At 66.5% G+C, this 56,424-nt stretch carries 52 protein-coding genes and 1 tRNA gene (1 of these 53 only partly in view); 31 read left to right on the forward strand and 22 right to left on the reverse strand.

Annotation, left to right across the window (positions count from 1 at the left end; all coding sequences use genetic code 11):
* Positions 1-230 precede the first annotated feature (230 nt).
* Positions 231-1,883, reverse strand: coding sequence for an electron transfer flavoprotein-ubiquinone oxidoreductase (locus tag HB724_RS09750; protein ID WP_213980738.1), 1,653 nt, complete (start codon positions 1,881-1,883; stop codon positions 231-233).
* A gap of 127 nt (positions 1,884-2,010) precedes the next feature.
* Between HB724_RS09750 and HB724_RS09755 the strand changes: the two genes are divergently transcribed.
* Genes HB724_RS09755 through moaB form a run of 3 tightly spaced genes read left to right on the forward strand, consistent with a single transcriptional unit; the run spans position 2,011 to position 5,133 of the window.
* Entirely contained in the window at positions 2,011-2,733 is a 723-nt protein-coding gene (locus HB724_RS09755) for a uracil-DNA glycosylase family protein (protein ID WP_213980739.1), read from the forward strand.
* Positions 2,730-4,616 (forward strand): transglycosylase SLT domain-containing protein, encoded by a 1,887-nt coding sequence (locus HB724_RS09760; protein WP_213980740.1) that lies wholly within the window; start codon positions 2,730-2,732, stop codon positions 4,614-4,616. Before HB724_RS09755 ends, HB724_RS09760 begins: the two co-directional genes overlap by 4 nt.
* Positions 4,606-5,133 (forward strand): molybdenum cofactor biosynthesis protein B, encoded by a 528-nt coding sequence (gene moaB, locus HB724_RS09765; protein WP_213980741.1) that lies wholly within the window; start codon positions 4,606-4,608, stop codon positions 5,131-5,133. Before HB724_RS09760 ends, moaB begins: the two co-directional genes overlap by 11 nt.
* A gap of 175 nt (positions 5,134-5,308) precedes the next feature.
* Here moaB and HB724_RS09770 read toward each other — a convergent pair whose 3' ends face one another.
* Positions 5,309-5,650 (reverse strand): VOC family protein, encoded by a 342-nt coding sequence (locus HB724_RS09770; protein ID WP_213980742.1) that lies wholly within the window; start codon positions 5,648-5,650, stop codon positions 5,309-5,311.
* A 52-nt stretch (positions 5,651-5,702) separates the two neighbouring features.
* On the opposite strand from HB724_RS09770, the gene HB724_RS09775 reads away from it, so the two are divergent.
* On the forward strand, positions 5,703-6,773 hold the full coding sequence (locus HB724_RS09775) for a PA0069 family radical SAM protein (RefSeq protein WP_213980743.1): 1,071 nt from the start codon (positions 5,703-5,705) through the stop codon (positions 6,771-6,773).
* A 127-nt stretch (positions 6,774-6,900) separates the two neighbouring features.
* On the opposite strand, the gene HB724_RS09780 is transcribed toward HB724_RS09775, so the two are convergent.
* Positions 6,901-8,139, reverse strand: coding sequence for an SGNH/GDSL hydrolase family protein (locus HB724_RS09780; protein ID WP_213980744.1), 1,239 nt, complete (start codon positions 8,137-8,139; stop codon positions 6,901-6,903).
* Between the two features lie 160 nt (positions 8,140-8,299).
* Between HB724_RS09780 and HB724_RS09785 the strand changes: the two genes are divergently transcribed.
* Positions 8,300-10,915: a M1 family metallopeptidase gene (locus HB724_RS09785; protein ID WP_213980745.1), complete on the forward strand. Its 2,616-nt coding sequence runs from the start codon at positions 8,300-8,302 to the stop codon at positions 10,913-10,915.
* 125 nt (positions 10,916-11,040) lie between these two features.
* Here HB724_RS09785 and HB724_RS09790 read toward each other — a convergent pair whose 3' ends face one another.
* Together HB724_RS09790 and dnaE are read right to left on the reverse strand one after the other, a co-directional pair.
* Positions 11,041-12,621, reverse strand: coding sequence for a long-chain fatty acid--CoA ligase (locus HB724_RS09790; protein WP_213980746.1), 1,581 nt, complete (start codon positions 12,619-12,621; stop codon positions 11,041-11,043).
* A gap of 210 nt (positions 12,622-12,831) precedes the next feature.
* Entirely contained in the window at positions 12,832-16,311 is a 3,480-nt protein-coding gene (gene dnaE, locus HB724_RS09795) for a DNA polymerase III subunit alpha (protein ID WP_213980747.1), read from the reverse strand.
* Between the two features lie 314 nt (positions 16,312-16,625).
* Here dnaE and HB724_RS09800 point away from each other — a divergent pair, with 314 nt between their 5' ends.
* Together HB724_RS09800 and HB724_RS09805 are read left to right on the forward strand one after the other, a co-directional pair.
* A complete protein-coding gene (locus HB724_RS09800; RefSeq protein WP_213980748.1) occupies positions 16,626-17,111 on the forward strand; it encodes a hypothetical protein in 486 nt (161 codons plus the stop codon).
* 2 nt (positions 17,112-17,113) lie between these two features.
* The gene (locus HB724_RS09805; RefSeq protein WP_213980749.1) at positions 17,114-17,530 is read left to right on the forward strand and encodes a hypothetical protein; all 417 of its coding nucleotides are present in this window, start codon (positions 17,114-17,116) and stop codon (positions 17,528-17,530) included.
* 103 nt (positions 17,531-17,633) lie between these two features.
* On the opposite strand, the gene HB724_RS09810 is transcribed toward HB724_RS09805, so the two are convergent.
* From HB724_RS09810 to HB724_RS09825, 4 genes are all read right to left on the reverse strand, one after another.
* The gene (locus HB724_RS09810; RefSeq protein WP_213980750.1) at positions 17,634-18,113 is read right to left on the reverse strand and encodes a glutathione peroxidase; all 480 of its coding nucleotides are present in this window, start codon (positions 18,111-18,113) and stop codon (positions 17,634-17,636) included.
* Positions 18,114-18,124: 11 nt separating this feature from the next.
* On the reverse strand, positions 18,125-18,829 hold the full coding sequence (locus tag HB724_RS09815) for an ABC transporter ATP-binding protein (RefSeq protein ID WP_213980751.1): 705 nt from the start codon (positions 18,827-18,829) through the stop codon (positions 18,125-18,127).
* On the reverse strand, positions 18,822-20,072 hold the full coding sequence (locus HB724_RS09820; RefSeq protein ID WP_213980752.1) for a lipoprotein-releasing ABC transporter permease subunit: 1,251 nt from the start codon (positions 20,070-20,072) through the stop codon (positions 18,822-18,824). The genes HB724_RS09815 and HB724_RS09820 overlap by 8 nt, the downstream gene beginning before the upstream one ends.
* A gap of 566 nt (positions 20,073-20,638) precedes the next feature.
* The gene (locus HB724_RS09825; protein ID WP_213980753.1) at positions 20,639-23,107 is read right to left on the reverse strand and encodes a TonB-dependent receptor; all 2,469 of its coding nucleotides are present in this window, start codon (positions 23,105-23,107) and stop codon (positions 20,639-20,641) included.
* A 247-nt stretch (positions 23,108-23,354) separates the two neighbouring features.
* Between HB724_RS09825 and HB724_RS09830 the strand changes: the two genes are divergently transcribed.
* On the forward strand, positions 23,355-23,825 hold the full coding sequence (locus HB724_RS09830) for an Hsp20 family protein (RefSeq protein WP_213980754.1): 471 nt from the start codon (positions 23,355-23,357) through the stop codon (positions 23,823-23,825).
* Between the two features lie 202 nt (positions 23,826-24,027).
* Here HB724_RS09830 and HB724_RS09835 read toward each other — a convergent pair whose 3' ends face one another.
* From HB724_RS09835 to secG, 3 genes are all read right to left on the reverse strand, one after another.
* Positions 24,028-24,663 carry a peptidylprolyl isomerase gene (locus tag HB724_RS09835; RefSeq protein ID WP_256731435.1) on the reverse strand — a complete coding sequence of 212 codons (636 nt, stop codon included), beginning with the start codon at positions 24,661-24,663 and terminating at the stop codon, positions 24,028-24,030.
* A 14-nt stretch (positions 24,664-24,677) separates the two neighbouring features.
* On the reverse strand, positions 24,678-26,309 hold the full coding sequence (locus HB724_RS09840) for a CTP synthase (RefSeq protein WP_213980755.1): 1,632 nt from the start codon (positions 26,307-26,309) through the stop codon (positions 24,678-24,680).
* Between the two features lie 108 nt (positions 26,310-26,417).
* Entirely contained in the window at positions 26,418-26,819 is a 402-nt protein-coding gene (gene secG / locus HB724_RS09845) for a preprotein translocase subunit SecG (RefSeq protein WP_213980756.1), read from the reverse strand.
* A 224-nt stretch (positions 26,820-27,043) separates the two neighbouring features.
* Here secG and HB724_RS09850 point away from each other — a divergent pair, with 224 nt between their 5' ends.
* The 8 genes from HB724_RS09850 (at position 27,044) to eda (ending at position 34,465) form a co-directional block, all read left to right on the forward strand.
* Entirely contained in the window at positions 27,044-27,397 is a 354-nt protein-coding gene (locus tag HB724_RS09850) for a MarR family transcriptional regulator (RefSeq protein ID WP_213980800.1), read from the forward strand.
* Positions 27,398-27,515: 118 nt separating this feature from the next.
* Positions 27,516-27,707: an SH3 domain-containing protein gene (locus tag HB724_RS09855; protein ID WP_346344708.1), complete on the forward strand. Its 192-nt coding sequence runs from the start codon at positions 27,516-27,518 to the stop codon at positions 27,705-27,707.
* The gene (gene argC / locus HB724_RS09860) at positions 27,704-28,645 is read left to right on the forward strand and encodes an N-acetyl-gamma-glutamyl-phosphate reductase (RefSeq protein ID WP_213980758.1); all 942 of its coding nucleotides are present in this window, start codon (positions 27,704-27,706) and stop codon (positions 28,643-28,645) included. The genes HB724_RS09855 and argC overlap by 4 nt, the downstream gene beginning before the upstream one ends.
* A gap of 81 nt (positions 28,646-28,726) precedes the next feature.
* Complete coding sequence (gene zwf / locus HB724_RS09865; RefSeq protein ID WP_213980759.1) at positions 28,727-30,184, forward strand: glucose-6-phosphate dehydrogenase; 1,458 nt, start codon at positions 28,727-28,729, stop codon at positions 30,182-30,184.
* Positions 30,185-30,236: 52 nt separating this feature from the next.
* Entirely contained in the window at positions 30,237-30,944 is a 708-nt protein-coding gene (gene pgl / locus HB724_RS09870; RefSeq protein ID WP_213980760.1) for a 6-phosphogluconolactonase, read from the forward strand.
* Positions 30,944-32,767 carry a phosphogluconate dehydratase gene (edd, locus tag HB724_RS09875; RefSeq protein WP_213980761.1) on the forward strand — a complete coding sequence of 608 codons (1,824 nt, stop codon included), beginning with the start codon at positions 30,944-30,946 and terminating at the stop codon, positions 32,765-32,767. The genes pgl and edd overlap by 1 nt, the downstream gene beginning before the upstream one ends.
* A gap of 121 nt (positions 32,768-32,888) precedes the next feature.
* Entirely contained in the window at positions 32,889-33,857 is a 969-nt protein-coding gene (locus HB724_RS09880; RefSeq protein WP_213980762.1) for a glucokinase, read from the forward strand.
* Positions 33,858-33,874: 17 nt separating this feature from the next.
* Positions 33,875-34,465, forward strand: a complete 591-nt coding sequence (eda, locus tag HB724_RS09885) for a bifunctional 4-hydroxy-2-oxoglutarate aldolase/2-dehydro-3-deoxy-phosphogluconate aldolase (protein WP_213980801.1) — start codon at positions 33,875-33,877, stop codon at positions 34,463-34,465.
* Between the two features lie 47 nt (positions 34,466-34,512).
* On the opposite strand, the gene HB724_RS09890 is transcribed toward eda, so the two are convergent.
* Both HB724_RS09890 and soxR read right to left on the reverse strand, forming a co-directional pair.
* The gene (locus tag HB724_RS09890) at positions 34,513-36,279 is read right to left on the reverse strand and encodes a cellulase family glycosylhydrolase (RefSeq protein WP_213980763.1); all 1,767 of its coding nucleotides are present in this window, start codon (positions 36,277-36,279) and stop codon (positions 34,513-34,515) included.
* 75 nt (positions 36,280-36,354) lie between these two features.
* Positions 36,355-36,801, reverse strand: a complete 447-nt coding sequence (gene soxR, locus HB724_RS09895) for a redox-sensitive transcriptional activator SoxR (RefSeq protein WP_213980764.1) — start codon at positions 36,799-36,801, stop codon at positions 36,355-36,357.
* Between the two features lie 90 nt (positions 36,802-36,891).
* On the opposite strand from soxR, the gene HB724_RS09900 reads away from it, so the two are divergent.
* A complete protein-coding gene (locus HB724_RS09900) occupies positions 36,892-37,278 on the forward strand; it encodes a DoxX family protein (RefSeq protein ID WP_213980765.1) in 387 nt (128 codons plus the stop codon).
* Between the two features lie 15 nt (positions 37,279-37,293).
* On the opposite strand, the gene mltG is transcribed toward HB724_RS09900, so the two are convergent.
* From mltG to fabD, 7 genes are all read right to left on the reverse strand, one after another.
* Positions 37,294-38,244 carry an endolytic transglycosylase MltG gene (gene mltG / locus HB724_RS09905; protein ID WP_346344709.1) on the reverse strand — a complete coding sequence of 317 codons (951 nt, stop codon included), beginning with the start codon at positions 38,242-38,244 and terminating at the stop codon, positions 37,294-37,296.
* 67 nt (positions 38,245-38,311) lie between these two features.
* Entirely contained in the window at positions 38,312-39,571 is a 1,260-nt protein-coding gene (gene fabF / locus HB724_RS09910; RefSeq protein WP_213980766.1) for a beta-ketoacyl-ACP synthase II, read from the reverse strand.
* 154 nt (positions 39,572-39,725) lie between these two features.
* Positions 39,726-39,974, reverse strand: a complete 249-nt coding sequence (locus HB724_RS09915; RefSeq protein WP_187727152.1) for an acyl carrier protein — start codon at positions 39,972-39,974, stop codon at positions 39,726-39,728.
* Positions 39,975-40,075: 101 nt separating this feature from the next.
* Positions 40,076-40,609, reverse strand: coding sequence for a hypothetical protein (locus HB724_RS09920; RefSeq protein ID WP_213980767.1), 534 nt, complete (start codon positions 40,607-40,609; stop codon positions 40,076-40,078).
* A 29-nt stretch (positions 40,610-40,638) separates the two neighbouring features.
* Positions 40,639-41,376, reverse strand: a complete 738-nt coding sequence (gene fabG / locus HB724_RS09925) for a 3-oxoacyl-[acyl-carrier-protein] reductase (RefSeq protein ID WP_213980768.1) — start codon at positions 41,374-41,376, stop codon at positions 40,639-40,641.
* Between the two features lie 18 nt (positions 41,377-41,394).
* Positions 41,395-41,811, reverse strand: a complete 417-nt coding sequence (locus HB724_RS09930) for a GxxExxY protein (protein ID WP_213980769.1) — start codon at positions 41,809-41,811, stop codon at positions 41,395-41,397.
* A 44-nt stretch (positions 41,812-41,855) separates the two neighbouring features.
* Complete coding sequence (gene fabD / locus HB724_RS09935) at positions 41,856-42,791, reverse strand: ACP S-malonyltransferase (protein ID WP_213980770.1); 936 nt, start codon at positions 42,789-42,791, stop codon at positions 41,856-41,858.
* A 205-nt stretch (positions 42,792-42,996) separates the two neighbouring features.
* Here fabD and HB724_RS09940 point away from each other — a divergent pair, with 205 nt between their 5' ends.
* The 7 genes from HB724_RS09940 (at position 42,997) to HB724_RS09970 (ending at position 46,990) form a co-directional block, all read left to right on the forward strand.
* Complete coding sequence (locus HB724_RS09940; protein ID WP_213980771.1) at positions 42,997-43,326, forward strand: RcnB family protein; 330 nt, start codon at positions 42,997-42,999, stop codon at positions 43,324-43,326.
* Positions 43,327-43,491: 165 nt separating this feature from the next.
* Positions 43,492-44,073, forward strand: coding sequence for a PEPxxWA-CTERM sorting domain-containing protein (locus tag HB724_RS20480; protein WP_256731431.1), 582 nt, complete (start codon positions 43,492-43,494; stop codon positions 44,071-44,073).
* A gap of 166 nt (positions 44,074-44,239) precedes the next feature.
* Entirely contained in the window at positions 44,240-44,620 is a 381-nt protein-coding gene (gene rpsF / locus HB724_RS09950) for a 30S ribosomal protein S6 (RefSeq protein ID WP_213980772.1), read from the forward strand.
* A 14-nt stretch (positions 44,621-44,634) separates the two neighbouring features.
* Positions 44,635-44,859 carry a 30S ribosomal protein S18 gene (gene rpsR / locus HB724_RS09955; protein ID WP_010543816.1) on the forward strand — a complete coding sequence of 75 codons (225 nt, stop codon included), beginning with the start codon at positions 44,635-44,637 and terminating at the stop codon, positions 44,857-44,859.
* A gap of 12 nt (positions 44,860-44,871) precedes the next feature.
* Entirely contained in the window at positions 44,872-45,468 is a 597-nt protein-coding gene (rplI, locus tag HB724_RS09960; RefSeq protein WP_213980773.1) for a 50S ribosomal protein L9, read from the forward strand.
* A gap of 137 nt (positions 45,469-45,605) precedes the next feature.
* Positions 45,606-46,205 carry a CAP domain-containing protein gene (locus tag HB724_RS09965; RefSeq protein ID WP_213980774.1) on the forward strand — a complete coding sequence of 200 codons (600 nt, stop codon included), beginning with the start codon at positions 45,606-45,608 and terminating at the stop codon, positions 46,203-46,205.
* A gap of 107 nt (positions 46,206-46,312) precedes the next feature.
* A complete protein-coding gene (locus HB724_RS09970; RefSeq protein WP_346344710.1) occupies positions 46,313-46,990 on the forward strand; it encodes a CAP domain-containing protein in 678 nt (225 codons plus the stop codon).
* Between the two features lie 8 nt (positions 46,991-46,998).
* Here the strand turns inward: HB724_RS09970 and mutL are convergent, their stop codons facing one another.
* Positions 46,999-48,768 (reverse strand): DNA mismatch repair endonuclease MutL, encoded by a 1,770-nt coding sequence (gene mutL / locus HB724_RS09975; protein WP_213980775.1) that lies wholly within the window; start codon positions 48,766-48,768, stop codon positions 46,999-47,001.
* A 149-nt stretch (positions 48,769-48,917) separates the two neighbouring features.
* On the opposite strand from mutL, the gene HB724_RS09980 reads away from it, so the two are divergent.
* The 7 genes from HB724_RS09980 to HB724_RS10010 all read left to right on the forward strand — a co-directional run.
* The gene (locus HB724_RS09980; protein ID WP_213980776.1) at positions 48,918-49,958 is read left to right on the forward strand and encodes a rod shape-determining protein; all 1,041 of its coding nucleotides are present in this window, start codon (positions 48,918-48,920) and stop codon (positions 49,956-49,958) included.
* A 12-nt stretch (positions 49,959-49,970) separates the two neighbouring features.
* Positions 49,971-50,861 carry a rod shape-determining protein MreC gene (gene mreC / locus HB724_RS09985; protein WP_213980777.1) on the forward strand — a complete coding sequence of 297 codons (891 nt, stop codon included), beginning with the start codon at positions 49,971-49,973 and terminating at the stop codon, positions 50,859-50,861.
* Positions 50,862-50,935: 74 nt separating this feature from the next.
* Positions 50,936-51,370, forward strand: a complete 435-nt coding sequence (mreD, locus tag HB724_RS09990; RefSeq protein WP_213980804.1) for a rod shape-determining protein MreD — start codon at positions 50,936-50,938, stop codon at positions 51,368-51,370.
* Positions 51,371-51,373: 3 nt separating this feature from the next.
* On the forward strand, positions 51,374-53,404 hold the full coding sequence (gene mrdA, locus HB724_RS09995) for a penicillin-binding protein 2 (protein WP_213980778.1): 2,031 nt from the start codon (positions 51,374-51,376) through the stop codon (positions 53,402-53,404).
* On the forward strand, positions 53,404-54,522 hold the full coding sequence (gene rodA / locus HB724_RS10000) for a rod shape-determining protein RodA (protein ID WP_213980779.1): 1,119 nt from the start codon (positions 53,404-53,406) through the stop codon (positions 54,520-54,522). Before mrdA ends, rodA begins: the two co-directional genes overlap by 1 nt.
* A gap of 102 nt (positions 54,523-54,624) precedes the next feature.
* Positions 54,625-54,700 (forward strand) — tRNA-Lys (locus HB724_RS10005).
* 996 nt (positions 54,701-55,696) lie between these two features.
* A protein-coding gene (locus tag HB724_RS10010; protein ID WP_213980780.1) for a DNA cytosine methyltransferase crosses the window boundary here: on the forward strand, positions 55,697-56,424 show its 5' portion. 334 nt of this gene lie beyond the right edge of the window; 728 of the gene's 1,062 nt are visible here — the first part of the coding sequence; it begins with the start codon at positions 55,697-55,699; its stop codon lies off the right edge, out of view.

Here is a 56,424-nt window from a genome sequence, read left to right on the forward strand (position 1 = left end):
CGCGCCCGCCCAGCCCGCAGAGCGCGCGGACGCCGCGCCCCCGGGCGCGGAGAAGCCGGCGGGGAATGTCAGGCGCGCCGGGAGGAAAGGGCACAGACCGGCGGGGGGCTATTGGCGGACCGGCACCAGCCCGCTCCCCCACCCGGCCACCCATAGGATACTGGCGTTGGGTGGCCGGGTGGGGGAGCGGGCTGGTGCCGCGTTCGGCGCAAGCCGAACCGAAAAGACGCCTACATGTTCGGATAATTGGGGCCGCCCCCGCCTTCAGGGACCACCCAGTTGATGTTCTGCGTGGGATCCTTGATGTCGCAGGTCTTGCAGTGCACGCAATTCTGCGCGTTGATCTGGAAACGCAGATCATCGCCTTCCCCCACAACCTCATACACGCCGGCCGGACAGTAACGCTGCGCCGGCTCGGCGTACACCGGAAGATTGAACTTTATGGGGATTTCCGGATCCTTGAGCGTCAGATGGACCGGCTGGTCCTCCTCGTGATTGGTATTCGAGACGAACACCGAGGAAAGGCGATCGAAGGTCAGCAGGCCGTCGGGCTTGGGATAGTCGATCGGCTTCGACTGATCGGCGCGGCGCAGGCTCTCATTGTCCGGATGGTGCTTCATCGTAAAGGGCCAGCGCAGCCCCAGATGCTCCATCCACATCGCGACCCCGGCGAACATCGTGCCCCAGGTGTCGCCGAACTTCTTGACGAGCGGCACGACGTTGCGGACGCCGCGCAGCTCCCTGTAGACCCAGCTCGCCTCATAGGCCTCGGTATAGGCGGTCAGCTCGTCGGACGTGCGGCCCGCCTGGATCGCCGCAAAGGCGGCATCGGCGGCCATCATCGCGCTCTTCATCGACGTGTGCGTGCCCTTGATGCGCGGCACGTTGAGGAAGCCGGCGGTGTCGCCGATCAGCGCGGCGCCGGGCGCGACCAGCTTGGGCACCGATTGCCAGCCGCCGTCCGAGATCGCGCGGGCGCCGTAGGAGACGCGCTTGCCGCCCTTGAGGATCTCCGCGATCGCCGGGTGGGTCTTCCAGCGCTGCATCTCCTGGAAGGGCGAGAGATAGGGGTTCGTGTAGTTCAGCCAGACGACGAAGCCGAGCGCGACCTGCCCGTCCGCCTGGTGATAGAGGAAGCCGCCGCCGTTCGCGCCCTCGTCCAGCGGCCAGCCCTGGGTGTGGATCACCTTGCCCGGCACATGCTTCGCCGGATCGATATCCCACAGCTCCTTGATGCCGATGCCATAGACCTGGGGCTGTGCGTCCTTCGCCAGATCGAACTCGCGCATGAGCTGCTTGGTGAGGTGGCCGCGGCAACCCTCGGCGAAGAAGGTGTATTTGGCGTGGAGCTCGAGGCCCGGCTGGTAATCGGGCTTGTGCGTGCCGTCGCGCGCCACGCCCATGTCGCCGGTGGCGACGCCCTGCACCGATCCGTCGCCATTGTAGAGGATCTCGGCGGCAGCGAAGCCGGGGAAGATCTCGACGCCGAGCTCCTCGGCCTTGCCGGCCAGCCAGCGGCAGAGATTGCCGAGCGAGCCGGTATAGGTGCCCTTGTTGTGGAGATAGGGCGGCGTGATGAATTCGGGAAAGGCCGATTTGCCCTTCGCGCTCAGGATCCAGTGATGGTTCTCGGTGACGGGCGTGGCGGCCAGCGGGCAATCCTGGTCGCGCCAATCGGGGATCAGCTCGTCGAGCCCCTTGGGATCGATCACCGCGCCGGACAGGATATGCGCGCCGACCTCGGAGCCCTTTTCCAGCACGCAAACCGCCAGCTCGGCACCCGCTTCGTTCGCAAGCTGCTTCAGCCGGATCGCCGCGGAAAGGCCGGCAGGCCCCGCGCCGACGATCACGACGTCATAGGGCATCGACTCCCGTTCGCTCATCCCAAATCCCCTGATCTTCCTCTTCCGGACGCGCTGGGCCGCTTGTCGTCGCACCCTTGCCACGTCCTGTCCTTCGCGCGATGGAGCCAGATTGACCGCGGCGTCAACTGGGATTCAAAGACCTTACATGGGGGCGGAAACCGTTCAGGACTGGCAAAGGGCGCTCCAGAGCGCGCTGGAATGGTGGCAGGACGCCGGCGTCGAGGCGCTCGTGGACGAGGAACCGCGCGACTGGCTGGCGCGCCGCGCGCCACCCGCCGAAGCCGTTCCGATCGCGGGTGCCGTAGCGGCGTCGGCCGAGACGCTTCCCGATACGCTGGACGCCTTCCTCGCATGGCGGATGGGCGATGCCGCGCCCGAAGCCGGCTGGATGACGCCGCGCGTGGCGCCCACCGGATCGCCCGGTGCGGAATGGGCGATTTTCACCGACATGCCCGAACCTGACGATACCGATACGCTGCTGACCGGCCCTTCGGGGCGGCTGCTCGACCGGATGCTGGCCGCAGTCGGGCTTTCGCGCGATTCGGTCTATATCGCCTCGCTCGCGGTGGCGCGGCCGCTGACGGGGCGCATCCCGTCCGAGCAACAGGCCCGGCTGATCGAGCTGGCGCGTCATCATCTGAGCCTGATCGGGCCACGGAAGCTGTTGATCCTGGGGCAGGCGACCAGCTGTGTCCTCGATGAGACGAACAACGCCGCCGGCTTCAACCATATACATGAGGTTAACCATTCGGGGACCAAGATGCGGGTGTTGGCGACCTATCATCCCCGTCTCCTGATCGAACGGCCGGCCGCCAAGAGCGAAGTCTGGAGGCATCTGCTGCCGTTCAGCCGGGGAACCAGCGCGTGACATTGCATTTCATCCTAGCCGCGGCGCTGACCGCCACGCCGGCAATCGCGCATGCCGACGATACGGCGGGCACCAGCGCCCAGCCCCTCGCCGCCCCGGCGCCGATCCGCGACGGCGACGGCATTCCCGACCAGCTCGATAGCGACCAGCGCAGCGGCTATCGCGCCGTCTTCGCCGCGATCCGCGCCGGCCGATGGTCCGACGCGCAGATCCAGCTCGATTCGATGAAGCCCGGCCCGCTCCATGCGATCGCGCGGGCCGAGCTCTACACCGCGAAGAACTCGCCCAAGGCGGAGCTGGCGCCGCTGCTCGCGCTGCTGGCCGAGGCGCCCGAGCTGCCCGAGGCCGAGCAGATCGCCCGCATGGCGAAGACCCGCGGTGCGGAGGATCTACCGGTGCTGCCGGTCGCGCAGCGGCTGGTCTGGTTCGATGCCGCGCCGGTGCGCCAGCGCGCACGTTCGGTGAAGAGCGATGCGGCCGCCACCGAGATCGCGCTTGCCATCCAGCCCTTCGTCAAGAGCGACAACGGCGTCGAGGCCGAGGCGCTGCTCGACAAATTCTCCACAGACCTGACGCCCGAGGCGCTGACCGAATGGCGGCAGAAGGTGGCGTGGATCTATTACATCGCCGGCGACGATGCGAATGCGCGCCGCGTGGCGGCCAAGGCGCAGGACGGCGCCGGCACCTGGGCGCCCCAGGCCGATTGGGTGCAGGGCCTCGCCGCCTGGCGCCAGCAGGATTGCGTGGCCGCCGACGCCGCGTTCGAGCGGGTCGCGACGCGGGCGGCCGATACGGAGATGCGCTCCGCCGCGCTCTATTGGGGCTCGCGCGCCGAGATGGCGTGCGGCCATCCGGATCGCGTGGCGACGAAGCTCCAGGCGGCGAGCCAGTATAGCGAGACCTTTTACGGGCTGATCGCCCGCGCCGCGCTGGGCGTCGAGGACAAGGGGCTCAAGGGCGAGGCATTCGTCACCGAGGATTGGAAGACGCTGCAGCGGCGGCCGAACGTGCGCGTCGCCGCCGCACTGGTCGAGATCGGCGAGAACGGGCTGGCCGACGAAGTGCTGCGCCACCAAGCGAAGTTCTGCAATCCGGGCGAGCATGGCGCGCTGATCCGGCTGGCCGGATTGCTGAGCCTGCCCTCCACCCAGCTCTGGCTCTCGCACAACGGGCCGGCCGGCGCGCATCCGCTGATGGAGGCGCGCTACCCCGCCCCCAACTGGACGCCCGATGGCGGCTGGCGCGTCGACAAGGCTCTGGTCTTCGCCCACACGCTGCAGGAATCGCGCTTCAATTCCGAGATCCGCAGCGCGGCGGGGGCGATGGGGCTGATGCAGGTGAAGACCGGCGCGGCGATCGACGTCGGCCGGCGGCGGGGCGTGACCTATGCCGCGTCCGATCTCACCAAGCCTTCGGTCAATATGGAGATCGGCCAGTCCTATCTCGAGCAGCTGCGCGACCAGCCCTTCACCGGCGGGCTGCTGCCCAAGGTGATCGCCGCCTATAATGCCGGGCCGACGCCGGTGCAGATGTGGAACAGCATGTCGCGCGATGGCGGCGATCCGCTGCTCTATATCGAGAGCATCCCCTATTGGGAGACGCGCGGCTATGTGATGACGGTGCTGCGCAATTACTGGATGTACGAGCAGCGCGAAGGCCGCAAATCCGTCAGCCGCGCCGCGCTGGCGCAGGGGCTGTGGCCGAAATTCCCGGGCATGGCCGGATCGTCGGCGATCAAGCTCCAGACGCGGCGCGCACCGCCGCTCGTGCCGGCGCCTGCCGCTCCGGGGCCGGTGCTGCACATCGAGCAGCAGCCCGACGGCAGCCGGACCCTGACGCTAAGCGCGCGCGACGTGCCGGCGCGGATCGCCGGTGGCAATTGACGCAGGCATCGCGTTCCGCCCGGTGCGGATCGCGGTGCTGACGGTTTCCGACACGAGGACGCCGGCGGACGATCGATCGGGCGACCGGCTGGTCGAGCGGCTGACGGCTGCGGGGCACGAACTTGCCGATCGCGCGATCGTGAAGGACGATGCCGATGCGATCGTGGCGCGGCTCCATGCCTGGATCGACGCGCGGGATATCGACGTGATCCTGACCACCGGCGGCACCGGCGTCACCGGCCGCGACGTCACGCCCGAGGCGCTGGCGCGCGTGTGGGACAAGGAGATACCGGGCTTTGGCGAGCTGTTCCGCTGGCTGAGCTACCGGACGATCGGCACCTCGACGATCCAGTCGCGCGCGACCGCCGGGGTGGCGCGCGGCACCTATATCTTCGCCCTGCCCGGCTCGACCGGCGCGGTCACCGACGCCTGGGACGGCATCCTCGCCACCCAGCTCGACATCCGCCACAAGCCCTGCAACTTCGTCGAGCTGATGCCGCGGCTCATGGAGCGGTAAGGCGAGAACGGATCGGCTTTCAGAATCAAGGACGCCGAAACGCCTTCACCCCGGCCGAAGTGCCGGGGTCCACTGTGCGGCTAGGAGAGCCGCTGGAGGCTATAGGGGCTCGCTCGCGGAGGAGTGGACCCCGGCACTTCGCCCGGGGTGACGGAGGAGAGTTCCGAACCTGGCGTTATTCCGGCTCGTTGACGAATGCCCCAAGCTCATTGCCGTCGGGATCGCGGAAGTGGAAGCGGCGGCCGCCGGGAAAGGCGAAGATCGGGACGGTGATCGTGCCGCCCGCCGCCGTCACGCTGGCGAGCGCGGCCTCCAGATCCTCCACCTCGACGATCGGGAGCAGGCTGGCGATCGCGTGATCCGCGCTGCCGTTCAGGCCGAGGTCGACATCGCCGCCGGTTGTCGCCGCATAGTCGGGGCCGAAATCGGTGAAGGCCCAGCCGAACGCCTGGGCATAGAAATCACGCACGCCCGCAACATTCTTCACGGGCAGTTCGACATAGCTGATCCGGGCCATCACATTCTCCAATGTTCTTGATTCGTTCTACATCGCGTTCTAGTCTCTGGCAATGGCAAAGACTCGTCCCGCCCGCGGCGCGACGCTGAATCGCGAAAGCAGCCGCTTCAACCTGCCCGCCCGTGAGGCGGACGGCGACTGGCTGGATGCGCGCGAGGAGGTGGACGGCGAAGCGCCCAAGCTGCGGACCACGGTGACGGTGGAGAAGCCGAAGACGATCATCACGCGCAACAATTCGCCGGATATCGGCTTCGACCGATCGGTGAACCCCTATCGCGGCTGCGAACATGGCTGCATCTATTGCTTCGCACGGCCGACCCATGCCTATCACGATCTGTCGCCGGGGCTCGATTTCGAGACCAGGCTGTTCGCCAAGCCCGATGCCCCTGCCCTGCTCCGCGCCGAGCTGGGCAAGCGCGGCTATGTCTGCCGGCCGATCGCGTTCGGGACCAACACCGATCCCTATCAGCCGATCGAAGCGACCTGGCGGATCACGCGCGGCTGCATCGAGGTGCTGGCCGAATGCAACCATCCGATCACGATCACCACCAAATCGGACCGGGTGACGCGCGACATCGACCTGCTCGGCCCCATGGCGGCGAAGGGGCTGGCGGCGGTGGCGGTGTCTGTCACGTCGCTCGATCCCAGGATCGCGATGACGGTGGAGCCGCGCGCGCCGCATCCGGAGAAACGGCTGCGGGCGATCCGCATGCTCACCGATGCCGGCATCCCGGCCTTCGTCTCGATGGCGCCGATCATTCCGCATGTCACCGATCATGAACTGGAGCATATCCTGGAGCGCGCGGCCGAGGCTGGCGCGCGGGCGGCGTTCTTCCTGCCGGTGCGGTTGCCCTATGAGGTGGCGCCATTGTTCCGGGCATGGCTCGACACGCATTTTCCGGAGCGCGCGGGCAAGGTGATGGCGACGATCCAGTCGATCCGCGGCGGCAAGGATAACGACCCGAACTTCCACACGCGAATGCGCGGGCAAGGGCCGTGGGCCGAGCTGCTGCGCACGCGCTTCCTGAAGGCGGCGAAGCGCTATGGGCTCGATTCCGAGCGGATCCGGCTGCGGACGGACCTGTTCCGCCCACCAGCCGGAGCCCAGGGCGAGCTATTCTAGGGCCGGATCAGCCAATTGGAACGGTTCCCCGGCGAAGGCCGGGGCTCAGCCGCGATGCATTGGAAATATTGTCCCGCCATCTCGACTTCGTGGAAACTGGCCCCCGGCCTTCGCCGGGGAAAGTATCTCAATTTCTTGGGGGCGGACTCTTCAGCAGGGCGAGCGGCACCGCGTCCGCCATCGCCCGATAGCCGGCGATCGAGGGATGGAGGCCGTCATTGTCATAGTCCTTGCGCAGCCGGGTAGGCTGGGCAGGATCGTGCAGCGCGGCGTCGAAATCGATCACGCCGTCGAAATTGCCGGGCGTGCGGATCCATTTGTTGACCGCCTGGCGATCGGCCTCGTTTTGCGCGTCGGGGTGATAATAGGCCGAGGCGCCATAGGGCAGGATCGTCGCACCGATCGCCTTGATGCCGTGTGCGCGGGCACGGGCGACCATCTGGCGATAGGCATCGATCATCCGCGCGACCAAGGCGGCATGGGCTTCGGGGGAGACCGGCGCGTCACGGGTGAGCGTGCCGAGATCGTTGACGCCCTCCAGGATGATGAGATGGGTGACGCCCGGCGGCGACAGGACGTCGCAGTCGAACCGGGCGAGCGCGTTGGGGCCGAGGCCATCGTTGAGCAGGCGATTGCCGCCGAGCCCGGCGTTGAGCACCGCCATCTCCTTGAGGCCAGGCGTCGCGCGCAGGCGGAGCTGGAGCCCGTCGGTCCAGCGCTGGTTGGTGTCGGGCTGAACCCCCGAGCCGTCGGTGATCGAATCGCCGAGCACCACCACCGCCGATCCGCGCGGCGAGACAGCCTCGATGCCGGCCAGCTGATACCAGTGGACGACCGTTTTGGCGCCGACCAGCTCGGTATCGCCGGTGTGGTCGCCCCGCAGCGTATAGGAAGTGGCGCGCGAGCCGGGATGAGCGGTCTGCTGCGTGGGTGCTTCGGGCAAATGGATCGAGATGGCGAGATCGGCGCCGGCGGGGACCGGAAGGTCGACCGCATCGGACCAGTAATCGGCACCTGCCGGGATCGTCACCGCCGCCGCGCCGCCGAAGCGGAGCGGCTTGAGGGTGGCGGTGTCGACGCGCGACGTCGCCAGATCGGCCGAGCGCGCGATCGTCGCGGCGCCGATCCGGAGCGGCGCGGTGCCGAAGGCATTGGAGAAGCGCACGCGCAGCCTGCCTGCGGGAACCTGGATGCGCACGACCTGGCGCAGCGTCGCGTCGGTCAGGTCTTCGCCCGGCAGGGCATTGGCGGGTTCGGGGATCTGCTGCGACGTGCCCCAGGCGGCGACCCAGCGTTCGCCCGGCTTCGCTTCCGCGGCGGCGCCCAGCAACAGGGCGAGCGCGAGCCAGCGCACCAATCGAACCATCATCCCCTCCTTATTATGATATCGCCACCATAACTCGGACAGTTCGCAGCACAAGCGGCCCACCGAATGGGTGACAATATATCACAACAGAATATGCGCACTACCGTTGCAACACGGCATTTCAGGCCATAGGCAGCACAATCCTCGATAGGAAAATACGATGCGCTTCCAGCTTACCGCTCTCTGCCTGTTCGTTCCCGGCACGGCCCTCGCCCAGGATGCGCTGCCGACCGGCAAGCTGCCCGATCAGGTCGCACCGATCGCCTATCGGCTCGATATGACGGTCATCCCCGAGAAGGAGCGCTTCAGCGGTCACACCGAGATCGACGTGCAGCTCAAGCAGCCTGCCGCGTCGATCTTCATGCACGGCCGCGACCTGCATGTGACCCGCGCGATCGCGAAGATCGGCCGCAAGCAGATTCGGGTCACCTTCACCCAGAAGAGCCCGACCGGGCTGGCGCAGCTCGATTTCGGGCGGACGGTGCCCGCGGGCAAGCTGACGCTCAAGTTCGATTACGACGCTGCCTTCGGCGACGGGCCGTCGGGGCTTTATCGCATCAAGGTGGGCGACGACTGGTATAGCTGGTCGCAGTTCGAATCGATCGATGCGCGCGGGGCCTTCCCGTCGTTCGACCAGCCCGGATACAAGACGCCGTTCACCGTATCGATCACGACCAAGCCCGGCTTCCTCGCCGCGAGCAACGCGCCCGAGACCGGTACGTCCAAGGCCGGCAAGCTGGTGAAGCATCGCTTCGCGCCGACCAAGCCGCTGCCGACCTATCTCGTCGCGCTCGTCGCCGGCCCGTTCAACCGGATCACCGGCGCGATTCCTCCGACGCCGCAGCGCGCGGAGCCTATGGCGCTGGGCGTGATCGGCACCAAGCCCAATGCCGCCAAGATGCAGTTCGCGCTCAATGAATCGGGCAAGATCGTCGCGCTGCTGGAGAATTATTTCGGCCAGCCCTTCCCCTTCCCCAAGCTCGACCAGATCGGATCGCCGGTGATGCCGGGGGCGATGGAGAATGCCGGCGCCGACATCTATGGCGACGACATCCTGTTCCTCGACGAGAAGGATTCGACGAGCACCAAGCAGGCCTTCGGCATGGTCGTGGCGCATGAGCTGTCGCACCAGTGGTTCGGCGATCTGGTGACGCCGGCCTGGTGGGACGATATCTGGCTGAACGAGAGCTTCGCCAACTGGATGGGCTATCGCATCGGCAACGAATGGCGGCCGGACCTGGACATCGGCGTCGACGCGATCGGCGAAGGCTTCGAGGCGATGGACCTGGATGCGCTCGCCGCCGGCCGGCCGATCCACCAACGCATCGACAAGGATGCCGATATCGACGCCGCGTTCGACCAGATCACCTATGGCAAGGGCGGCCAGGTGGTGGCGATGATCGCCGATTACATGGGCGACGAGAAATTCCGCGACGGCGTGCGGCTCCATATGAGCCGGCACACCTATGGCAATGCCACGACCGACCAGTTCTTCGCTTCGCTGGCGGAGGCGGCGCAGGATCCGCGCGTGCTCGATTCGCTGCGCAGCTTCGTCGACCAGCAGGGCGTGCCGGTGGTGACGCTGCATCGCGAGGGCGACGTGCTGACCGCGAGCCAGTCGCGCTCCGCCTATTTCGGCAGCAACCTGCCCGCCCAGCAATGGCTGATCCCGCTGTGCATCCGCCGCGACACCACCAAGAGCTGCACGCTGATCGACAAGGCAAGCGAGCCAATCGAGGCCAAGGGCGTCGGCACGATCATGCCCAATGCCGGCGGCTGGGGCTATTACCGCTTCGATCTCGACCCCGCCGATTGGGATTCGCTGATCGCCGCGGGTCCGGGCCTGCCGCAGGGCGAGGCGCTGGCGCTCGACGACAGCCTTTGGGCCAGCTTCTATGCCGGCAAGAGCGGCATCGAGCGGCCGATCGCGCTGGCGCGTGCGATGGCGGCGCATCCGGCGATGAAGATCGTGTTCGACAATGCCGATCGACTGCGCGAGCTGGAACGGCGCGGGCTGGTGAACGAGGCGGCGCTGCCGGCCTATCGCAAGCTGATCGTCGATATCTATGGCCCGATGCTGGGCAAGATCGGCTTCGATCCGGCCAAGGGCGCCTATGCCTCGGAGACTCCCGACCAGCGCGAGCAGCGGCAGGATCTCGTCGGCATCCTCGCGACAACGGGACATGCGCCGGAGGTTCGCGCCAAGCTGACCGCAGCGCTCGACGCCTATCTGGCAGGCGACGCGAAGGCGCTCGATCCCGATTATGCCACGACGGCGGCGGCGGTGACGCTCAACGAACGCGGCGCGGCTTTCGCGAAGACGCTGGCGGAGAAGGCGCTGGCGGGCAACGATCCAGTGCTGCTCCAGATCACCGGGCAGGGCATCGGCGCTTCGGCCAATGCGGACGTGGCGCGCTGGTTTCTCAATGATTTCAAGGACGACCGCCTGACCTTCCGGCAACGGCTGTTCACGGTCTCGGCGTTCCTGAACTCGCCCTATACCCGTGACGTGGCGACCGACTTCATGCTCGCTCACTTCGACAGCTTCGTCCAGAATGGCGGCGGGGGCGGCATCTTCTCGGGCCGGGCGGCGCAGATGTTCAAGGTGCTGTGCTCGAACGACCAGGCCGATGCCGTCGATGCCAAGCTGCGCGCGCAGAACGGCGCGGGGAGCGCGCTCAACATCGATCGTTCGGTGGAGGCGATCCGCAACTGCGCCCGCTTCCGCGATGCCAAGCAGGCGGAGGTTAGCGCGGGGATATTGGCGGGGAAGTAGGCTCTCTCCCTCCCCCGCTTGCGGGAGAGGGCCGGGGTGAGAGTGAGTCGTGTAAGGGTGCGATCGAGAGTGCATTGCACTTAACCCTCACCCAACCCTCTCCCGCAAGCGGGAGAGGGCTTTACTTACGCCGCCGCCAGCTTGAAGTCCTTGTATTGCGCGCGGATCGCGATCTTGAGGAGCTTGCCGGTCGCGGTATGGGGCAGCGAATCGACGAAATGGATTTCGTCGGGCAGCCACCATTTGGCAACATGCTGTGCCAGATGCGCCTGGATCTGTTCGGGCGTCACGTCGCTGCCGGGCTTGCGGACCACCAGCAGGATCGGCCGCTCCTCCCAGCGCGGATGATAGACGCCGATCGCCGCCGCCTCGGCCACCCCTTCGCAGCCGACCGCGCAATTCTCCAGCTCGACCGAGCTGATCCATTCGCCGCCGGACTTGATGACATCCTTGGCGCGATCGGTGATCTGCATCGTGCCGTCCGGGTGGAGCACGGCGACATCGCCGGTATCGAACCAGTTGTCGGCATCGATCGCGGGCTTTTCCTCGCGGAAATACTGCCCGATCACCCAGGGACCGCGCACCTGTAGCCGGCCCGAACTCCTGCCGTCGCGCGGCTGGACCACGCCCTCGTCGTCGACGACGCGCAGTTCGACGCCGTAAGGCACCTTGCCCTGCATCGAGACCTGGGTGACCTGATCCTCGAAGCTCAGTTCGTCGAAGTCGGGCGACGGCGCGCCCATCGTGCCGATCGGCGAAGTCTCGGTCATGCCCCAGGCGTGGTTGACGCGGATGCCCATCTGCATCAGCCGCTCGATCATCGCGCGCGGCGCGGCCGAACCGCCGATGGTGACGATCTTGAGATGCTGCGGCGCCTCGCCGGTGGCATCCATATACTGGAACATGCCGAACCAGACGGTCGGCACCCCGGCGGAGTGCGTCACCTTCTCACCGTTCATCAGCGCGCAGAGCACCTTGGGCTCGTTCACCGCCGAGAAAACCAGCTTGAGCCCCACCGCCGCCGCCGCCCAGGGCAGGCCCCAGCCGACCGCGTGGAACATCGGCACGATCGGCATCGCGACCGACTGGGTGGACAGGTCGAACTCGGCCGGCTGCAATTCGGTGATCGCGTGGATCACGGTGGAGCGGTGGGTATAGACCACGCCCTTGGGATTGCCGGTGGTGCCGCTGGTATAGCAGAGCATCATCGGCTCGCGCTCGCTGCCCGTCACCCAGGCATAGTCGCCGTCCTCCCGGGCGATCCAGGCTTCGAAGCCGTCGGGGGCGCTGTCGTCGAAGCAGATATACTGCTCGATCGTCTTCCAGTGCGGCTTCAGCCGCTCGACGATGGGCGCGAACGCCTTGTCGTAGAGCAGCACCCGATCCTCGGCATGGTTGCCGATAAAGGCGAGCTGATCGTCGAACAGGCGCGGATTGATCGTGTGGACCAGCGCCCCCATGCCGGTGATGCCGTACCAGGCGACGAGATGGCGGGCGTGGTTCATCGCCATCGTGGCGACGCGATCGCCCTTGCGGATACCGAGCCGCTCAAGCGCCTGGGCCATGCGGCGCGCATCGCGGGCGATGCCGGTCCAGTTGGTGCGCGTCTCGCTGCCATCCGCCCAGCGGGTGACGATCTCGCGCGGGCCATGCTCGCGCGCCGCGTGATCGATCAGCGTGGATACCCGCAGTTCGAAATCCTGCATTCCTCCAAGCACGGAGACTCTCCCGATTTGCTCTTTCCGGGAGCGTAACGCGGGAAAGGGTGGGAAGTCGAGAGCCGGCGGGCGTTACGAAATGTTGCCGTACCCCGTTCACGATAATGGTTCGCGCTACGCCGCGACGAGGTTGGAATTTGCGGGAAGCGGCTCGCCCCTCAAGCCTTCATCCTTGCGTCGTCGCGGCGTAGCGCGAGCTCAGGCTGCCGCTGCGAGCTTCTGGCCTGCCGTCATGAGCCGCGCGGCGCGGACGCCGGCCAGTCCCTCGATCTGCGTGGCGAGCTCGCCGTCGAGACGGAAGTTGCGGCCGAGCATCAGGCTCGCCTCGCCCCCATCCAGCGGCGCGTTGAGCAGGATCTCGCCCCGCCCGCCCCCGCGCAGATCGCCGACGATGCCCGCAAGCACCGGCAGCACCGAGGGATCCGCCACGCTCACTTCGAGCACGAGCTGGGCGGTGTTCGCCAGGCTGTCGAACGTCTGGACACGCTTGACCGAGACGCGCGGGGTATCCTCGCCGGGCCGCTTGTCGAGCTCGACGGTGAGCACCGCGCAGCCGCCGGCCTTGGCGCATTCCTCCATGTCCTTCGCGGCCATGTCGTCGAAGCAGGTGGTGAGCGTCTGCATGCTCTTGTCGGAGATCGTCGCCATCAGATAGCGATTGCCCCGCGCCGAGGTGCGCCAGCGCGCATCCTCGATCAGCGCGGCGATGGTGGCGCCGACGCGGCCGCCATCGGGGATCGCGATATCGCCCAGCGATCCGATCTCGCGCGCGCCATGGACGCGGGCGAGATGCTGGTAGCGATCGAGCGGATGGGCGGAGAAATAATAGCCGAAGGCGTCCTTCTCGGCGGCGATGCGATCGATGAGCGACCAGTGCGCGCCCTTGGGCAGGCTGACTCCGCCACCGCCGGGCTCGGATTCGCCGAACAGGCCGCCCTGCCCGCTGGTCTTGCTCTCATGCGTGCGCTGGGCGACCGCGAGCACGGTCTCGGCCGCGGCATGGACGCCGGCGCGGTTGGGCTCGATGCCGTCGAATGCGCCGGCGGCGGCGAGCGTCTCGACCTGGCGCTTGTTGAGCAGGCGCGGATCGACGCGGCGGGCGAAATCGTCGAGCGAATGGAAGCGGCCGCGCGTGTCGCGCTCCTCGACCAGCAGCTCCATCGCGCGCTCGCCCACGCCCTTGAGCGCGCCGAGGGCATAGCGCACCGCCAGCCCCTCGCCCGCCTTCTCGACGTTGAAGTCGGCCAGGCTCGCATTGATGTCCGGCGACAGGCATTCGATGCCGAGCCGGCGCATGTCGTCCGCGAAGATCGCCAGCTTGTCGGTCTGGTGGATATCATAGGCCATCGAGGCGGCGAAGAATTCGTGCGGGTGATGCGCCTTCAGCCAGGCGGTGTGATAGGCGAGCAGCGCATAGGCGGCGGCGTGCGACTTGTTGAAGCCATAGCCGGCGAACTTGTCGATCAAGTCGAACAGCTCGTTGGCCTTGGCCTCCTTGATGCCGTTCACCTCGGCGCAGCCCTTGACGAAGATCGCGCGCTGCGCGTCCATCTCCGCCTTGATCTTCTTGCCCATGGCGCGGCGGAGCATGTCCGCGCCGCCCAGGCTGTAGCCCGCCAGGATCTGGGCGGCCTGCATCACCTGTTCCTGATAGACGAAGATGCCGTAGGTCTCGCCGAGCACCTTTTCGAGCAGGGGATGCGGATAGACGATTTCCTCGCGCCCCGACTTGCGCGCGCCGAAGCTCGGGATGTTGTCCATCGGACCCGGACGATAGAGCGAGACGAGCGCGATGATGTCGCCGAAATTGGTGGGGCGCACGGCGGTCAGCGTGCGGCGCATGCCCTCCGATTCGAGCTGGAACACGCCGACCGTGTCGCCGCGCTGGAGGAGGTCGTATACTTCGGGATCGTCCCAGCCGAGCGTGTCGAGATCCACGTCGAGGCCGCGATCGGCGAGCAGCTCGACCGCTTTCTTGAGCACCGATAGCGTCTTGAGACCGAGAAAGTCGAACTTCACCAGCCCGGCCGCCTCGACATATTTCATGTCGAACTGGGTGACCGGCATGTCCGAGCGGGGATCGCGGTAGAGCGGAACCAGCTCGGCGAGCGGACGATCGCCGATCACGACGCCGGCGGCGTGAGTCGAGCTGTGGCGCGGCAGGCCCTCCAGACGCATCGACAGGTCGACCAGATGCCGCACCTCGCGCTGGCTCTGATATTCGGCGTGGAACTCGCTGACACCGTTCAGCGTGCGCTCCAGCGTCCAGGGATCGGTCGGGTGGTTGGGGATCTGCTTGGCGAGGCGATCGACCTGACCATAGCTCATCTGGAGCACGCGGCCGACGTCCTTCAGCACCGCGCGCGCCTTCATCGTACCGAAGGTGATGATCTGCGCGACGTGATCGCGGCCGTATTTCTCCTGGACGTAGCGGATCACTTCGCCACGCCGGGTTTCGCAGAAATCGATGTCGAAGTCGGGCATCGACACGCGCTCGGGATTGAGGAAGCGTTCGAACAGCAGGCCGAGCTTGAGCGGATCGAGATCCGTGATCGTCAGCGCCCAGGCGACCGCCGAGCCTGCGCCCGATCCGCGGCCCGGACCCACCGGAATGTCATGCGCCTTCGCCCATTGGATGAAGTCCGCGACGATCAGGAAATAGCCGGGAAAGCCCATCTGGATGATGACGTCGAGCTCGAATTCCAGGCGCTTGCGATAGACCTCGATCTGTTCGGGATCCTTGATGCCGGCCTTTTCCAGCCGCTTGGCGAGCCCCGCGACGCTCCGCTCGCGCAGCATCGCGGACTCGCCTTCGCGATCGCCGGCGAGGCTGGGCAGGATCGGCTTACGCTTGGGCGCGGCAAAGGCGCAGCGCTGCGCCACCACCATCGTATTCGCGATCCCCTCGGGCAGGTCGGCGAACAGCGACTTCATCTCGTTTGCCGGCTTCATCCAGGCATCGGGCGAGCTGCGCGGGCGATCGTCGCTGGCGATGTAGCTCGAATTGGCGATGCAGAGCATCGCATCATGCGCCTCGTAGAAGCCTTCGTCGGCGAAACAGCTCGGATTGGTCGCGACCAGCGGCAGATCGCGGGCATAGGCATAATCGAGCAGCCTGGGCTCGGCCCGGCCCTCGACTTCGTCCAGGCGGCGGACGATCTCGATATAGAGGCGGTTGGGGAACAGCCGCTCCAGCGCTTCGGCATAGGCTTCGGCAGCTGCGTCCTGCTCCTCGGCATAGAGCCGGGCCAGCGCGCCCTCGCTGCCCGCGGTCAGCGCGATCAGGCCGTCGGTGCGGCCCGTGAGCGCTTCGAAGGGGACATGGGCTTCCTCCTCGATCGGGCGATCGAGATGCGCCATCGAAACGAGATCGCAGAGATTCTCGTAGCCGGCCTTGTCCTGCGCATAGAGCGCGAGCCAGTCGATCGGGGCGGTGACGCCGTCGGGCATGTTGGGGCGCTTGACCGCAAGCAGCGTGCCGACGATCGGCTGGACGCCGGCCTTGATGCAGGCTTCGGAGAAGGACATCGCAGCGTAGAGGCCGTTGCGGTCGCAAAGGGCGACGGCGGGGAAACCCAGATCCTTCGCGCGTTTCGCAATGGCCTTTGGCTCGATCGCGCCTTCCAGCATCGTGTAGCAGGAGAAGACCCGGAGCGGAACGAAACCCGAATGCGCCATGCCGAACCCTAGGGCGAATGCGCGTGATTCGCCACCCGCGCGGACACGCTATCCACAGCTTTCGCCCGGCGGGTCAACGGCGCGGCAACCAGCGGCTCCGGGCCTGCCCTTAGCGCAGAGATGCGGATCGGGAGCGCCCTGAATGGCGACTCACAACAGGTTGCGCGACAACATGGTTAACGGATCGGCAACCATGACGGCGCGCCGAACCGGATCGCGGAATGTGCAGGTCGTCCGACCGGAAACGCACCTTCGCTGGCAGTATTCGAGTAGCGGCCGCGTTCGCGGCCATGGTGAAGTGAGCGTAACGGCCGATGACACCCCTCTTCCATGGCAGCGCTATCTGCGACGTCGATGCGGAGGGCAATGTCACTGTTCCCGAGTTCCTGGCCGATGCCCTGCCCGCCGATGCCGCCGAGCTGGTGGTCGCCAGGCATGATTCCGATGCCTGCCTGATCGGCTATGGCCGCGAGCGGCTGACCGAGCTCGCCGCCCGCGCCGAACGGCGGCGCCAGGCCGAGGAGGATCGCGGCGAGGATGTCCGCAACCATTATCACCGCATGCGCCGCACCTTCGGCCTCTCCGATCGCATGCCGCGCCACGACAACAGGCTCCGCATCCCGGAGGCGATGCGCCATCTCGGCAGGATCGAGCGCCTGGCGCTGTTCGTCGGCGCGGGCGACAGCTTCGAGATCTGGAACCCCGACATCGCGCTGGAGAGCGACGATGCGATGTTCCGCGAGCTTGCCGCTTTCCGCCTGCGGATGCGCCGCGACCGAAACCCCAAGGGAGTGCAGTGAGTATGACGTTGCTTTGCTCGATCGCCGGCCATTCGGCAGAGACCACGCATCGCCGCAATCAGGGCCTCGATTTCAGCATCTGTCATCATTGCGGCTGCGACCTGATCCGCACCGCGCACGGCAACTGGACCCAGGTGCCCAGGGGCATGCGCGTGGTATGGCGCGAGCCGGCGCGCTTCGGCGACGGCCCCTCGGCGCGCGAGCGGATCGACGCGATGGGACCGCCGCGCCGCCGCGCGCCGCGGAATGCCCGCCCGGCCCAGCGCCGCGATCCGCGCGGACGGCCGCTGGAGGGCGTCACCGCGATGTTCGGCATCCTCGCCAATCTGGGCAAGCTGGTGAGCGGCGATATTCCCGAGGATGTGCAGGATGCGCCTGCGCGCGGGAAACCCATTCACCTGCCGGGTTCTATCCACTGACAGCGCGGAGGGCACCGCCGCTCTTCCCCCGTCACCCCGGCACTTCCGCCGGGGTGACGATGGTTTTTGTGAGCGCTGTCCTCAACTCTAACTGTCGATCTGCCTACAGCAGCTTTTCGATCGCGCTCTCGATGTCCTTGGGCGCCGTGGTCGGCGCATAGCGGTCGACGACCTTGCCCGAGCGATCGACCAGGAACTTGGTGAAGTTCCACTTGATCGCCTTGGAGCCGAGCAGGCCCGGCGCCTCCGCCTTCAGACGCTCGAACAAGGGCGCAGCATCGGCGCCGTTGACGTCGATCTTGGCGAAGACCGGGAAGGTCACGTCATAGGTGAGCGAGCAGAAATTCGCGATCTCGGCGGCGTCGCCCGGCTCCTGCCCGCCGAACTGGTTGCAGGGGAAGGCCAGCACCGCGAAGCCCTGGTCCTTATGGGCGCGGTAGAGTTCCTCCAGCCCGGCATATTGCGGGGTGAAGCCGCATTTGGACGCCGTGTTGACGATCAGCAGCACCTGGCCATCATAGGCCGAAAGGTCGGTTTCGCCGCCATCGGCGGTCTTCACGGGAATCTCTGTTACCGCGCTCATATTGCCCTCTCCTATTCCAGCCGCCCCTCATGCAGCCGTACCACGCGGTCCATCCGCGCGGCGAGGCGTTCGTTGTGCGTGGCGATGAGCGCGGCCGAACCTTCGCCGCGGACCAGCGTCAGCAGTTCCTCCAGCACCTTGTCGGCGGTCGCCTCGTCGAGATTGCCGGTGGGCTCGTCGGCGAGCACCAGCGCCGGGCGGTTGGCGAGCGCGCGGGCGACCGCGACGCGCTGCTGCTCGCCGCCCGAAAGCTGGCTGGGCCGGTGCGTCAGGCGCTGGGCGAGGCCGAGCACGGTCAGCAGATGCTCGGCGCGGGCATCGGCCTCGGCGCGGGTGGCGCCGTGGATCATCTGCGGCAGCACGACATTCTCGAGCGCGTTGAAATCGGGCAGCAGGTGATGGAACTGATAGACGAAGCCCAAGCTGTCTCGGCGCACCTCGGTGCGGCCCCCGGCGGGGAGCTGCGAGGCTTCCTTGCCGGCGATGCGGATCGATCCCTGGAAGCCGCCTTCGAGCAGGCCCACAGCCTGGAGCAAGGTCGACTTGCCCGAGCCCGAGGGGCCGAGCAGCGCGACGATCTCGCCGGGCTGGACGTCGAGATCGACGCCGCGCAGCACCTCGATCACGACCTCGCCCTGCTTGAAGCTGCGCTTCAGGCCGCGCGTCTGGAGGACAGGCTCAGCGCCGTTCACCGCGCGTTCCTCAAAGCTACTCATAACGGAGCACCTGGACGGGATCGGTGCTCGCCGCCTTCCACGCAGGATAGAGCGTGGCGAGGAAGGCGAACAGCAAGGCCATCAGGCAGATGGCGATCGTCTGGAACGGATCGGTCCGGGCGGGAAGCTCGGTCAGGAAGCGCATTTCGGGATCCCATACCTTCTGCCCCGTCACCAGCCCGATGAAGGTGACCACTTGCGCGCGGAAGGTGATGAAGAAGAAGGCGAGCACGGCACCCGCCGCGACCCCCAGCGCACCGATGGTCGTGCCGACGGTGACGAAGATCCGCATCAGCCCGCCGCGCGTCGCGCCCATCGTCCTGAGCACCGCGATGTCGCGGGTCTTGGCGCGCACCAGCATGATGAGCGACGAGACGATGTTGAACGAGGCGACCAGCAGGATGATCGACAGGATCGTGAACGAGACGATGCGATCGACCGACAGCGCCTCGAACAGCTCGCGGTTCATCTGGCGCCAGTCGGTGAGCTGGCCGAGGCCGTCGACCTTGTCCTGGAGCGGCGCCATGATCTCGCTCACCTTGTCCGGATTGACCGTGTCCACCCGGATCATGCCGACCGCGTCGCCGAGCAGCAGCAACGTCTGGGCATCCTCCATCGGCATGATGATGAACGCCTTGTCGTAATCATAGACGCCGACCTCGAAGATCGCGGCGATGCGATATTTGACGATCCGCATGTTGGTACCGAAGGGCGTGGCGACGCCCTGCGGATTGATGATCGCGATCTCGCTGCCGATCGTGGCACCCAGCGATTCGGCCAGCCGCGATCCGATCGCGATCTGCTCGCTGCCCGGGGCCAGCCGGTTGAGCGAGCCCAGGACTTCCTTGCCCTTGAGCGTCGGGTTGTTGCGGATGTCCTCCACCCGCATGCCGCGGACCAGCGCGAACTCGACCCGGCCGTTGTAGCTGGCGAACAGCGGCTGCTCGATCAGCGGCGTGGCGCTGGTGACGCCCGGCGTGCGCTTGACCTCGTCCAGCAGGTTCCGCCAGTCGCGGAGCTGGCTGCCATAGCCCTGGATCACGGCATGGCCATTGAGCCCCGAGATCTTGTCGAACAGCTCGGCACGGAAGCCGTTCATCACGCTCATCACCACGATCAGCGCGGCGACGCCGAGCATGACGGCGACCAGACTGAATCCGGCGACGACGGCGATAAAGGCTTCGCTGCGCCCCGGCAGCAGATAGCGGCGGGCGATCATCCGCTCGTAGCGCGAAAGTAGCATGGCGCTGCTCTAGGCCAGTACGGCACCGGCTGGCAATGCGGTGCGCCGGATTTCGGGCGGGCGACCAGATGTTGCCGATTCAACACAGGGTGCGACCAATCTGTTCACGCCGGATGCAAAGCCGATGACAAAAGCTGCACGCCCACGTAGCAAATCCCTGTCGAAGCGCAGGCAGCAAAACGGCCGTGGTTCGGGGAGGGTCTCAGCCCCGCTTGCAGGCAAGTGCAAGCGCGTGGGCGGGATCTGACAAAGGGGGCTGACGAGCATTCGTCACGCAGGCGGCCGGGTTGGAAACAGCCCGGCCGTTTCGCGTTTTGGGGATGGCTGGGGCTTGGCAATCGGCCCTCTTTCTCGTCACCCCGGCCGAAGTGCCGGTGGCCACTCATCCGCGAACGAACCCCTCTCACCTCCAGTGGCTCTCCCAGCATCCCGGTGGACCCCGGCACTTCGGCCGGGGGGACGAAGTAAATCGGTACTCCCCCAAAAACGAAGAGGGAGGCGGTACGGGCTCCGCCTCCCTCCCCTAACCTCCCCCGGCCATGGCGAGAGGCTAGCTTGTGCGACGATCAGAACGACTTGCTGATCGTCAATCCATAGGTCCGCGGATCGCCGGGCTGGCCGACGACGAGGCCGGTGCTGCCCGACTGGGTCGAGAGCAGTTCGAAATAATGCTGGTCGAAGGCGTTGCGGACCCAGCCATAGACGTTCAGCCGATCGTCGGTACGGAAGCCCAGGCGGAAGTTCGACAGCGAATAGCCATCGATCCAGGTATAGGCCGAGGGCGACGGGTTCGACGAGAAGCGCGAGCGATAGCTGCCGTCATAGCCGAGATAGACCTCGCCCGATGCACCGAACAGCCTGGCCGGCACGTTATACTCGCCGCCCGCGGAGAAGGACCATTTCGAGATTCCGGGCAGCACCTGGCCCGAGATGTCGCAAAAGGCGGGGCTGTAGGACGGGTTGGTCGCGGTGCCCGGCTGTCCCGCGGGACTCGCCGGATGGGTGGCGTCGGCAGTCGTGCCGCCGGAAAGCTCGGGCGGGCACGGCGCGTCCTTGAACTTCGCATATTTGGCGTCGGTATAGGCGCCGTTGACATAGGCGTTGAAGCGCCGGCTCGGGCGGAAGCTGCTGTCGAACTCGATGCCGCGCACGCGCACCTTCTCGGCATTGGCGAGATAGCCGCGGATCACGCCGAGCTGGCCGTTGGTGACGGTCGCCTGGTAATCGTCGATCTCGGTCCAGAAGCCGGCGAGGTTCAGCGTCACGCGGCGATCGGCGAACTGGGTCTTCAGGCCGATCTCGTAATGGTTGACCTTCTCGGGCTTGACCGTGGCCGAGCTCAGGATCGGGTTGTTGTTGCCGTCCAGCGGCAGGCCCGACAGGTTGATGCCGCCCGATTTGAAGCTGCGCGCATAGGTGGCGTAGCCGTGGATATCGCGGGAGAAATCATAGGACAGCGTGAAGTCGCCCGACACGTTCCAGTCGCTGAACCGGGGATCGTAGCTCTGCGGCGCGAGCACGCCGCGCTGATCGCTGTTGAGCGTGGTGCTGCCCGTGCCGGTGGTGACCACCGAGACATAGGAGCCGCTCTTCTTGTCGTAATTGACGCGCAGGCCCGGCTGGACGTGCAGCCCGTCGATCACCTGCCAGTTGAGCTTGCCGAAGACCGCGAAGCTGGTGTTGTCGAAGCCGATCGTGTTGGTCGAGGTCAACCCGTCGAGCACAGCAGGGTTCTGGGCATTGGCGCTGGTCGGGTTGAGCAGCCAGCGGCTCGCCGCCGATCCCTGGACCTGCGAGCCCTGGGTATCGATCGTCTGGTGGAAGAAGAAGGCGCCGACCGTGTAGTCGAGGCGGTTCGCGCCGTTCGAGGCGATGCGGATCTCCTGCGAGACCTGCTTCTGCTGCGACGGGTTCTGCGAGACGGTGGTGATCGGCAGGCCGATGAAGTCGCGATCGTTCGCCGGCAGCCAGTCCCAATAGCGCCAGGCGGAGACCGAGGTGATCGTCGCGCTGCCGATATCCCAGTTGGCGACCAGCGAGGCGCCGCCGATCTCCTGGCGCGAATTCAGCTCGGCATCGAGATCGGTCTTGCGATCGAACGGATCGAAGCTGGGCGGCGTATAGCCGAAGGCCGCCGCGAGCCCGGGCGGGCCGCCATATTGGCGGTTGAGCGGCCGCTGGGTCGTGCCGACCCGCGCATAATATTGGACGCAGCACATCGGGTTCTGGCGATTGAAGTCGCCCGACAGCGTCAGGTCGAGATTGGGCGTCGCGTTCCACAGCAACTTGCCCCGAGCGCCGAAATTGCGCTGGCGGTGGAGATCGTCGCCGGTGAGGACGTTCTCGATCGTGCCATGCCGATAAGTGCCCGAGGTCGAGATGCGGAACGCCAGATTCTCCGACAGCGGCCCCGAGACCGAGGACTTGGCCTGCAGGAAATCATAATTGCCCGCGCTCAGCTCCAGCCGCGCCTCGGGCGTGAAGCTGGGCGCCGCCGTGGTGATGTTGACCGCGCCGGCCGTGGTGTTCTTGCCGTAAAGCGTGCCCTGGGGACCGCGCAGCACCTCGACCCGGTCGACATCGACGAAATCGAAGGTCGAGGCGCCGATGCGGCCGATATAGACGCCGTCGACATAGAAGCCGACGCCCTGCTCGATGCCGTCATTGGTGAGACCGAACGGCGCGCCCAGGCCACGGATGTTGATCGCCGAGTTGCGCGGGTTGCTCGAATAGAATTGCAGCGTCGGCTGCGATTGCTGGAGGCGGTTGAGGTTGAACGCGCCGCTATCGGCAAGCTGCTCGCCGCTCAGCACGGCGACGGCGATCGGCACTTCCTGCGCGCGCTCCTCGCGGCGGCGGGCGGTGACGACGATCTCGCCATTGTCCTGGGCGGTCGGGGTTGCCTGCGGGTCCGGGTCCGGGTCCGGATCTTCCCTGGCGGCGATCACGGGCGGATCCTCCGGCGCCGGAAGCGGCACGGCGGTAAGCGGCGAAACGCCGGCCATCAGCAACAACCCAAGCGAAGACAGGCTCATCTACATCCCCTTATTTATGCCCACCAATCTCCACTCATTTGGTGTGAATTAGCGAGCAAGGAGATGTTTAGGAAGCCGTAGCTCCGGTTGCCGGGCGCAATCGGCGCGCGTTCCGCCGCACTTGAAAGGCTGAAATCCGCCACCCAGATTGAGGTCGCACGGCGCCATCCGGGTCGTGCATCGCGGCGCCGCGAATATCCGGGCGCCCGAGTCAGACGTTCAATTTGCTCATGTGGAGGCTTTGAAAATGCGTCAGTTCGATTTTACTCCGTTCCGCCGTTCGGCCATCGGCTTCGATCGCCTGTTCGACTTGCTCGAAACCAGCGCGCGCCAGGCCGGCAGCGAGAATTACCCGCCCTTCAACCTCGAGCGCGTCGCCGACGACCGCTATCGGATCACGATCGCCGTCGCCGGCTTCAAGAACGACGAGATCGACATCACCGCGCAGCAGAACCTGCTGCTCGTGAGCGGCAGGAAGGCGAGCGAGAACGAGAACAACCAGGGCTCGTATTTGCATCTCGGCATCGCCAATCGCAGCTTCGAGCGCCGTTTCGAGCTTGCCGATTTCGTCCGCGTCGAGAGCGCGAACCTGGCCGACGGCCTGCTCACCATCGAGCTGGTCCGCGAGGTTCCCGAGGCGATGAAGCCCAAGAAGATCGCCGTGAATACCGGCAGCGCGCCGACCGCGATCCCGCATCGCGACGCCGAGGCCGCGTAACCACGGCAGCACTCGCGGCGCCTTCCTCCCTTTGGGTGCCGCTGCAGCAGGGGCGTCCGGACTTCGGTCCGGGCGCCCTTTGCTTTGCGCCAAAGAAAAAGGGGGAGGGAAGTCGCCTCCCCTCCCCCTCAATCTAGGGCTCGCATTTTCTATCTAGAGCGAAGTTCGCTGTTTTTCAGTAGTTTCGAGTGTATTTTTACGATCAGCGCGGCGGGCCGATCAGCCAGGGCCTGGGGCGGCCGGTGGGTCGCGCCGGGCCGTCGAGCCGTTCCGCGCGGAGGATGCGCACCGGCTGGAGGATCATCTGGCCGCGCATCGCCTCGCGGCCGCCGCCGGTGGGCATCGCCAGGATGCGCTTGACCACGTCCATGCCGGCGACCACCCGCCCGAACGCCGCATAGCCGCGGAAGCTGCCGCGCGCGTCGAGCGTCGGATTGGCGCCGACCATGATCGAGAAATTGCCGTTCGCCGCGTCGGGATTGATCCCGTGCGCCATCGAGATGACGCCGTCGAGGTGGCGAATGCCGGTCCGGTCGGTCGGCTCCAGCGGCAGCGGCTCGAGCATCCGGCGCGCATCGGTGCCGATGCCGCCCTGGATGAAGCCGAACTTCGGATCGCCGGTGCGCCGCGCCGAGCGGTAGAAGAGCGTCCCCTCGAACCGGCCGTCATCGACATAGGCCAGGAAGTTCGCGGTGGTCTTCGGCGCCCGCTTCGCATCGAGCGCCAGCACGATGTTCCCGGCGGAAGTCACCAGCCGCACCCGAACCATGCCGGGGATCGGCCGGTCCTGCGGCGCCGCGTTGGACGCGAGGAACAACCCCAGCAGGGCCAGGACCAGCGCGCGCACGGACGTCAGACCAAGCGCGAGTGCTTGACCGCCGCCTCGATGAAGCTCGCGAACAGCGGATGCGGATCGAAGGGCTTGGACTTGAGCTCAGGATGGAACTGCACGCCGACGAACCAGGGATGGTCCGGCCGCTCGACGATCTCGGGCAGAGTCCCGTCGGGCGACATGCCGGAGAAGACGAGCCCGCCCTGCTCCAGCACGCCCTTATAGGCGGTGTTCACTTCGTAGCGGTGGCGATGGCGCTCGCTGATCGAATCGGAGCCGTAGATCGAAGCGACGACGCTGTTGCCCGAGAGCTTCGCCGGATAGGCGCCGAGCCGCATCGTGCCGCCCAGATCGCCGCCTTCCTCGCGGGTCTGGAGCCCCTCAGCGGTCATCCATTCGGTAATCATGCCGACCACCGGTTCGTCGGTAGGGCCGAATTCGGTGGTGGACGCATCCTTCACGCCCTGTTCGCGCGCGCCCTCGATGCAGGCCATCTGCATGCCCAGGCAGATGCCGAAGAACGGCACGCTGCGCTCGCGGGCGAAGCGGACGCCGGCGATCTTGCCCTCGCTGCCGCGCTCGCCGAAGCCGCCGGGCACCAGGATGCCGTGCATCGGCTCCAGCCGGGCGGTGACCTCCGCCTCGTCCTGCTCGAACAGCTCGGCGTCGAGCCAGCGGATATTGACCTTCACCCGGTTGGCGATGCCGCCATGGACCAGCGCCTCGTGCAGCGACTTATAGGCATCGGGGACGCCCATATATTTGCCGACAACGCCGATCGTGACCTCGCCCTCGGGATTGTCGAGCCGGGCCATGATGTCGACCCAGCGATCGAGCCGGGGCGGCTCGCCGGGATCGATGCCGAAGGCACGCAGCACCTCCGAATCGAGGCCCTCGCGGTGATACTGCATCGGCACGGCATAGATGCTCTTGGCGTCGAGCGCGGGAATCACCGCCGCTGTGGGCACGTTGCAGAACTGGGCGATCTTGGCGCGCTCGGTCGCGGGCAGCTCGCGCTCGGAGCGGCAGACCAGCACGTCGGGCTGGACACCGAGCGAGGCAAGCTCGCGCACGCTGTGCTGGGTCGGCTTGGTCTTGAGCTCGCCGGCGGCAGAGATGAACGGCACCAGGGTCACATGGATGCTGACGGTCTGGCCGCGGCCCAGATCGTTGCGGAGCTGGCGGATCGCCTCGATGAAGGGCAGCGACTCGATGTCGCCCACCGTGCCGCCGATCTCGCACAGCACGAAATCCAGATCCTCGGTCTCGTCCTGCGCGAACGCCTTGATCGCGTCGGTGACGTGCGGGATCACCTGGACGGTGGCGCCCAGATAATCGCCGCGCCGCTCGCGCTCGATGATCGTCTTGTAGATGCGCCCCGAGGTGACGTTGTCCGACTGGCGCGAGGCGACTCCGGTGAAGCGCTCGTAATGGCCCAGATCCAGATCGGTCTCGGCGCCGTCGTCGGTGACATAGACCTCACCATGCTGGTGCGGCGACATCGTGCCGGGATCGACGTTGAGATAGGGATCGAACTTGCGGATGCGGACCCGATAGCCTCGAGCCTGGAGCAACGCCGCGAGGCTTGCCGCCATTAGACCCTTGCCGAGCGAGGAGACCACGCCGCCGGTGATGAAGATATACCGCGCCATGGGAGAAAACGCCTAACGTGATTGGACATGCACCGGCAAGCGCTTGAATCCGCGCCGGCACATTATTTTTTGTAAAATCGCCTTCAGGGATTTGAAGGCAACGCGCGATTACTGGTTGAACGGAACCTGCGAGTTGCCCGGCGCCGCGCTGTTGGCGGGTGCGGCGGCACCGGCCGGAGCAGCGCTGTTGCCGCCGGCACCGAAGGGCACCTGGCCCGGAACGGTCAGCGGAGCCGTGGACACCGGCGCGGCCTTGCGCTGGAGCGAGCTGTCGATCGTCGCCGAATGGCGAGTCGCGGCCATCACGGCCAGCACGATGCTCATCAGGATGAACAGTCCGCCCAGGATCGACGTGGCCCGCGTCAGGAAATCCGCGGCGCCGCGCGCCGACATCAGGCCCGAGGGGCTGCCGCCCGTGGTGAGCCCGCCGCCCTCCGAACGCTGCATGAGGATCACCACCACGAGCAACGCGGCGATGATGAACTGAACGACGAGCAGGAAAGTGAACATGAAGATCCGGGGCCTGTTGCGGAAAGGCGCGACATAGGGGAGCAGCCTCCTTGGATCAACCTGCCGGCCTGCTTCGGTGCATATGATGCCGAAAAGCCACAATTTCGACCGCATCCGTAACATTTCGCCACCGCACTGAAACCTAGCGGCCCGCCGCGCGTTAGTGCGTGCGATCCCGATGCGTGTTGGGATCGCAACTGGGGTGAGCGGAAGCCGTGAACGCGATGGGCGAGAAGTCTCTATCTTCCTGGAAAAACACGCTGATCGACTATGTTCGCTCAGGAGAACCCGATCTGACCAATCGGCAGATGGCGCTGCTGATGCTCGTCTATCTCGATCCCGGTCCCCATACGGTGCGCGGACTGGCGCGCGCATTGAACGTCTCGAAGCCCGTAGTCACCCGAGCCTTGAACAGACTGGGCACGCTCGGCTATCTGCGCCGCCAACGCGACGATAGCGACAAACGAAACATCTTCGTAGCGCGTACCGCTGAAGGGGCAGATTTTCTTGCAGAATTCGGGCATTTCCTCGCGGGCGACCATCTCAGTCACCCCGTCGCCCACCGGGCCAACGCGTAAGCGCTTCTCCCTCAAGGGACGTTCGATCGCGATCGATCCGCGGGTCGATGCCGTGCGTCGCGATTTGGCGGACGTGCGTCTGGCGGATCGCGTCTTCGCTCCCCATTATGCAGCTCCTATGCCCAGAATGCTTTCCTCGGCGACCGCACTGCGCGCGGCCGCGCCTGCCGATTCGGACGTGATCGCCCAGCTTTCCGCCGGCGGCGTCTTCGAAGTGCTGGAACTTGCCGGCGGCAACGCCTGGGGCGTCGCGCGCGGACCCGGGCTGGTCGGCTATATCGATGCCGGCGCATTGGGAGGCGCGGCATGAGCGCCCGCGTCTTCATCGACGGTGCGGCCGGAACCACCGGCCTGGAGATTCGCGAGCGGCTGGCCGGGCGCAGCGAGATCGAGCTGCTCGTGCTCGACGATGCCGCGCGCAAGGATGCCGCGAAGCGCGAGGAAGCGCTCAATTCGGCCGATTTCGTGATCCTCTGCCTGCCCGACGACGCGGCACGCGACGCCGTGGCGATGATTCGCAGCGAGCATGTCCGCGTGATCGACGCATCGACGGCGCACCGCGTCGCGCCCGACTGGGTCTATGGCTTTGCCGAGCTGGAGCCCGGCCAGGCGGCGGCAATCGCCGAGGCGGCGCGGGTGAGCAATCCAGGCTGCTATCCCACCGGCTTCCTGGCGCTGGTCCGTCCGCTGATTCGCGCCGGGCTGATCCCGCACGACTTCACGCTGACCGCCAATGCCGTGTCGGGCTATTCGGGCGGCGGCAAATCGATGATCGCCGAGTTCGAGAACCGGGACTCGCCGACCTTCACCGAGACCGCGTTCCGCGCCTATGGTCTGCCGCTCGCGCACAAGCATGTCGCTGAGATGCAGAAGCACGCGCGGATCGAGCATCCGCCGATCTTCCTGCCCTCGGTCGTGCGGGCCTATCGCGGCATGGTGGTCGAGGTGCCCCTGCCCCTCCACGCTTTCACCCGCCGCCCGTCGATCGAGGCATGCGAGAACGCGCTGCGCGAGGCGTATAAGGATTCGCCGGTGGTGCGGGTGCTATCCGCCGATGCCTCGACGGTGACGATCGAGGAGGATGCAGGGACCGATCGGCTGTCGCTGCGCGTCTTCGGCAATGTCGAGACCGGCCAGGCACGGCTGATCGCCACGCTCGACAATCTCGGCAAGGGTGCGGCCGGCGCGGCGGTGCAGAATCTCAACATCATGGCGGGCCTCGATCCGGTGGCGGGGCTGGTTCTTTAAACCGGCCTTTGCCGCGCACCGGCTTGATCTTTGCCGCCCATTGGTGTCGAGCGTTCGCAGAACAACGACGAGAGGCGTTCGATGCATCAGGCCGTAGGCAAATTGCTGCTGTTCGGAGCAACCGGCGATCTCGCCCAGCGGATGCTGCTTCCGTCGCTCTACGCGCTCCATGCCGACGGGTTGCTGCCCGCCGGCCTGACGATCACCGGCACCGCGCGCTCCGATCATGACGATGCAGGCTATCGCGAATTCGCACGGCACGCGCTCGATGAATTCCTTCCTGCCGACCGCAAGGATGACAGCGCTGTCGGAAGCTTTCTCGAAAGGCTGAGCTATCAGCCGCTCGATGCCGGGCAGACCGAGGGCTTCGCCGCGCTGAAGGACAAGCTGGGCGACATTTCCGGCGGGCTGGCGATCTTCCTGTCGACCGCGCCCTGGCTGTTCGGCCCGACGATCAAGGGGCTCGAAGCGGCGGGCCTGACCGGATCGAACGTCCGCATCGGGCTGGAGAAGCCGCTGGGCCGCGACCTGCAATCGAGCCGCGAGATCAACGACATCGTCGCCGAGGCCTTCCCCGAGGACCGCACGTTCCGCATCGACCATTATCTCGGCAAGGAGACGGTGCAGAATATCCTGGCGCTGCGCTTCGGCAATTCGCTGTTCGAGCCGGTGTGGAACGCGCAGGGGATCGACCATGTACAGATCACCGTCTCCGAGACGGTGGGGCTGGAGGGCCGCGCAGGCTTCTACGACGAGACGGGCGCGCTGAGGGACATGGTGCAGAACCATATGCTCCAGCTCGTAGCCCTGATCGCAATGGAGCCCCCCGCCCGCTTCGACGGCACCGCGATCCGCGACGAGAAGGTGAAGGTGTTTCGCTCGCTGCGGAAGATCAGTCCGCAGGAGGCCACGCACCTGACGGTCACCGGCCAATATGGCGGCGGCGCGGTAAAGGGCGAGATCGTCCGCGACTATGCGACCGACCTGGAGAAGCCCTCGAACACCGAGACCTTCGTCGCGATCAAGGCGCATGTCGACAATTGGCGCTGGCAGGGCGTGCCCTTCTATCTGCGCACCGGCAAGCGGCTGGGTGAGCGGCGCTCCGAGATCGTCATCCAGTTCAAGCCGGTGCCGCATTCGATCTTCGCCGATCGCGGCGGCATGCTCCAGCCCAACACGCTCATCATCCGCCTCCAGCCCGAGGAATATGTGCGGCTGCTGGTGATGGCCAAGCAGCCCGGGCTCGACCGCGACGGCGTGCGCCTGCGCGAGGTGCCGTTGAACCTGAGCTTGGAGAACGAGTTCGCCGGCACCCGCCGCCGCATCGCCTATGAGCGGCTGCTGCTCGACCTGATCGAGGGCGATCCCACGCTGTTCGTCCGCCGTGACGAAGTGGAGGCCCAGTGGGAATGGGTGGACGGCATCCGCGCCGGCTGGGAAGCGAACGACATGAAGCCCAAGCCCTATGCCTCGGGAAGCTGGGGCCCGTCTGCCTCGGTGGCGCTCACCGAGCGCGACGGGGTGACATGGCACGAATAAGCGCCAGGGCCCATATCGCGGCCGGCGGCACAACAAATACCAAGGAGTTGAAATGACGACCGAAATCGAATGGTGGGACTATGACGATGCCGATGAGATGGCGGACGCCGTCGCAGGCGACGTGCAGTTCATCATCGAGAGCGCACTCGACGCCCGGGGCGCCGCCGTGGTCGCGCTGGCGGGCGGCAAGACGCCGCTGCCGATCTACGAGAAACTCGCCAAGGCCAAGCTCGACTGGAAGCGCGTGACGATCGTCCCCGGCGACGACCGCATCGTGCCGCTCGGCGATCCGCTGTCCAACGTCACCGCGATCGGCAAGATCTTCATCCCCAAGGGCGCGCGCGTGATCCCGCTCGTGAGCGCCACCGCGCCCGACTACAAGGCCGCCGGCCGCGCCGCCGATGCGCTGCTGCAGGACGTCCACTGGCCGCTCGACCTGTGCCTGCTCGGCGTGGGCAATGACGGCCATGCCGCGTCGATCTTCCCCGGCCCTGATTACGACGAAGCGCTCAACGGCCCCAAGGAGCGCCGCGCGCTGGGCGTGATGCCCGATCCGCTTCCCCCGGAAGCGCCGGTCGCCCGCGTGACGCTCAGCCGCGAAGCCATCGTCAACGCCCGCGCGTTGATGATCGCGATCACCGGACAGCAGAAGCGCGACGTGCTCGAAAGCGCCATCGATCAGGGCGCATCGTCCAACTATCCGGTCGGCCGCATCCTCGCCGACGTCGAGCTGCCGGTCGATATCCACTGGAGCGCCTGATGGCCACTCTCCACCCTGAAATCGCCGCCGTCACCGATCGCGTCGTCACGCGCTCGAAGGAGCGCCGCGCGGCCTATCTCGCGCTGATCGACCGCGAGCGCGAATCGGGCAACGATCGGCCGAAGCTGGGCTGCGCCAACCTGGCGCACGCCTATGCCGGCACGGACGAGCAGCGCGAGCAGTTGAAGGGCGGGCAGTCGATGAACATCGGCATCGTCACATCCTACAACGACATGCTCTCCGCCCATGCGGTCTATTATCGCTATCCCGAGCAGATGAAGCTCTGGGCGCTGGAGGCCGGCGCCACCGCGCAGGTGGCCGGCGGTGTGCCGGCGATGTGCGACGGCGTGACCCAGGGCTATCAGGGCATGGAGCTGTCGCTGTTCAGCCGCGACACGATCGCGCTCTCCACCGCGATCGCCCTCTCCCACCGCACCTTCGAGGGCGCGGCTTTGCTCGGCATCTGCGACAAGATCGTGCCGGGGCTGCTGATGGGCGCGCTGCGCTTCGGCCATTTGCCGATGGTGCTGATCCCGGGCGGCCCGATGCGATCAGGGCTTGCCAACAAGGAGAAGGCCGCGGTCCGCGAGCGCTATGCCGAGGGCAAGGTCGGTCGCGCGGAGCTGCTGGAGGCGGAGATCGCCGCCTATCACTCCAAGGGCACCTGCACCTTTTACGGCACCGCCAATTCGAACCAGATGATGATGGAGGCGATGGGCCTCCACATGCCCGGCGCCGCCTTCGCCAATCCGGGCACCAAGCTGCGCCAGGAGCTGACCCGCGCCGCAGTCCACCGCCTCGCCGAGATCGGCTGGAACGGCAACGATTATCGCCCGATCGGCCATGTCGTCGACGAAAAGGCGATCGTGAATGCCGCGATCGTGCTGCTCGCCACCGGCGGATCGACCAACCACCTGATCCACGTCCCCGCCTTCGCCCGCGCGGCGGGGATCGTGATCGACTGGGACGATTTCGACCGCCTCTCGCGCGCCGTGCCGCTGCTGACGCGCGTCTACCCCAACGGATCGGCGGACGTGAACGGCTTCGAGGATGCCGGCGGCCCCAGCTTCGTGATCCGCGAGTTGCTCAAGGGCGGGCTGATGCACGGCGACACGGTGACGGTCGCCGCAGAAGGCATGACCGCCTATGGCCGCAAGCCGGGGATCGAGGACGACAAGCTTGTCTGGCACGACCTGCCGGAGAAAAGCGGCGACGAGACGATCATCCGCACGATCGACGCCCCCTTCTCGGACGAGGGCGGCTTCCGCATCCTCAAGGGCAATCTGGGCCGCGCCTGCATCAAGGTGAGCTCGGTCGATCGCGACCGCTGGACGATCGAGGCCCCGGCGCGGGTCTTTGCCGACCAGGGCGAGGTCCAGACCGCGTTCCAGGCCGGCGAGCTCGACCGCGACGTAGTGGTCGTCGTCCGCTTCCAGGGGCCGAAGGCGAACGGTATGCCCGAGCTGCACAAGCTGACCCCGCCGCTCGGCGTGCTCCAGAATCGCGGCTTCCGCGTGGCGCTGGTCACCGACGGCCGTATGTCGGGCGCATCGGGCAAGGTGCCCTGCGCGATCCACCTCTCGCCCGAGGCATTGGGCGGCGGCCCAATCGGCAAGGTGCGCGACGGCGACATGATCCGCCTGTGCGCGGAGGAAGGCGTGCTCCAGGCGCTGGTCGATCCCGCCGAATGGGCCGCGCGCGAGCAATGCGCCGCGCCGCCCCCCGCGATAGGCACCGGCCGCGAGCTGTTCGGCATGCTGCGCATGCATTGCGACGAAGCGGAGCTGGGCGCCTCGGCCATGCTCGCCGAGGCCGGCCTCTAAACGAGGAAAATCGCCCCTTCGCCGCGCTCCCCTTTACTTATCGGCGAAGCGCGGGAAGAAGGGCTCCGCATCGACTGCCAACGTTGACAGGGCGGCGAACCGGTAGAGGATCAGAGGTCACATGGAAGTCGTCGCGGTCGATATCGGAGGGACGCACGCCCGCTTTGCCGTAGCGGACGTGGCGGACGGCCGGGTCGTCTCGATGAGCGAGCCGATGACCCAGAAGGTCGCCGAGCATCCCAGCCTCCAGCTCGCCTGGCTGGCCTTTGGCGAGGCGCTGGGCCGCCCGCTGCCCAGCGCCGCCGCGATCGCCGTCGCCTCGCCGATCAACAGCGAGCTCATCAAGCTGACCAACAATCCCTGGATCATCCGGCCGCAACTGATTCCCGAACGGCTGGGCGCGGACACCTGGACTTTGGTCAACGATTTCGAGGCGATCGGCCACGCCGTCGGCCAGTTCGGCGACGACGCCTTCGTGCATCTCTGCGGCCCCGAGCAGCCGCTGCCGGCGCTGGGCTCGCTCACCGTCTGCGGCCCGGGCACGGGGCTCGGCGTCGCGCAGGTCTTCCGCCACAAGGCGGGCTACAGCGTCATCGCCACCGAAGGCGGCCATTCGGACTTCGCGCCGCTCGATCCGATCGAGGACGCGCTGGTGAAGCGGCTGCGCAAGACCTATCACCGCGTCTCCAAGGAGCGCGTGGTCGCCGGGCCGGCGATCGTCTCGATCTACGAGACGCTGGCGGAGCTGGAGGGGCGCCCGGTGCAGCGGCTCGACGACAAGCAGATCTGGGCGATGGCGCTGGAGGGGCAGGACAGCCTGGCCGTCGCCGCGCTCGATCGCTTCTGCCTGAGCCTCGGCGCGGTGGCGGGAGACCTGGCACTGTCGCATGGGCCGAAGGGCGTGGTGATCGCGGGCGGTCTGGGCTTGCGTTTGAAGGACCAATTGCTGCAATCGGGCTTCGGCGAGCGTTTCGTTGCCAAGGGTCGCTTCCGCAACCTGATGACATCGATTCCCGTCAAGCTGATCACCCATCCCCAACCGGGCCTGTATGGCGCAGCCGCCGCCTTCGCCCAGGAGCACGCGCTTTGAACGACATCGAGACGATCATGCGCACCAGCCCGGTGATCCCGGTCCTGGTGATCGAGGACGCCGCCACGGCGCGTCCGCTGGCCGAGGCGCTGGTGAAGGGCGGCCTGCGCGTGCTGGAAGTGACGATGCGCACGCCCGCCGCGCTCGATGCCATCCGCGAGATGAAGCAGGTGCCCGGCGCGATCGTCGGCGCGGGTACGGTGGTGAACACCGAGCAGTTCGAGCAGGTGATGAAGGCCGATGCCGAGTTCATCGTCTCGCCGGGCCTCACCGAGCGGCTGGGCGACGCGATCGTCGGCAGCGGCGTGCCCTATCTGCCGGGCACCGCGACCGCCGGCGACATCATGCGCGGGCTCGACCTGGGGCTGACGCACTTCAAGTTCTTCCCGGCCGAGACTTCGGGCGGGCTCAAGGCGCTCAAGGCGCTGGCGGCGCCCTTCTACCAGGCGAAATTCTGCCCGACCGGCGGCATCACGCTGGCAACAGCGCCGGACTGGCTGGCGTTCGATCCGATCCTGTGTGTCGGCGGAAGCTGGGTCACGCCCAAGGGCGCCAGCATCGAGCAGGTCGAGACGCTGGCCCGCGAAGCGGCGGCGCTGCTTCGCTGAAAACTCCTTCGTCATCCCGGCGAAGGCCGGGGTGACGGTTGTTGGGGTCAGGAACCGGCCGCAGCCACTTCCAGCCCCTTCACTTCGCAATCCGCGCAATTCTCCGCCTTGAGCACGAGCCGGTTGTTGCCCTGAAGCATTTTCACCGCAGGCACGCGCAGCGTCTGCCATCCTGTACCCGCCAGCAGCGTGAGAGTCACCGGCGCGCCGCCGTTGAGCGAGAGCGACAGCGTGCCGCCCGCCCTGCCCCGCCCCGTGACGGTCAGCGCCCGCGTCCCCGCCCGGTCGAGGTCGAGCGTGTACTGCATCCACTCACCCGTCTGGAAGCTGGCGACATAGGGCACGCCGTCCGCCTCGCGCGCCACATCCACGCCGTCGTTGCGATAGGTCAGCCCGCTGTTCCAGGTCACGCGCTCGCCACCAGTCGCGACATAGTAGTTGGCGTCCTCGCGATCGGCATAGGCGATGCCTGCCGGCCCCAGGTCGTAATCGACCGCAGCGATCGCGAACGCCTCCGCCCCGACGTGGTTCGCCTTGAACGGCCGCGCCTCATCGGCATGGGGCAAGCGGAACATCGCGTCGATCACATCGGGGTGGAAGATATTGTTCTCGAAACGCACGTCGTGCTCGGCGAGCCGCATCAACGCCGCTTCGGCGGCCTTGGCATCGGGTTTCGGCCCCTTGCCCAGCCACCAGGCGACCAGCGCGTCCCAGCCCGGATTCGCGTCGACCTGCAGCGGATTGTTATAGCGGATCTTCTTGAGCGGCCACCACGACCAGCCAATGCCCTGATCCTCCACCAGCCGGATCGCGTCGCGGAACCAGACGTTCGAATTCTCACCCGATTCGCCCAGCCATAAGGGCACGCCCAGCCTGTCGCGCAGCGCCAGATAGGGCGCGATCGAAGCCGCGTCGTTGCGGTTCCAGTATTTGTGGAAGCTGAGCGTCAGATTGGCGTCGAGCGGCTTCTCCTGCCCGCCATAATTATTGCCCCAGCAATTGCCCTCGATCACGATCATGTGGCGCTTGTCGACGGATCGGATCGCGGCGATCAGCTCGCGGTAGAAATCCCAGAGCTGGGCATTCTTCGTCGATTTGCAGCCATGGCCGTCCACCGGCCCGTCAAAGTCCCAGTTCGGCTCGTTGAGGATGTCATAGGCGCCGATGCCGGGTTCATCGGCATAGCGCCCGGCGAGCCGCTTCCACAGCGCCACGGTCTTGCGACGATTCTCGGCGCTGTCCCACAGCGAAGGCTTCGAAGGATCGCGATCGGCGATCGGCAGGTCGTTGCCCTGCCCGCCCGGCGCGGCGTGCAAATCGAGGATCAGGAACATGCCGTTGGCGCGGGTCCACTCCAGCAACCGGTCAACCCGCTCGAAGCCGCTCTCGATCCACGTGTCCCTGCCCGCCACCGGCTCCTTCTCCACCGGCAAGGTGAAGAGATTGTAGTGCATCGGCAGCCGCACCGAGTTGAAGCCCCAGCGCGCCATGGCGTCGATGTCCGCCTTGGTGATGAAATTGTCGAGCCATGCGCGATAGAAGCGATCCGCCCCCTTCTCGCCGATCGCCCCGGCGATGTGGCGGCGGATGACGTGCTGCTGGCCTTTCTCCAGCTCGCCCAGATCGAGCATATAGCCCTCCTGCAGCATCCAGCCGCCCAGCCCCATGCCGCGCAGGAGCACCGGCCGGCCTTCGCTATCGACGATCCGCGTGCCCTCGGCGCGCAGAAAGCCCCGATCCTGCGCATGACCCGCCGGCGCCAGAGCCAGCAATCCCGCCGCCATCCCAGCGGCAACTCCGAGCGCGCGCTTCATCCTCATCCCCTCGCCTGAAGTTTTGAGAACGTTATCAATCGCGGAAATCCGCGTCTATCGGAGATGCGCGAGCGCTCAGGGATTCCCGTCGAGCAGCCGCGCGCCCGGCCCTTCCTCGCCGAGCCGGTCCCGCGGGTTGCGCAACGGGCAGTCCGCCAGCGACAGGCACCCGCAGCCGATGCACCGGTCGAGCTGGTCGCGAAGCTGGTGCAGCGCCCGGATGCGCTCGTCGATCATCGCCTGCCAATTGGCCGTGATCCGGCGCCAGTCCTCGCCGGTCAGCGCCGCCTCCAAAGGGAGATCGGCGAGGAACGCCTTCACCGCCTTGAGCGGGATGCCCGCGCGCTGGGCGATCCGGATCACCGCGATGCGGCGAAGCACCTTGCGGAGATAGCGGCGCTGGTTGCCGGCGGTCCGCCATCCCTCGATCAGGCCCTTGGCCTCATAGAAATGCACGGTCGACACCGCGACGCCGCTGCGTCTCGCAACTTCGCCGACACTCAGGGACGGCCTGTCCGTCATCGATATTCCTTGACCTGAACCATGGTTGAGGTTCTATTCGTCTGGTCGGTCGCGCGGAACAAGCCTGGTTCCGCCGTTTTCGGAGCCGACATGCACATTTCCCTTACCCCTCGCGCCCTTGCCCACAGCATCATCGCTGGCCTACTGGTCGCGTTCTTCATTGCGGGCGGCATCAGCAACCTGTTCCCCACCGCCGACTTCCGCGCGGAATATGCCCGCTGGGGCTATCCGGACTGGTTCCACTATATGACGGGCTCGCTGGAGTTGGCGGCGGCGGCGCTCCTGGCCCGCGCGGGGACGCGGCACAGGGGCGCGCTTCTGGGCGGGGGCGTCATGACCGCCGCGCTCGCCACGCTCCTGCTGGCGGGAGAATGGCTCCACGCCGCGCTGCCGCTGGCGGTCCTGATGGCGATCGCCGCCTGCCTCTATCTCGACGAAAAGGCCCGCGAGGCCGTGTGGGAAGGGAAAATCTTCTGAGCCCGCGCGGACGGGCTACATCTCGCCCCGCGCCTTGCGCAGCGCATACCATTTCCGGACGTTCGCGTTGTGCTGTTCGAGCGTGTCGGCGAACACATGGCCGCCGGTGCCGTCCGCGACGAAATAGAGCGCGGTCGATGCCGCCGGATCGAGCACCGCGTCGATGCTCGCGCGGCCCGGATTGGCGATCGGGCCGATCGGCAGGCCGGTCATCGCATAGGTGTTGTAGTCGTTCTTCGCATGCAGCTCGGACTGAAGGATACGGCGGCCGAGCGGCTTGCCCTTGGTGATCGGGTAGATGATCGTCGGATCCGCCTGGAGCGGCATGCCCTGCTTCAGCCGATTGCCATAGACCGCGGCGACCATCCGCCGTTCCTCGGGCTTGCCGGTCTCCTTCTCCACGATCGAGGCGAGGATCAGCGCATCGCGCGGATTGCTCACGGCGATGCCCGGCTTGCGCGCGGTCCAGGCCTTGGCGAGATAATTCACCATCGCCTTCTGCATGCGATCCAGCACCGCCTGGCGCGTGTCGCCGCGATTATAGGCATAGCTGTCGGGCAGCACCGTGCCTTCGATCGGCACCTGGATCTGGCCGGTCAGCTCGGGCGCCTTCATCAGCGTCTCATAGACGAGGATCGAAGGCGTGCCCTCGGGCACGGTGATGAAGCGCTGGAGCGTCTTGCCGCCCTGGAGCATCCGCAGCACGTCCGACTGGCTGAGATGCGCCGGCACGCGATATTCGCCGGCCTTGATCGGGGCGCTGCCGCCCAGCACCTTGGAGAAGAGCACGAAGGCGCGAGCCGAACGGATCGCCCCGGCCTTTTCCAGCTCGGTCGCCGCGCGGGACAGCGTGGCCCCCTGCGGGATCAGCACCGTCACATTCTGCTTCGCCGGCCCCGCCCCGCCCCACATCTGGAGCAGCGCGAAGCCCGCCGCGAGCAGCACCAGGATCGCGACCAGCGCCACGCAGCCGCCCCGCCGCCGGCGCAGGCCGGCGGTGGATTGCGGCCCTGGCGCCGGCTCGGGTGCTTCGTCAGACAGCCTTCATCACCAGGCTGGCATTGGTGCCGCCGAAGCCGAACGAATTGTTCAGCACGGCCTTCACCTTCCGCTCCTTCGCCTTGAGGGGCACCAGGTCCACGCCCAGGCAATTCTCGCTCGGATTTTCGAGGTTGAGCGTCGGCGGCACGATCTGGTCGCGCATCGCCAGGATGCAGAAGATGCTCTCCACCGCGCCCGCGCCGCCCAGCAGATGGCCGATCGCCGACTTGGTCGAGCTCATCGACACGGTGTCCAGCGCGCTGCCGAACAGGCGGCGCACCGCGCCCAGCTCGATCTCGTCGCCGAGCGGCGTCGAGGTGCCGTGCGCGTTGACATAGTCGATGTCGGACAGGTCAAGGCCCGACTTGCGCACCGCCATCTGCATCGAACGGAACGCGCCCGAACCCTCGGGATGCGGCGCGGTGACGTGATAGGCGTCGCCCGACAGGCCATAGCCGATGACCTCGGCATAGATCTTGGCGCCGCGCTTCTTGGCGTGCTCATATTCCTCGAGCACGAGCACGCCCGCGCCCTCGCCCATCACGAAGCCGTCGCGGTCGCGGTCATAAGGGCGGCTGCCGCGCCACGGCTCGTCGCGGAAATTGGTCGAAAGTGCGCGCGCCTGGCCGAATCCGGCGATGCCGATCGGGCAGATCGCGCCTTCCGCGCCGCCCGCGAGCATCACGTCGGCATCGTCCATCGCGATCATCCGCGCGGCGTCGCCGATCGAATGTGCGCCGGTCGAGCAGGCGGTGACCACGGCATGATTCGGTCCCATCAGCCCGTATTTGATCGAGACCTGGCCCGAGATCAGGTTGATGAGGCGGCCATGGACGAAGTGCGGCGAGACGCGCTTCGGCCCCTTTTCGGCCAGCACCAGCGATTCGCTCTCGATGCCCGGCAGGCCGCCGATGCCCGAACCGATCGAGCAGCCGGCGCGGAAGCGCTCCTCCTCGGTCATGTCGAGCAGGCCGGCATCCTCGATCGCCTGGCCGGCGGCATCGATGCCATAGACGATGAACGGATCGACCTGGCGCTGGATCTTGTGATCGACGCGCTTGCCGGGATCGAAGCCATATTCATGGCCGGCCGGCTTCACTTCACAGGCATAGTTGCTGTGGAAGTCGGTCGCGTCGAAGCGCGTGATCGTTCCCGCGCCCGATTTGGCGTCGATGATGTTCTTCCAGGCCGTCTCGACATCGGCACCCAGGGGGGTGACGAGCCCAAGGCCGGTAACGACTACGCGGCGCATGGCATTTCTCCGTCAAAGTTCATTCTTGCGACATCGGACCGGCAAGCCGGCCCGAGCCTGTAAAACAAAACGGCTCCCCGTCCGCTCTCGAAGAGCCCGGGACGGGAAGCCGCTGATACGCGTTGCCGGCCCATGCGGGCACGGGCCGAGGGCCTCAGCCCTCCTGATGCTCGCTGATGTACGACACGGCGTCGCCCACGGTCATGATCTTCTCGGCGGCGTCGTCGGGGATTTCGACTCCGAACTCTTCCTCGAAGGCCATCACCAGCTCGACGATGTCGAGGCTGTCCGCGCCGAGGTCGTCGATGAAGCTCGCGGTCGGAACCACTTCCTTCGCATCGACGCCAAGATGGTCGACGACGAGGGCCTGGACGCGGGTGGTGATCTCTTCCTGGTTGGCCATGGTCCCTGTTTTCCTTTGTGACTGGGGCTCTGATTTGTGTGAAACGCACCTAGTTCGGGTGCGGTGCCGTGGCAAGGGGGTGTGCTTGTGCCCCTGATGGCTCACCCTACCGAAAAATCATGCGCGGCATACTGGATCGTGCTGAGAAAGGCGAAGAACTCGGCGAGCAGCTCGGCATTCTCGCGAGTCTGCTTATCTTCGTCGGTGACGGCGGCCTTGATGAGCTCCTGATTCTCGGCGGCGGTGAGCGGACGATCGCGCGTCTCCTCGGGCAGCGCCTGGAACTGGTCCTCCAGCGCGGCGGAGTCGAAACCGCGCTCGCCCACCACGCGCTGCGCCACCGGCACGCCGATCCTGGCCAGCGCATAGATGCCCGCCGCCTTGGTCGCGGCGGGGGTCCAGCCATTATCCTTGGCACAGGCAGTCGCCGCGTCGTTGAGGCCGCGGCTGACGCTCGGATCATAGGTGGGCCGCTTGCCGGCTTCGCCCAGGTTGCGCGCGGCATCGGCCTCGATCTGGGCCTTCACCGCGGCATCGAGCTTGCCGGCCACGCAATCGATCGTGGCGAGATCGGCGGCATGAACCGGTGCCGAGATCGCACCGGCGGCAAGCAGGGCAGTCATCACAATACGCATCGCATTCACTCCTGCCCCCAGGGTTCGCATCAGAGCATCGCCATCCCGCCGTTCACATGCAAGGTCTGGCCGGTGACATAGCCCGCTTCCTTGCTGGCGAGATAGACCACCGCCGCGCCGATGTCCTCGCCCGTGCCGAGATCGCCGGCGGGGATGCGGGTGAGCAGCGCGGTCTTCTGCGCTTCGGGCAGCACGTCGGTCATCGCCGAGCGGATGAAGCCCGGCGCGACGCAGTTGACCGTGATGTTCCGGCTCGCCAGCTCCTGCGCGACCGCCTTGGACATGCCGACCAGCCCCGCCTTGGACGCGGCATAGTTCGCCTGGCCCGGATTGCCGGTGGCGCCAACGACCGAGGTGATCGAGACGATCCGGCCGAAGCGGGCCTTCATCATCGGCCTGGCGGCGGCGCGGATCAGGCGGAAGGCGGCCTCCAGGTTCACGGTGATGACCTGGTTCCACTCCTCATCCTTCATCCGCATCGTCAGATTGTCGCGGGTGACGCCGGCATTGTTGACGAGGATGTCGAGCTTGCCGAGCGCCTCGACCGCCTGCGGCACCAGCGCATCGACGGCGGCGGCGTCCGACAGATTACAGGGCAAAGCGACATGATCGCCGCCGAGCTCGGCGCGGAAGGCTTCCAGCTTCTCGGCATTGGAGCCGGAAACCGCAAGCCGGGCACCTTGTGCGGCCAGCGCCTTGGCGACCGCCGAGCCGATCCCGCCGGAAGCGCCGGTAACGAGCGCGGTCATGCCTGTGAGGTCGAACATCTTGGATTTCCTCTTAATTTATAGATTCGCGCTACGACGCGAAGACGCGACGGGGTTGTAGTCATTAACCATCCGCCGGATGCCTTCCTTGAGCGTCGCGCCACCGAAGTTGATAAGCAGCCCCAGAGGCTGCCCAGTAAGGCGAAGATATGTCAGAAGCTGCTTTGCGTGCGCCGGGTTGAGACGCTCCACGGACTTGATCTCGACGAGCAGGCGCTCCTCGACCAGTAAATCTATCCGAAACGCGCCATCGAAACGCAGCCCCTCGAATTCGATATCGACAGAGCGCTGCCGCACAACCTTATACCCCATCGATGCCAGCTTCGCGGCCATGACCATTTCATAAGCGGATTCGAGCAAGCCCGGCCCTAGATCGCGATGCAGCCGAAAGGCGACATCCAAAACATGCGTGGCAATCTGTTCGGTGTCGCTCAAGCCAGGCCTCGTCGCGTCGTCGCGCCGTTGCGCGAACCAACAGCCTATAACGCCTTCGCCAGCGCCTCGATATCGTCCATCGTCACGACGCTGATCGGGCTGGCATCCGGCGCGATGCGCTTGACCATGCCGCCGAGCACCTTGCCGCCCAACTCGACGAAATCGCCCACGCCCGCCGCGTGCATCGCCAGCACCGATTCGCGCCAGCGGACCATGCCCGTCACCTGCTCGATCAGCAGCGTGCGGATTGTCGCGGGATCGGAGACCGGCGCGGCGGTGACATTGGCATAGACCGGCACCAGCGGTGCCTGGATCGATACCGCGGCCAGCGCCTCGGCCATCGCATCGGCGGCGGGCTGCATCAGCGGGCAATGGAACGGCGCCGAGACCGGCAGGAGCAGCGCGCGCTTGGCGCCGTGATCCTTGGCGATGGCAACCGCCCTCTCGATCGCCCCGCGCGCGCCCGAGATGACGACCTGACCCGGATCATTGTCGTTCGCGACCGTGCAGACCTCGCCCTCGGCCGCCGCATCCGCGATCGCCTGGGCCTTGGTCAGGTCCGCGCCGAGCAGCGCCGCCATCGCGCCCAGCCCCACCGGCACCGCCGCCTGCATCGCATCGCCGCGGATGCGCAGCAGCTTCGCAGCGGTCGCGAGGTCGAACGCACCCGCCGCGCACAGCGCCGTATATTCGCCCAGGCTGTGGCCGGCGACGAAATCGGCCTTGTCGGCCAGGCGGATGCCGCCCTCCCTCTCCAGCACGCGCAGCACCGCGATGGCATTGGCCATGATCGCCGGCTGGGCATTGGCGGTGAGCGTCAGCGCGTCCTCGGGGCCTTCGGCCATCAGCCGCGACAGATTTTGCCCCAGCGCCTCGTCGACTTCCTGGAAGACCTCGCGTGCGGCCGGACTCGCATCGGCGAGCGCCTTGCCCATGCCGACGGCCTGGCTCCCCTGGCCGGGGAAGATGAATGCGCGCACGTGCCTCTCCCTTGAAAACGCTATGGGGCCGCGCGTTAGAACCGTTCCGGCCCGCCACGCAACCCTGACTCCGGCCTTATTCCGGCCCAATAGGCCGGCGACAAATTGCGACCAAAATCTTTGTGGCTGTGAAATGTCTGCGACATCTAGTCCCCAGATAGGAAGCAACGCCGCACATGGCGTTGGGTAAAAGAGGAGTAGCAAGATGAAGAAGGTTTTCCTGGCGGCGGTCGCCATGTCCCTGGTCGCCACGCCCGTATTGGCCGCGGTGCCGCAGCAGCACGGCCAGCATGGCCCGCAGCATGGGGTCAAGAAGGGCTACAAGCCGGCCCCGGTGCAGTATCGGAGCTGGAAGAAGGGCCAGCGCTTCGACAGCCGCTATGCCCGCAACTACCGGCAGATCGACTATCGCCGCTATCGCGGCCTGAAGGCTCCGCCGCGCGGCTATCGCTATGTCCAGTCGGGCAATGATGCGGTGCTGGTCGGCATCACCAGCGGCGTCATCGCGGCGGTGATCGCGAACGCCATCCGTTAAGTTGCCGGAATGAAACGGAAGCGCGGGACGGAGACGTTCCGCGCTTCTCGCCATATGTACCAGGTTGATACATCCGCTTCCGCAACCATTCGGAAACATTCTTGATTGCGCAGATACTATGCCTAGGATCACATCCATATTGGGGTTGTTCTTGGGGAGGGTATCATGGGCTTGAAACTTGCAATCCGGGCCGCGGCCTTGGCTCTGGCCGCCTTGCCGGCCGCCGCGCAGGCCGGTCCGATCATCTGGACCGATTGCTTCTCCGTCACCAGTTCGGCGGGGTGCCTTTTCCAGGGCAATATCAACGGGAATTCGAACCCGTTCAATCCCAACAGCTACAAGAACGCGGAAGCGCGCTACAATCTGTACAACGATTTTCAGCCCTTCGCGCGGCCGAACATCGATCTCAACTTCCTGTTCGATACGGCCACGACCAGCGGCCTGATTACGGGCGCAGGCACCGATTCGGGCACATGGTCGCTCACCGGCTATCTGGTCGATTTCATTGCCGTGAAGGCGGGCGACTATTTCGTGCTCTACCAGATCGATCCGGCCTCGTCGGGTAGCTGGGACACGTTCGACATCCCGTACAAGCGCAATCCGAAGGATCTGTCGCACATCGTGTTCTTCGGCCAGGCGAACGCGGTTCCCGAGCCAGCAGCCTGGGGCATGATGATCGGCGGCTTCGGCCTCGCGGGCGCGGCGATGCGCCGTCGCAAGACGCGGAGCCAGGCCAGGCTCGCCTGAACGGGCTTGCTTTTCGCCACGAATTGCGCAAGAGGCGCACGCATCGGAGTGGGCAAGCATCGCTTCCCGCTCCGTTTGCTATTAGACCCGCAGGGGTAAGACGACAGCCGGAGGGGCGCTGCGCATGGTGCGCACGTCAGCGATCGGCCAACAGTGAGAAGAACATATGGCTCTCTACGAGCACGTGTTCCTTGCGCGCCAGGATCTGGCACAGGCGCAAGTGGACGCATTGGCGGAAACCGCCACCAAGATCATCGAAGACAATGCCGGCAAGGTCGTGAAGACCGAGACCTGGGGTCTTCGCAGCCTCGCCTATCGCATCGCGAAGAACCGCAAGGCGCATTATGTGATGCTCGAGATCGACGCGCCGGCCGGCGTGGTCGCCGAGCTGGAGCGCCAGACGCAGATCAACGAAGACGTGATCCGCTACATGACCGTCAAGGTGGACGGCCATGAAGAAGGCCCTTCGGTGATGATGCGCAAGGGTGATCGCGGCGAGCGCCGTGGCCGTCGCGAGCGCGACGATTCCGGCTTCGGCGGCGAATAAGGAGCTTATAGACCATGGCACGCCCGTTTTTCCGCCGCCGCAAGAGCTGCCCCTTCTCCGCGAAGGACGCTCCCCGGATCGATTACAAGGACGTCCGTCTGCTCCAGGGCTTCGTGTCCGAGCGCGGCAAGATCGTCCCCTCGCGCATCACTTCGGTGAGCGCGAAGAAGCAGCGCGAGCTGGCCCAGGCCATCAAGCGCGCCCGTCACCTGGGCCTGCTGCCCTACATCGTTAAGTAAGGAGCGCGGGACATGGAAGTCATCCTGCTTGAGCGCGTCGAGAAGCTCGGCCATATCGGCGATGTCGTGAAGGTGAAGGACGGGTTCGCCCGCAATTTCCTTCTGCCGAACAAGAAGGCGCTCCGTTCGAACGCCGCCAACCGCAAGGTCTTCGAGGCCAACCGCGCGCGCATCGAAGCCGACAACGCTTCGCGCCGTGGCGATGCGGAGAAGGAAGCCGGCAGCTTCAAGGACGCATCGGTCACGCTGATCCGCCAGGCTTCGAACACCGGCCAGCTTTATGGTTCGGTCGCGGCCCGCGATCTGGTCGATGCGCTCGTCGCCGACGGCCACAAGGTCAACAAGGCGCAGGTCGTGCTCGACAAGCCGATCAAGGCGATCGGCCTGTACGAGGTCAAGATCGCGCTGCACCCCGAAGTCGCGGTGACCGTCAAGGTCAACGTCGCGCGTTCGCCGGAAGAGGCCGACATGCAGGCCCAGGGCGTCGACGTGATGTCCGCGATGTTCGAGAAGGAAGAGAGCGGCTTCACCGAGGATTACGATCCCAATGCCGAACCCGGCGAGATCGCGACCTCGGCTCCCGTCGAAGACGAGACCGCCGAGGGCTGATCCGCTCTCCGCGAAGGATTCAGGGCCGTCCCGAGCGATCGGGGCGGTCCTTTTCTTTTGGCGATCCTGTCGAGTGCCGATGCGATCGCAGGCCCATTCGGTTGCGGTTCAGGCGCATATCCTGGAGAAACGCCCCGATGCTCCTGCCGCTCGCCCTCCTGACCGGGATATTCGCGCCACAGACCGCGCTTGAGCGCGAGGTTCTTGCCGAGATCAATTTCGCGCGGACCCAGCCCCATCACTATGCCGAACGCCTTCGCGACTATCGCGCCCGCTTTCGCGGCAAGGTGGTGCGCTATCCCGGCAATCCGTCTGGCCTTCTGACCAAGGAAGGGACGCGCGCGGTCGATGAGGCGATCGCCTTTCTGGAGCGGCAGGCCCCGCTCCCGCCGCTCGCCTTCGCGCCGCTGCTCCCGCGCACCGCCGGCGATCATGTCGCCGAACAGGGACCGGGCGGCGCCACCGGCCACCTTTCGAAGGACGGCGCCAATCCGCGCGACCGCGCCAGGCGCCGGGGCGGTGGCGCCTATGTGGCCGAGGCGATCACCTATGGCCCGCCGACCGCGCCGGAAGTCGTGCGCCAGTTCATCGTCGATGACGATGTGCCGGGCCGCGGCCATCGCAGGACGCTGTTCGCCGCCGAGATGCGCTTCGCCGGCGCCGCATGCGGTTCGCACAAAATCTATCGGGTGATGTGCGTGGTGGAGTTCGGGCGCACTCCGACCGGCGTTTATTGAATGCCTCCCCTTGCCTTTTCAGGTGCTTAAGAGGAGAATTCCGTCCTGATCGATGCTCCGCCGTGCGCGACGGAGCGTGATCGCGTAACCCGGGGGAACCCTTTAAAGTGTCCAGGCTTGGCCGTTTTGGCACCGTCCTTCTCGGCGCGTGCTCGATATTGCTGACGGCGGCGAGCGACCGCCCTTCGCTTGAGGCGCAGGTGCTCGCCGAGATCAATTTCGCGCGCCAGCATCCGCAGGAATATGCCGAGGATCTGCGCGAATATCGCCGCTATTTCGACGGACGGCTACTCTACCTCCCCGGCGACCCGAACGGCGTCATCACCAATGAAGGCACCGACGCGGTCGATGAGGCGATCGACTTTCTCGAGCGCCAGGCACCCCTGCCCCCGCTCGGCCGTGGTGCGCTGCTCCAGCTGGCCGCCCGCGACCATGCCGGCGAGCTGGGACTGACCGGCGCCAACGGCCATCTTTCGCCCGACGGCGCCTCGCCCGGCGAGCGCGTCCGCCGCCGGGGCGGCGACATCTATGTCGGCGAAGGCATTTCCTATGGCCATGACCGGGCCGATGCGATCGTCCGCCAGCTCATCGTCGATGACGGCGTGCGCGGCCGCGGCCACCGCGCGCTGCTGTTCAACGGCGCCTTCCGCTATGCCGGCATCGGCTGCGGCGGCCATCGCCGCTACGGCAATATCTGCGTCGTCGATTTCAGCGGCACGATCAACGGCGCCCCGGCGCTGCCCGGCCTGGCGAGCAGGGGCCGGACGACCGGCAAGACCCGCTGAGCGGCGTCTTACTTCCGCCCGAACAGCTTTTCGATGTCGCCGTGCGCGAGCTTCACCCAGGTCGGGCGGCCATGATTGCACTGGCCCGAATGCGGCGTGACCTCCATCTCGCGAAGCAGCGCGTTCATCTCCGCCACCGAGAGCACGCGGCCGGCCCGAACCGACCCGTGACAGGCCATGGTCGCAGCGACGTGATCGAGCTTCTCCTTCAGCGACAGCGCCTCGTCGAAGCTGGCGAGTTCGTCGGCCAGATCGGTGACCAGGCCGTGGACGTCGCCGGTGCCGAGCGCCGCGGGGACGGCGCGTACCAGCATCGCGCGCGGGCCGAAACGCTCCAGCTCCAAGCCGAACTGGGTCAGTTCCTCGATCCGGGCTTCCAGCCGGTCGCAGCCGGGTTCGTCGAGTTCGACGACTTCGGCGAGGAGCAGCGCCTGGCTCGCCACACCGCCATTGGTCATCGCCCGGCGCATCCGTTCGAGCACGAGCCGCTCATGCGCGGCGTGCTGGTCGACCAGCACCAGCCCGTCCTCCGCCTCGGCGACGATATAGGTCTTGGCGACCTGGCCGCGCGCGACGCCGAGCGGAAACTGGATCGTCTCGGGAACCGGGGCATAGGCCGGCTCGGCACGCGCCTGGGGCGGCGGGGTGAGGAAGGTCGGGCGGCGGTCGTGGACGACAGCAGCGCCTACGGGAGCCGGCGTCGTGTCCCGGTAATCCCAAAGCTGCTGCGGTGGCGCCTCGGGCTCGCTTTGCCACATCCCCAGCGCCGCCTCGCTAGGCCGCTGGACGCTGCGGTGCCCAGCCTCGTCGAGCGCACGGCGCAGGCCGCTGACGATCAATCCGCGCGCCAGCGCCGGATCGCGGAAGCGCACCTCGGTCTTGGCCGGATGGACGTTCACGTCCACCGCATCGGCCGGCACGTCGAGGAACAGCGCCACCACTGGATGCCGATCACGCGCCAGCATCTCCGCATAGGCGCCGCGCACCGCGCCGGCGAGCAGGCGATCCTTCACCGGCCTCCCGTTGACGAACAGATATTGGTGGTCCGCCACCCCGCGATTGAAGGTCGGCAGCCCGGCGACGCCGCCCAGCACCAGCCCCTCGCGCGCGAAGTCGATCGCCACGCTGTTGTCGAACAACGCCCGGTCGGTGAGCGCCGCCACGCGCTCGGGCCGGGTCTCGCCCCCCTGGACGGAGAGCACCCGCCGCCCGTCATGCTCGACCGAAAAGGCGATGTCGGGCCGCGCCATCGCGAGGCGCTTCACCACGTCGAGGCTGGCACCATATTCGGCCCGCGCCGAGCGCAGGAACTTGCGCCGCGCCGGCACGCGGGCGAACAGATCCTCGACCAGCACGCGCGTACCGGGCGGCAGCGCGGCGGGGCCTTCGGAGACGCGTGTGCCGTTATCGACGGTCAGCGCCCAGCCTTCCGCCCCGCGCACGCGGCTCTCCATCGTCAGCCGCGCGACGCTGGCGATCGACGGCAGCGCCTCGCCGCGGAAACCCAACGTCGTGACCTGATCGATCGCATCGTCGGGCAGCTTGGAGGTGGCGTGGCGCTCCAATGCGAGCGCCATTTCGGGCGGCGACATGCCGCATCCGTCATCGATCACTTCGATGCGTTCGGTGCCGCCGGCCTGGAGACGCACGGCGATCCGCGTGGCGCCGGCATCGACGGCGTTTTCGACCAGTTCCTTCAACGCGCTGGCGGGGCGTTCGACCACTTCCCCGGCCGCGATCCGATTGACAAGATGCTCAGGTAGACGACGTATTGACATGGCAGTCGCTGTAGCCCAAGCGACGGCATCCCGCGACCCGCATCCGCATGGCACCAGGCCGGATTTTTCGTCCGTCCCGGAGGGTCCGGGCTAAAAAATTGTGCGAACAGCCGGCGGCGGGGCGCCCGCGTGGCAGGACGGATTAATCGATGGCTTTTTCCCGTTTTTTCAAATTCATGTCCCACGATATGGCGATCGATCTGGGTACTGCGAATACAGTGGTTTACTTGCGCGGGCGGGGCGTCGTGCTGAACGAGCCGTCGGTCGTCGCGGTCGAGACGCTGAACGGCGTGAAGAAGGTCAAGGCGGTCGGCGACGACGCCAAGCTGATGATGGGCAAGACCCCCGGCACGATCGAGGCGATTCGCCCGCTGCGTGACGGCGTGATCGCCGACATCGATGTGGCCGAGCAGATGATCAAGCACTTCATCCAGAAGGTCCACGGCCAGCGGCGCTTCATGCGCTGGCCGCAGATCGTGATCTGCGTGCCCTCGGGCTCCACCTCGGTCGAGCGCCGCGCGATCCGCGACGCCGCCTCGAATGCCGGTGCGAGCCAGGTCTTCCTGATCGAGGAGCCGATGGCGGCCGCGATCGGCGCCGACATGCCCGTCACCGAGCCGATCGGCTCGATGGTGGTCGATATCGGCGGCGGTACCACCGAAGTCGCGGTGCTTTCGTTGCGCGGCCTCGCCTACTCCACTTCGGTCCGCGTCGGCGGCGACAAGATGGACGAGGCGATCGTCTCCTATGTCCGCCGCAACCATAATCTGCTGATCGGCGAAGCCACGGCCGAGCGCATCAAGCAGGAAGTCGGCGTCGCCAAGCCGCCGGCGGACGGCATCGGCAAGACGATCCACATCAAGGGTCGCGATCTGGTCAACGGCGTGCCCAAGGAAATCCAGATCAACCAGGGCCAGATCGCCGAGGCGCTGTCCGAGCCGGTCAACACGATCGTCGAGGGCGTGCGGATCGCGCTGGAGAACACCGCGCCCGAGCTTGCGGCTGACATCGTTGACCAGGGCATCGTGCTCACCGGCGGCGGCGCGCTGCTCCAGGGCCTGGACGAAGTGCTGCGCGACGAAACCGGCCTGCCGGTGACCGTGGCCGAGGATCCGCTGACCTGCGTCGCGCTCGGCACCGGCCGCGCACTGGAAGACCCGGTGTTCCGCGGCGTCCTCATCCAAGTCTAAAGGGCGAAGGAGATGGCGCCGCCACGCAACCGGCGCCCGGGATTTTCGCGGCGGGCGCAATATGGGCTCTTCCTGGGATATGTGATCGCAGTCGGCGGCGCATTGGTGGGGGCGGCGCTGCTGCTGATCTCCACCTTCAATCCGCCCGCCTTTGCGGCGCTGCGCAGCACGCTGGCCGAGATCACCACGCCGGTCTCCTCCGGCTTCGCCTGGGTGCGGAACGGCATCGCCGGCGTGCCGGGCGGCATCGCGAGCTATTTCGGCGTGCGTTCGGAGAATGCGCGGCTGAAGGCGAAGGTGGCGACCGATGAGAAGCTGGTCGTGGACGCCCGCACGCTCACCCGCGAGAACGAACGACTGCGCGCCATGCTCAAGCTGCGCGACGTCGCGCCCAATATCGTGGTCGTGGCGCGGCTGGTGAACTCCACCGCGTCGAGCACGCGCCGCTATGCGACGCTCAATGCCGGCTCATGGCAAGGCGTGCGGCACGGCCAGCCCGTGCGCGAGCCCGACGGGCTGATCGGCCAGGTGATCGAGACCGGCCCCAACACCTCGCGCGTGCTGCTGGTCGTCGATGCCGAGAGCATCGTGCCCGTCCGCCGCGTGCGCGACGGCGTGCCCGCGATCGCATCGGGTCGCGGCGACGGCATGATCGACATCCGCTCGGCGAGCGTCGCGAACATGCTGTTCCAGCCCGGCGACACCTTCGTCACCTCCGGCACCGGCGGCGTCTTCCCGCCGGACATTCCGGTGGCGCGCATCGTCAAGACCGCGCGCGACCTGGCGCTGGCCGAGCCCAGCGCCAATCCCAATTCGCTCGATTTCGCGATGGTGCAGCAGGTCTTCCTGGCCGAGCCCCCGCCCGCCCCTGCCCCAACGCCCGCGCCCAAGGGGAAGAAGTGAGCCCCGTCGAATATGTCGGGCTGGGAGAGGCCGAGCGGAAGCCGCGCGCGCGCTGGCTCGCGCCGCTCTCGGTGATGCTCGGTTCGCTGGTGACGCTGCTGCCCGTCGTCGCTGTCGTGCCCTTCCTGCCGCCCTTCGGGCTGCTGATGCTGCTCGGCTGGCGCATGCTGCGGCCGGATGCGATGCGCGTCTGGGCGCCGGTCCCGCTCGGTTTCTTCGACGATCTGGTGAGCGGCCAGCCTTTGGGATCGGCGATGCTGCTTTGGACGCTGTGCGGGCTGATGGTGGACGTGCTAGACACTCGCCTCGTGTGGCGTGATTTCTGGCAGGATTGGCTGATCGTCTCCGGCGCCGTCGGGTTCTGCCTGATCGCGGGACGATTGCTCGCGGCCCCGTTCAGCGCCCATGTCGATACCGCGATGCTGTTCCAGATCCTCGCCTCCGCGCTGCTCTATCCGCTGGTCGCCCGGATCTGCTCCGGGCTCGATCGCGACGCGCGGAAGGTCTGAGCGATGGCCCGCATCACCGAAGCCACCCAGACCTACAGCTTCTCGCGCCGGGCGGTGGTGCTCGGCGCCGCGCAGGGCGCCGTCGCGATGGTGCTCGCCGGGCGGATGACCTGGCTCTCGGTGTTCGAGAATGAGCGCTACCGGCTGATGGCCGAGAGCAACCGCGTGAACCTGACGCTCACGCCGCCCCGGCGCGGCTGGATCGTCGATCGCAAGGGCATGCCGCTCGCCAACAACCGCACCGATTTCCGCGTCGACCTGATCCCCGATCGGATCGAGGACAAGGACAAGGTGCTCGGCACGCTTACCCAGATCCTTGGCCTCACCGCCGAGGACATCGCCCGCATCGAGACCGACCTGAAGCGCGCCGCCGGCTTCCAGCCGGTGCAGGTGATGGAGAATCTCGACTGGGACCGGTTCGCCGCCGTCAGCGTGCGGTTGCCCGAACTGCCCGGCGTCGCCCCCACCCGCGGCTATGCGCGCAATTATCCGCTGGGCGCCGCGATCGGCCATCTTGTCGGCTATGTCGGCGCCGCCTCGGCCGAGCAATTCAAGAAGGAAAAGGATCCCCTGCTCGTCACGCCCGGCTTCAAGCTGGGCAAGGACGCCCTGGAGAAGACGCTGGAGCCGCAGCTGCGCGGCGCGCCGGGCGCCAAGCGGGTGGAAGTCACCGCGCATGGCCGGCTCGTCCGCGAGCTCGAGACGCGGGCCGACAGGCCGGGCGCGAACGTGCGGCTCACGATCGACGCAGGGCTCCAGGAATATGCCGCGCGGCGACTGGGCACCAATTCGGGCTCGGCGGTCGTCATCGATGTCGAGAATGGCGACATCCTCGCGATGGTCTCGATGCCGTCCTACGATCCCAACAGCTTTTCCGACGGCATCAGCCAGAGCGAATGGAAGATGCTGTCGGAGGATGACCACGTCCCCTTGATGAACAAGGTGCTGCAGGGCCTGTATCCGCCCGGCTCCACGGTCAAGCCGATGAACGGCCTGGCGCTGATGCAGGCCGGCGTCGATCCGCATGCACGGGTGACCTGCACCGGGGCGATGCGCGTCGGCAACGGCGTGTTCCATTGCCACAAGAAACGGGGGCATGGTCCGCTCGATCTCAAGAACGCGATCATGCAGAGCTGCGACATCTATTTCTACGAAATGGTGCGCCGCGCGGGCTATGACGCGATCGCTCCCGTTGCCCGCTCGCTCGGGCTCGGCGAGAAGTTCGACCTTCCCTTCAGCACCCAGCGCTACGGCACCGTCCCGGACAGTGCCTGGAAGCTCAAGCGCTACAAGCATCCCTGGACCGTGGCGGATTCGCTCAACGCCTCGATCGGCCAGGGCTATGTGCTCGCCAATCCGCTCCAGCTCGCGGTGATGGCGAGCCGCATCGCATCGGGCCGGGCGCTCGCGCCGCGGCTGCTTGCCGGGCTGCCGGTGCAGGAGGCACCGCTACTCGCCTCGACGCCGGAGCAGCTCGCGATCGTCCGCGACGCGATGTTCGGCGTGGTCAATGCAGGCGGCACCGGCGGCGCAAGCCGTCTGCAGGTGCCCGGCATCACGCTGGGCGCCAAGACCGGCACCGCGCAGGTGCGCCGCATCACCATGGCCGAGCGCCGTTCCGGCGTGCTCAAGAACGCCTCCCTGCCCTTCAAGCTGCGCGACCATGCGCTGTTCATCTGCTTCGCGCCGGTGGAGAACCCCAAATATGCCGCGGCGATCGTGCTCGAGCATAACGGCCACACCGTGCGCAACCTCGACACTCCGATGATCGGCCGCGACATCATGACCTTCCTGTTCGATCGCGACCGCGCGATCAAATCGCTCCACGAAGTCGAGCCGACCTGGGGCGGCGACTATCGCGCCCGCGCCGCCGCCCAGGCCGAAGCCTTCAAGGCCGCGCAGAGCACCCCGCCCCCGCCCACGCCCGAAGACGCAGCGGAAGCCGCCAGCAATGTCGCCTCGGAAGCCGCCAACGCCGCCGCCAACACCACCGACAGCGATGTCGCGCCGGTCGGCAGCGCGGACATCGACTGATGGCTTCGATCGGCCCGGGCATCGTCCCGCAACCCCTGATGCAGCTTCCGTGGCGCGTGATCCTGCTCGTGCTCGCAATCGGCAGCTTCGGGCTGGTCGTGCTCTATTCGGCCGCGGGAGGACATGTGCAGCCCTGGGCCTTCTCGCAGGGCGTCCGCTTCCTCGCCTTCCTGGTGATGGCGATCGGGCTGTCGCGCGTGCCCGAGAGCTTCTGGGCGCTCAGCGCCTTCCCCATCTATGCGGTGATCGTCATCATGCTCGTCGGCGTCGAGGCGCTGGGCGCGGTGGCGGGGGGCAGCCAGCGATGGCTCGATCTCGGGATCATCCGGCTCCAGCCCTCCGAGCTGATGAAGCCGGCGATCGTGCTCACCATGGCCCGCTTCTACGAGATCCTGCCTGCCGCGGAGATACGCAAGTTCGGCGCGATCTGGCCCGCCGCGGTGCTGATCGGGCTCCCCGCGGGCCTGGTGATGCTCCAGCCGGACCTCGGCACCGCGCTGATGATTACCGGCTGCGGCGTGATGGTCGTGTTCCTCGCCGGCGTGCCGCTGCGGCTCTTCATCGGCGGCGCTCTGGCGCTGGCGGTCTCGGCGCCGCTCGCGGTCAATTTCGTGCTCCACGACTATCAGCGCAACCGCGTACTGATCTTCATGAACCCCGAGAGCGATCCGCTCGGCACCGGCTATCACATCACCCAGTCGAAGATCGCGATCGGATCGGGCGGCATCTTCGGCAAGGGCTTCCTGAACGGCACCCAGAGCCATCTCGACTATCTGCCCGAGGGCCAGACCGATTTCGCGCTGGCGACGATGATGGAGGAATGGGGGCTGATGGGCGGCGTGTTCCTGATCCTCACCTTCGGCGCGCTGATCTGGTGGGGTATCGGCGTGAGCCTGCGCGCCAAGAGCCGGTTCGGCCGGCTGACGGCGGCGGGACTTTCGGGGACGATCTTCCTCTATGTCTCGATCAACATGGCGATGGTGATGGGCCTGGCGCCGGTGGTGGGCGTGCCGCTGCCGCTGATAAGCTTCGGCGGGACGGCCGTGATGACCTTCATGATCTGCCTCGGAATCCTCATGTCGATCGACCGCGAGAGCCGCCGCGTGCAGCGCTGGTAAGTTTTTCGGAATTTTGGGGTTTACAATGCCGAGAAACGGGTGCTAACGGCGCCCCTCCAACGCGGTGGCGCCCTTACCAAAGGCGCCTTTCTCGCCCGGAATGGACGCATAGCTCAGTTGGTAGAGCAGCTGACTCTTAATCAGCGGGTCCTTGGTTCGAGCCCAAGTGCGTCCACCATTTTTTCGTTTAAATTCAACGAGCTATCGCTAACCAGCCGGATTTTTTCCGGCTCTTTTTTTGTAAACTGCCTGTAAACCGCCTCCCCGCGGTAGGGCATTTGCGCTCGGGAGCCTTGGCGCATCAATAATTTCCCTTTTAAAGGAAACAGTTAACGAAATTCCAAGGCCGCACACCTCCTGCAAACCGGTCAGCTGGTCCAGATCCACCCGGGCATGGCCAGGGCGCCGAGGGGCGCTCTGCTCACGAAAGGTGGACCATCTAATTTCCATCGTCACATCTCCAAAGTCGACTCGGAAACGAGCCATGTGAAGTGAATGGCTCATCCCTTCTTCCGCAACAATGGTGAGGGCACAACAGTGCCGAACATGGGCATTTATATGCCGCTTTTGAGCACTATGCTGCCGACAACAGGCATGCTTGCACCCATTCTCTCGACGCTACTTACGAAATCCCATCGTACACACCAATCGATGTGGTGATTACTCACCCACGATTCGGGCTTCCGTTTGTATTTGAGCGAAACTTTTTTGAGGTCCTTTGACCGGGAGAAATGACGGAAAGTGGGCCGTCAGCTGCCTGGCAGGTTTCAGGCATTACAGCGGTTGAAGCGGACCCTCGTTCAGCAAACCCTAGTGCATCACCGCACGGCTTCGAGGCTCATGTCGAGGCTCGACGAAATCGGTGCTGCCAGTCTAATACGAGGTCGCGCTCGTGCGCCTCGTGGTCGACGATGTCCGCAGGCAGGACGATGCGGAAGCGTCCCCGAGCCACATCGATCGTGCCCCCGACCGCCTACAGGCTCTGAGCAATTCGCCGGCCCCGCGCAATCCGCCACGCAATTCAACGAAATCCAAGCTTCCGACGCTGCTGGCCAAACCGCCCTCGACTCACGGAGTGATATGCGCGATGAATCATGCCCGAGACGTGCGCATTCAGCTTGCGCGCCCGACTCCCCGCGTCTATGATTCCGATTCAATTCCGGGGAGGCGTTGCATGCTACTCAGCCTCTTCTGCGGGGCCGGCGGACTCGATGTCGGGTTCGAAGCCACCGATTACGACGTCGGCTTGGCGTTCGACCTGCGCAAGGACAGCATCGCCTCTTACAATCACAACCGCAAGGGTAAACCCGAGCACGGGCACGTCGGGGACGTCTCGCAGCTCACGCTCGCAAAGCTCGACGAGCTCCATGGCGAGGAGTTCGCGCCGGAGGGCGTGATCGGCGGGCCGCCGTGCCAAAGCTTTAGCCGGGCGAACACAGTCTACTTGGACGCCGATCCCCGGCACTCGCTCCCGCTGGCCTACGCGGAACTTCTGGGGCGACTGAACGAGCGCAACCCAGTGAAGTTCTTCGTGATGGAGAACGTCACGGGTCTGCTTAGTGAGCGCCATGCGCATCGGCTCCGACGATATGAGAAGGCCTTCGACGAAGCCGGCTTCTCGCTGAGCCGCGCGGTGCTGCTCGCCACCGACTATTCGACCCCCCAGATCCGCGAGCGCCTGTTCGTCGTCGGCTTCAACCGCGACCTCTACGGCGAGGCGAAATGGACCCCGCCCGCAACGATCCCGACTGAAGACGGGCGCCGTCCCGACGTTCGCGGCGCCATCGGTCACCTGCCCGACGCCACCTACTATGAGCGTGGCCTCACGCCGGACCAGATCGCCTTCCACGTCAACCACTGGTGCATGAAGCCAAAGTCGGCCAAGTTCACGACGCCGGGCGC

It is taken from the genome of Sphingomonas sp. dw_22, from assembly GCF_018449795.1.
GTDB lineage: Bacteria > Pseudomonadota > Alphaproteobacteria > Sphingomonadales > Sphingomonadaceae > Sphingomonas.

Coding starts and splice junctions, on each gene's coding strand:
- HB724_RS09815 (WP_213980751.1), bottom strand. CDS start 18,829: ATGAGTAGCTTTGAGGAACGCGCGGTGAACGGCGCTGAGCCTGTCCTC.
- secG (WP_213980756.1), bottom strand. CDS start 26,819: ATGTTCACTTTCCTGCTCGTCGTTCAGTTCATCATCGCCGCGTTGCTC.
- HB724_RS09840 (WP_213980755.1), bottom strand. CDS start 26,309: ATGGCGCGGTATATCTTCATCACCGGCGGCGTGGTCTCCTCGCTCGGC.
- HB724_RS09820 (WP_213980752.1), bottom strand. CDS start 20,072: ATGCTACTTTCGCGCTACGAGCGGATGATCGCCCGCCGCTATCTGCTG.
- fabF (WP_213980766.1), bottom strand. CDS start 39,571: ATGCGCCGCGTAGTCGTTACCGGCCTTGGGCTCGTCACCCCCCTGGGT.
- HB724_RS09880 (WP_213980762.1), top strand. CDS start 32,889: ATGGAAGTCGTCGCGGTCGATATCGGAGGGACGCACGCCCGCTTTGCC.
- mreD (WP_213980804.1), top strand. CDS start 50,936: ATGCTCGGTTCGCTGGTGACGCTGCTGCCCGTCGTCGCTGTCGTGCCC.
- eda (WP_213980801.1), top strand. CDS start 33,875: ATGCGCACCAGCCCGGTGATCCCGGTCCTGGTGATCGAGGACGCCGCC.
- HB724_RS09900 (WP_213980765.1), top strand. CDS start 36,892: ATGCACATTTCCCTTACCCCTCGCGCCCTTGCCCACAGCATCATCGCT.
- rodA (WP_213980779.1), top strand. CDS start 53,404: ATGGCTTCGATCGGCCCGGGCATCGTCCCGCAACCCCTGATGCAGCTT.
- HB724_RS09780 (WP_213980744.1), bottom strand. CDS start 8,139: ATGGTTCGATTGGTGCGCTGGCTCGCGCTCGCCCTGTTGCTGGGCGCC.
- argC (WP_213980758.1), top strand. CDS start 27,704: ATGAGCGCCCGCGTCTTCATCGACGGTGCGGCCGGAACCACCGGCCTG.
- HB724_RS09810 (WP_213980750.1), bottom strand. CDS start 18,113: ATGAGCGCGGTAACAGAGATTCCCGTGAAGACCGCCGATGGCGGCGAA.
- HB724_RS09790 (WP_213980746.1), bottom strand. CDS start 12,621: ATGCAGGATTTCGAACTGCGGGTATCCACGCTGATCGATCACGCGGCG.
- mreC (WP_213980777.1), top strand. CDS start 49,971: ATGGCGCCGCCACGCAACCGGCGCCCGGGATTTTCGCGGCGGGCGCAA.
- dnaE (WP_213980747.1), bottom strand. CDS start 16,311: ATGGCGCATTCGGGTTTCGTTCCGCTCCGGGTCTTCTCCTGCTACACG.
- HB724_RS09805 (WP_213980749.1), top strand. CDS start 17,114: ATGACGTTGCTTTGCTCGATCGCCGGCCATTCGGCAGAGACCACGCAT.
- fabG (WP_213980768.1), bottom strand. CDS start 41,376: ATGTTCGACCTCACAGGCATGACCGCGCTCGTTACCGGCGCTTCCGGC.
- HB724_RS09965 (WP_213980774.1), top strand. CDS start 45,606: ATGCTCCTGCCGCTCGCCCTCCTGACCGGGATATTCGCGCCACAGACC.
- HB724_RS09830 (WP_213980754.1), top strand. CDS start 23,355: ATGCGTCAGTTCGATTTTACTCCGTTCCGCCGTTCGGCCATCGGCTTC.
- mrdA (WP_213980778.1), top strand. CDS start 51,374: ATGGCCCGCATCACCGAAGCCACCCAGACCTACAGCTTCTCGCGCCGG.
- HB724_RS09785 (WP_213980745.1), top strand. CDS start 8,300: ATGCGCTTCCAGCTTACCGCTCTCTGCCTGTTCGTTCCCGGCACGGCC.
- HB724_RS09915 (WP_187727152.1), bottom strand. CDS start 39,974: ATGGCCAACCAGGAAGAGATCACCACCCGCGTCCAGGCCCTCGTCGTC.
- HB724_RS09855 (WP_346344708.1), top strand. CDS start 27,516: ATGCCCAGAATGCTTTCCTCGGCGACCGCACTGCGCGCGGCCGCGCCT.
- mutL (WP_213980775.1), bottom strand. CDS start 48,768: ATGTCAATACGTCGTCTACCTGAGCATCTTGTCAATCGGATCGCGGCC.
- HB724_RS09980 (WP_213980776.1), top strand. CDS start 48,918: ATGGCTTTTTCCCGTTTTTTCAAATTCATGTCCCACGATATGGCGATC.
- HB724_RS09920 (WP_213980767.1), bottom strand. CDS start 40,609: ATGCGTATTGTGATGACTGCCCTGCTTGCCGCCGGTGCGATCTCGGCA.
- HB724_RS09825 (WP_213980753.1), bottom strand. CDS start 23,107: ATGAGCCTGTCTTCGCTTGGGTTGTTGCTGATGGCCGGCGTTTCGCCG.
- HB724_RS09755 (WP_213980739.1), top strand. CDS start 2,011: ATGGGGGCGGAAACCGTTCAGGACTGGCAAAGGGCGCTCCAGAGCGCG.
- edd (WP_213980761.1), top strand. CDS start 30,944: ATGGCCACTCTCCACCCTGAAATCGCCGCCGTCACCGATCGCGTCGTC.
- HB724_RS09850 (WP_213980800.1), top strand. CDS start 27,044: ATGGGCGAGAAGTCTCTATCTTCCTGGAAAAACACGCTGATCGACTAT.
- rplI (WP_213980773.1), top strand. CDS start 44,872: ATGGAAGTCATCCTGCTTGAGCGCGTCGAGAAGCTCGGCCATATCGGC.
- HB724_RS09890 (WP_213980763.1), bottom strand. CDS start 36,279: ATGAAGCGCGCGCTCGGAGTTGCCGCTGGGATGGCGGCGGGATTGCTG.
- HB724_RS20480 (WP_256731431.1), top strand. CDS start 43,492: ATGGGCTTGAAACTTGCAATCCGGGCCGCGGCCTTGGCTCTGGCCGCC.
- HB724_RS09750 (WP_213980738.1), bottom strand. CDS start 1,883: ATGAGCGAACGGGAGTCGATGCCCTATGACGTCGTGATCGTCGGCGCG.
- HB724_RS09800 (WP_213980748.1), top strand. CDS start 16,626: ATGACACCCCTCTTCCATGGCAGCGCTATCTGCGACGTCGATGCGGAG.
- zwf (WP_213980759.1), top strand. CDS start 28,727: ATGCATCAGGCCGTAGGCAAATTGCTGCTGTTCGGAGCAACCGGCGAT.
- HB724_RS09775 (WP_213980743.1), top strand. CDS start 5,703: ATGGCAAAGACTCGTCCCGCCCGCGGCGCGACGCTGAATCGCGAAAGC.
- rpsR (WP_010543816.1), top strand. CDS start 44,635: ATGGCACGCCCGTTTTTCCGCCGCCGCAAGAGCTGCCCCTTCTCCGCG.
- HB724_RS09940 (WP_213980771.1), top strand. CDS start 42,997: ATGAAGAAGGTTTTCCTGGCGGCGGTCGCCATGTCCCTGGTCGCCACG.
- pgl (WP_213980760.1), top strand. CDS start 30,237: ATGACGACCGAAATCGAATGGTGGGACTATGACGATGCCGATGAGATG.
- soxR (WP_213980764.1), bottom strand. CDS start 36,801: ATGACGGACAGGCCGTCCCTGAGTGTCGGCGAAGTTGCGAGACGCAGC.
- HB724_RS09770 (WP_213980742.1), bottom strand. CDS start 5,650: ATGGCCCGGATCAGCTATGTCGAACTGCCCGTGAAGAATGTTGCGGGC.
- rpsF (WP_213980772.1), top strand. CDS start 44,240: ATGGCTCTCTACGAGCACGTGTTCCTTGCGCGCCAGGATCTGGCACAG.